General features: G+C 63.2%; 48 protein-coding genes and 1 tRNA gene (1 of these 49 running past the window's edge). 24 read left to right on the plus strand and 25 right to left on the minus strand.

All coding sequences use genetic code 11. The annotated features are described in order from the left end of the window. Nucleotides 1-102: 102 nt before the first annotated feature. Entirely contained in the window at nt 103-879 is a 777-nt protein-coding gene (locus JJB74_RS26455; protein WP_200597174.1) for an enoyl-CoA hydratase, read from the minus strand. Nucleotides 880-1164: 285 nt separating this feature from the next. Between JJB74_RS26455 and JJB74_RS26460 the strand changes: the two genes are divergently transcribed. After that, nucleotides 1165-1554, plus strand: a complete 390-nt coding sequence (locus JJB74_RS26460) for a hemerythrin domain-containing protein (RefSeq protein WP_200597175.1) — start codon at nt 1165-1167, stop codon at nt 1552-1554. On the opposite strand, the gene mltA is transcribed toward JJB74_RS26460, so the two are convergent. Next, the gene (gene mltA / locus JJB74_RS26465) at nt 1528-2712 is read right to left on the minus strand and encodes a murein transglycosylase A (RefSeq protein WP_200597177.1); all 1185 of its coding nucleotides are present in this window, start codon (nt 2710-2712) and stop codon (nt 1528-1530) included. The genes JJB74_RS26460 and mltA overlap by 27 nt on opposite strands. Between mltA and JJB74_RS26470 the strand changes: the two genes are divergently transcribed. Next, nucleotides 2711-2848: a hypothetical protein gene (locus JJB74_RS26470; RefSeq protein WP_200597179.1), complete on the plus strand. Its 138-nt coding sequence runs from the start codon at nt 2711-2713 to the stop codon at nt 2846-2848. The genes mltA and JJB74_RS26470 overlap by 2 nt on opposite strands. A 10-nt stretch (nt 2849-2858) precedes the next feature. Here the strand turns inward: JJB74_RS26470 and apaG are convergent, their stop codons facing one another. Further along, nucleotides 2859-3233 (minus strand): Co2+/Mg2+ efflux protein ApaG, encoded by a 375-nt coding sequence (apaG, locus tag JJB74_RS26475; RefSeq protein ID WP_200597181.1) that lies wholly within the window; start codon nt 3231-3233, stop codon nt 2859-2861. Nucleotides 3234-3393: 160 nt separating this feature from the next. On the opposite strand from apaG, the gene rpe reads away from it, so the two are divergent. From rpe to trpE, 3 genes are all read left to right on the plus strand, one after another. Continuing rightward, on the plus strand, nt 3394-4059 hold the full coding sequence (gene rpe / locus JJB74_RS26480; RefSeq protein WP_200597182.1) for a ribulose-phosphate 3-epimerase: 666 nt from the start codon (nt 3394-3396) through the stop codon (nt 4057-4059). Beyond that, on the plus strand, nt 4056-4754 hold the full coding sequence (locus JJB74_RS26485) for a phosphoglycolate phosphatase (protein WP_200597184.1): 699 nt from the start codon (nt 4056-4058) through the stop codon (nt 4752-4754). Before rpe ends, JJB74_RS26485 begins: the two co-directional genes overlap by 4 nt. A gap of 183 nt (nt 4755-4937) precedes the next feature. Then, entirely contained in the window at nt 4938-6434 is a 1497-nt protein-coding gene (trpE, locus tag JJB74_RS26490; protein ID WP_200597185.1) for an anthranilate synthase component I, read from the plus strand. Nucleotides 6435-6547: 113 nt separating this feature from the next. Here the strand turns inward: trpE and JJB74_RS26495 are convergent, their stop codons facing one another. Together JJB74_RS26495 and JJB74_RS26500 are read right to left on the minus strand one after the other, a co-directional pair. Beyond that, entirely contained in the window at nt 6548-7225 is a 678-nt protein-coding gene (locus JJB74_RS26495; RefSeq protein ID WP_200597187.1) for a hypothetical protein, read from the minus strand. A gap of 60 nt (nt 7226-7285) precedes the next feature. Continuing rightward, a complete protein-coding gene (locus tag JJB74_RS26500; protein WP_325170180.1) occupies nt 7286-9448 on the minus strand; it encodes an alkaline phosphatase family protein in 2163 nt (720 codons plus the stop codon). Nucleotides 9449-9677: 229 nt separating this feature from the next. On the opposite strand from JJB74_RS26500, the gene JJB74_RS26505 reads away from it, so the two are divergent. Genes JJB74_RS26505 through trpC form a run of 3 tightly spaced genes read left to right on the plus strand, consistent with a single transcriptional unit; the run spans nt 9678 to nt 12123 of the window. Beyond that, the gene (locus JJB74_RS26505) at nt 9678-10241 is read left to right on the plus strand and encodes an aminodeoxychorismate/anthranilate synthase component II (RefSeq protein WP_200597191.1); all 564 of its coding nucleotides are present in this window, start codon (nt 9678-9680) and stop codon (nt 10239-10241) included. 23 nt (nt 10242-10264) lie between these two features. After that, the gene (gene trpD, locus JJB74_RS26510) at nt 10265-11314 is read left to right on the plus strand and encodes an anthranilate phosphoribosyltransferase (RefSeq protein WP_200597193.1); all 1050 of its coding nucleotides are present in this window, start codon (nt 10265-10267) and stop codon (nt 11312-11314) included. Between the two features lie 11 nt (nt 11315-11325). After that, nucleotides 11326-12123 carry an indole-3-glycerol phosphate synthase TrpC gene (trpC, locus tag JJB74_RS26515; protein WP_200597195.1) on the plus strand — a complete coding sequence of 266 codons (798 nt, stop codon included), beginning with the start codon at nt 11326-11328 and terminating at the stop codon, nt 12121-12123. Between the two features lie 142 nt (nt 12124-12265). Here the strand turns inward: trpC and JJB74_RS26520 are convergent, their stop codons facing one another. The 4 genes from JJB74_RS26520 to JJB74_RS26535 form a co-directional block, all read right to left on the minus strand. Beyond that, nucleotides 12266-14068, minus strand: a complete 1803-nt coding sequence (locus JJB74_RS26520) for a M61 family metallopeptidase (protein ID WP_200597197.1) — start codon at nt 14066-14068, stop codon at nt 12266-12268. 12 nt (nt 14069-14080) lie between these two features. Continuing rightward, a complete protein-coding gene (gene acuI, locus JJB74_RS26525; RefSeq protein WP_200597199.1) occupies nt 14081-15070 on the minus strand; it encodes an acrylyl-CoA reductase (NADPH) in 990 nt (329 codons plus the stop codon). 99 nt (nt 15071-15169) lie between these two features. Next, entirely contained in the window at nt 15170-15892 is a 723-nt protein-coding gene (locus JJB74_RS26530) for a DsbC family protein (RefSeq protein WP_200597201.1), read from the minus strand. A 1-nt stretch (nt 15893) separates the two neighbouring features. Continuing rightward, a complete protein-coding gene (locus tag JJB74_RS26535) occupies nt 15894-17099 on the minus strand; it encodes a UbiH/UbiF family hydroxylase (RefSeq protein WP_200597203.1) in 1206 nt (401 codons plus the stop codon). A 134-nt stretch (nt 17100-17233) separates the two neighbouring features. Between JJB74_RS26535 and JJB74_RS26540 the strand changes: the two genes are divergently transcribed. From JJB74_RS26540 to JJB74_RS26550, 3 genes are all read left to right on the plus strand, one after another. Continuing rightward, nucleotides 17234-17309, plus strand: a tRNA-Phe gene (locus tag JJB74_RS26540). Nucleotides 17310-17628: 319 nt separating this feature from the next. Then, nucleotides 17629-19833: an OsmC domain/YcaO domain-containing protein gene (locus tag JJB74_RS26545; RefSeq protein WP_200597205.1), complete on the plus strand. Its 2205-nt coding sequence runs from the start codon at nt 17629-17631 to the stop codon at nt 19831-19833. 164 nt (nt 19834-19997) lie between these two features. Further along, nucleotides 19998-21680, plus strand: coding sequence for a tetratricopeptide repeat protein (locus tag JJB74_RS26550; protein ID WP_200597207.1), 1683 nt, complete (start codon nt 19998-20000; stop codon nt 21678-21680). A 29-nt stretch (nt 21681-21709) separates the two neighbouring features. Here JJB74_RS26550 and JJB74_RS26555 read toward each other — a convergent pair whose 3' ends face one another. The 6 genes from JJB74_RS26555 to JJB74_RS26580 form a co-directional block, all read right to left on the minus strand. After that, nucleotides 21710-22591 carry an ABC transporter permease gene (locus JJB74_RS26555; RefSeq protein WP_200597209.1) on the minus strand — a complete coding sequence of 294 codons (882 nt, stop codon included), beginning with the start codon at nt 22589-22591 and terminating at the stop codon, nt 21710-21712. After that, the gene (locus JJB74_RS26560) at nt 22588-23427 is read right to left on the minus strand and encodes an ABC transporter ATP-binding protein (RefSeq protein WP_234484891.1); all 840 of its coding nucleotides are present in this window, start codon (nt 23425-23427) and stop codon (nt 22588-22590) included. Before JJB74_RS26560 ends, JJB74_RS26555 begins: the two co-directional genes overlap by 4 nt. A 38-nt stretch (nt 23428-23465) precedes the next feature. Continuing rightward, the gene (locus JJB74_RS26565) at nt 23466-24443 is read right to left on the minus strand and encodes an ABC transporter substrate-binding protein (protein WP_234484892.1); all 978 of its coding nucleotides are present in this window, start codon (nt 24441-24443) and stop codon (nt 23466-23468) included. A 101-nt stretch (nt 24444-24544) separates the two neighbouring features. Then, nucleotides 24545-25438: a TauD/TfdA dioxygenase family protein gene (locus JJB74_RS26570; RefSeq protein ID WP_200597215.1), complete on the minus strand. Its 894-nt coding sequence runs from the start codon at nt 25436-25438 to the stop codon at nt 24545-24547. Between the two features lie 89 nt (nt 25439-25527). Further along, on the minus strand, nt 25528-26535 hold the full coding sequence (locus JJB74_RS26575; RefSeq protein ID WP_200597216.1) for a sulfate ABC transporter substrate-binding protein: 1008 nt from the start codon (nt 26533-26535) through the stop codon (nt 25528-25530). A 351-nt stretch (nt 26536-26886) separates the two neighbouring features. After that, the gene (locus JJB74_RS26580; protein ID WP_200597218.1) at nt 26887-27189 is read right to left on the minus strand and encodes a DUF4148 domain-containing protein; all 303 of its coding nucleotides are present in this window, start codon (nt 27187-27189) and stop codon (nt 26887-26889) included. A gap of 477 nt (nt 27190-27666) precedes the next feature. Here JJB74_RS26580 and pepA point away from each other — a divergent pair, with 477 nt between their 5' ends. The 4 genes from pepA (at nt 27667) to JJB74_RS26600 (ending at nt 31967) form a co-directional block, all read left to right on the plus strand. After that, nucleotides 27667-28509, plus strand: coding sequence for a flocculation-associated PEP-CTERM protein PepA (gene pepA / locus JJB74_RS26585; RefSeq protein WP_200597220.1), 843 nt, complete (start codon nt 27667-27669; stop codon nt 28507-28509). A gap of 301 nt (nt 28510-28810) precedes the next feature. After that, nucleotides 28811-30520: a methyl-accepting chemotaxis protein gene (locus tag JJB74_RS34005; protein WP_325170181.1), complete on the plus strand. Its 1710-nt coding sequence runs from the start codon at nt 28811-28813 to the stop codon at nt 30518-30520. A 271-nt stretch (nt 30521-30791) separates the two neighbouring features. Beyond that, complete coding sequence (locus tag JJB74_RS26595) at nt 30792-31214, plus strand: hypothetical protein (protein WP_200597221.1); 423 nt, start codon at nt 30792-30794, stop codon at nt 31212-31214. A gap of 24 nt (nt 31215-31238) precedes the next feature. Next, a complete protein-coding gene (locus tag JJB74_RS26600) occupies nt 31239-31967 on the plus strand; it encodes an endonuclease III domain-containing protein (RefSeq protein WP_200597223.1) in 729 nt (242 codons plus the stop codon). 87 nt (nt 31968-32054) lie between these two features. Here JJB74_RS26600 and cydB read toward each other — a convergent pair whose 3' ends face one another. The 3 genes from cydB to JJB74_RS26615 all read right to left on the minus strand — a co-directional run bounded on the left by cydB (nt 32055) and on the right by JJB74_RS26615 (nt 35403). Further along, complete coding sequence (cydB, locus tag JJB74_RS26605) at nt 32055-33086, minus strand: cytochrome d ubiquinol oxidase subunit II (RefSeq protein WP_200597225.1); 1032 nt, start codon at nt 33084-33086, stop codon at nt 32055-32057. Then, entirely contained in the window at nt 33083-34477 is a 1395-nt protein-coding gene (locus tag JJB74_RS26610) for a cytochrome ubiquinol oxidase subunit I (protein ID WP_200597226.1), read from the minus strand. The genes cydB and JJB74_RS26610 overlap by 4 nt, the downstream gene beginning before the upstream one ends. A 197-nt stretch (nt 34478-34674) precedes the next feature. Beyond that, nucleotides 34675-35403, minus strand: coding sequence for a type 1 glutamine amidotransferase domain-containing protein (locus JJB74_RS26615; protein ID WP_200597228.1), 729 nt, complete (start codon nt 35401-35403; stop codon nt 34675-34677). A 627-nt stretch (nt 35404-36030) separates the two neighbouring features. Here JJB74_RS26615 and JJB74_RS26620 point away from each other — a divergent pair. After that, nucleotides 36031-36417, plus strand: coding sequence for a cupin domain-containing protein (locus JJB74_RS26620; protein WP_200597229.1), 387 nt, complete (start codon nt 36031-36033; stop codon nt 36415-36417). Between the two features lie 3 nt (nt 36418-36420). On the opposite strand, the gene JJB74_RS26625 is transcribed toward JJB74_RS26620, so the two are convergent. After that, nucleotides 36421-38784 carry a putative bifunctional diguanylate cyclase/phosphodiesterase gene (locus tag JJB74_RS26625; RefSeq protein ID WP_200597231.1) on the minus strand — a complete coding sequence of 788 codons (2364 nt, stop codon included), beginning with the start codon at nt 38782-38784 and terminating at the stop codon, nt 36421-36423. 160 nt (nt 38785-38944) lie between these two features. On the opposite strand from JJB74_RS26625, the gene JJB74_RS26630 reads away from it, so the two are divergent. Then, complete coding sequence (locus tag JJB74_RS26630; protein ID WP_200597233.1) at nt 38945-39580, plus strand: glutathione S-transferase family protein; 636 nt, start codon at nt 38945-38947, stop codon at nt 39578-39580. A 44-nt stretch (nt 39581-39624) separates the two neighbouring features. On the opposite strand, the gene JJB74_RS26635 is transcribed toward JJB74_RS26630, so the two are convergent. Beyond that, nucleotides 39625-40389 carry a PEP-CTERM sorting domain-containing protein gene (locus JJB74_RS26635; RefSeq protein ID WP_200597235.1) on the minus strand — a complete coding sequence of 255 codons (765 nt, stop codon included), beginning with the start codon at nt 40387-40389 and terminating at the stop codon, nt 39625-39627. A 740-nt stretch (nt 40390-41129) separates the two neighbouring features. Here JJB74_RS26635 and map point away from each other — a divergent pair. From map to JJB74_RS26670, 7 genes are all read left to right on the plus strand, one after another. Next, a complete protein-coding gene (map, locus tag JJB74_RS26640) occupies nt 41130-41897 on the plus strand; it encodes a type I methionyl aminopeptidase (RefSeq protein ID WP_200597236.1) in 768 nt (255 codons plus the stop codon). Nucleotides 41898-42178: 281 nt separating this feature from the next. Continuing rightward, nucleotides 42179-43510 carry a carbohydrate porin gene (locus JJB74_RS26645; RefSeq protein ID WP_234484885.1) on the plus strand — a complete coding sequence of 444 codons (1332 nt, stop codon included), beginning with the start codon at nt 42179-42181 and terminating at the stop codon, nt 43508-43510. Nucleotides 43511-43545: 35 nt separating this feature from the next. After that, nucleotides 43546-45282, plus strand: coding sequence for an ABC transporter permease (locus JJB74_RS26650; protein WP_200597238.1), 1737 nt, complete (start codon nt 43546-43548; stop codon nt 45280-45282). 141 nt (nt 45283-45423) lie between these two features. Continuing rightward, on the plus strand, nt 45424-46725 hold the full coding sequence (locus JJB74_RS26655; protein WP_200597240.1) for an ABC transporter ATP-binding protein: 1302 nt from the start codon (nt 45424-45426) through the stop codon (nt 46723-46725). A gap of 326 nt (nt 46726-47051) precedes the next feature. Next, nucleotides 47052-48689, plus strand: a complete 1638-nt coding sequence (locus JJB74_RS33495) for a right-handed parallel beta-helix repeat-containing protein (RefSeq protein ID WP_234484886.1) — start codon at nt 47052-47054, stop codon at nt 48687-48689. Between the two features lie 143 nt (nt 48690-48832). After that, on the plus strand, nt 48833-49921 hold the full coding sequence (locus JJB74_RS26665) for a DNA topoisomerase IB (protein WP_200597242.1): 1089 nt from the start codon (nt 48833-48835) through the stop codon (nt 49919-49921). 284 nt (nt 49922-50205) lie between these two features. Continuing rightward, nucleotides 50206-52119, plus strand: coding sequence for a potassium transporter Kup (locus JJB74_RS26670; RefSeq protein ID WP_325170182.1), 1914 nt, complete (start codon nt 50206-50208; stop codon nt 52117-52119). A 155-nt stretch (nt 52120-52274) separates the two neighbouring features. On the opposite strand, the gene JJB74_RS26675 is transcribed toward JJB74_RS26670, so the two are convergent. The 5 genes from JJB74_RS26675 to pelF all read right to left on the minus strand — a co-directional run. Continuing rightward, a complete protein-coding gene (locus JJB74_RS26675) occupies nt 52275-54401 on the minus strand; it encodes an FUSC family protein (RefSeq protein ID WP_200597244.1) in 2127 nt (708 codons plus the stop codon). Next, nucleotides 54365-55375: a radical SAM protein gene (locus JJB74_RS26680; RefSeq protein ID WP_200597246.1), complete on the minus strand. Its 1011-nt coding sequence runs from the start codon at nt 55373-55375 to the stop codon at nt 54365-54367. Before JJB74_RS26680 ends, JJB74_RS26675 begins: the two co-directional genes overlap by 37 nt. 201 nt (nt 55376-55576) lie before the next feature. Beyond that, a complete protein-coding gene (locus JJB74_RS26685) occupies nt 55577-55798 on the minus strand; it encodes a hypothetical protein (protein WP_200597248.1) in 222 nt (73 codons plus the stop codon). A gap of 126 nt (nt 55799-55924) precedes the next feature. Then, nucleotides 55925-57295 (minus strand): exopolysaccharide Pel transporter PelG, encoded by a 1371-nt coding sequence (gene pelG, locus JJB74_RS26690; RefSeq protein WP_200597250.1) that lies wholly within the window; start codon nt 57293-57295, stop codon nt 55925-55927. Between the two features lies 1 nt (nt 57296). Continuing rightward, nucleotides 57297-57671, minus strand: partial view of a GT4 family glycosyltransferase PelF gene (gene pelF / locus JJB74_RS26695; RefSeq protein ID WP_200597252.1) — the 3' portion only. The gene runs 1227 nt beyond the window's last position; only the last 375 of its 1602 coding nucleotides appear in the window; its start codon lies off the right edge, out of view; its stop codon occupies nt 57297-57299.

Raw genomic sequence — 57671 nt, forward strand, 5'->3', positions numbered from 1 at the left:
CGAATTTCACACTTCCGAATATTCGCTGTAACACCTCGCCGCACCTTCTCTCCTCTTGCAGTTGGCGCCTTCAGCATCCGCTGCAAGAGGACGCGCACTATATCAAAGGTTGCGAAATGATGGCAAGCGTTTTTCCAGAAAAGCCTTCATGCCCTCTTTCTGGTCTTCGGTTGCAAAAGTGCCATGGAAGAGCCGACGCTCATACTGCACGCCTTCGGACAGCGTTGTCTCGTAGGCGCGATTGATGGATTCCTTGATCATCATGACCGTAGGGAGCGACATCGATGCGATCGTATTGGCTGCATTCATCGCCTCGTCCATTAACTTCTCCGCGGGAACGACACGCGATACCAATCCACTTCGCTCTGCTTCCACGGCATCCATCATGCGCGCGGTCAGACAGAGGTCCATAGCCTTGGCTTTGGATACCGCACGCGGCAGTCGTTGTGTTCCCCCGGCTCCCGGCATAGTGCCAAGCTTGATTTCGGGCTGGCCGAACTTGGCGTTGTCAGCCGCAATAATGAAATCACACATCATCGCAAGTTCGCAGCCACCGCCAAGCGCATAGCCGGCTACCGCCGCAATCACTGGCTTGCGCACCCTACGTAAATGTTCCCAGTTCCGAGTGATGTATTCGCCCTTGAACACGTCCATGTAGCTGTAATTCGCCATCGCGCCGATGTCAGCGCCCGCGGCAAACGCCTTTTCATTGCCTGTGAGCACGATGCAGCCGATAGCCTCATCCTGATCGAACAGACGCAAGGCGGCGCCTAGCTCGTCCATCAACTGATCATTCAGCGCATTCAGCGCCTTGGGCCGATTTAACCTCACCAGTCCAACCCTGCCGTGCGTCTCGACGAGAATGTTTTCATATTGCATGGGAGCTCCTTGTTGAAATAAGCCGATGGCGGCGTAGATTGTAGCCGCGCAAGTCCCCGGCACAAGGCTCGCTCTTCGTTGAGATCGGGCGCTTGACATCCGCGACTCCCACACTAAGTTGAACGCATATCGACATGGAAGCGGGTAAAGCTGCAACGAAGCGCCACACAGTGCAGCGTCGCGTCCCTCTACCGGACACCCGCATCAGGAAAGAATCAGGAGACTTCTATGCAATATCACATTCCGCCGGCAAAGCTGTTCGCATCCAACTTGCCGGCGAATCCCTTGCTGGGCCGCGTGGCGAAAGCGCTGCAAAGCGCGGCCAAGGCCAAGGATGCGGAGTTCGAAAAGCGTTTCCTCGAACTGACTGCCGAGATCGAGTCGGCTTTCTTCATGGAAGAAGCATGGATGGAAATCAGAGGTCTGCCGACGCTGAAATCGCAGCGGGAACAGCATGCGCGAGTCCTGCAGGGCATGCATTATGCCCATGCCGCGCTGATGCAAGGGCAGACCGCATCAAGCCGCAAGGTGGTTACCAGCTTGCTGCCTTTGTGGTTGCCAGAGCATTTCGCCAGCATGCGGCAAGCACTCGGCCAACGGAAAGTCCACAACGTGCTTACACACGTTACGGCACCGCGGCGAGACGCATCAGGAGGCCGGCGATTTCGGCAATAGCACCCACAGCATGCCGCGCTGCTTCATCTTTCCCGCCCTATCGCCCGCTTCGGGACCATAGCCCCAGAAGAAGTCGGCCCGCACGGCATTGCGAATCGCGCCGCCGGTGTCCTGCGCAAGCATCATGCGCTGCAGCGACGCCTTGCCACCAGGCTCCGTCGTGGAAAGGAATACCGGCGCGCCCAGCGGTATGTATTGCGGATCGACCGCCACCGAACGCTGCGGCGTCAGCGGTACGCCGAGCGCCCCCTTGGGACCTTTGCGCGGATCGAGGAGCTTCTCTTCCTTGAAGAACACATAGCCAGGGTTGGCGTTCAGCAGCTCCTGCTGGCGCGAGGGATGCGCCGCCAGCCAGGCCTTGATGCCCTGCGCCGAAGCCTGGTCCATCGTCAGCTCGCCCTTGTCCACCAGATAGCGGCCGATCGAACGATACGGCTGTCCGTTCTGGTCCGCATAAGCGACGCGCACAGTTTCTTTGCTGTCGGCCAGATGTACGCGACCCGAGCCCTGCACCTGGAGGAAGAATGCGTCGATCGGATTGTCGACCCACAACAATTCCTTCCCGGCCAGCGCGTTTGATCCCATCAGTTCGGCGCGCGCCGGATAAGGCACGACCTTGTTGCCGACCAGCCTGCCGCGCAGGCGCATATTCTTCAATTCGGGATAGACACTGGAAAGATCGATCGTCAGCAGATCTTCCGGCGCGCGGTACAGCGGTGTCTGAAATGTCCCTCCGCGCTTGCGACTGCCATTCAACAGCGGCTCGTAATAGCCGGTGATGAGGCCGTTGTCGCTGCCATCGGGATTGAACACCTGGTTAGGCGTGAAGAAAGCTTCAAAAAAGGTGCGGATCGCGCGATCGCTGCCGGCATCGACATCCCGGGCAATGGCGCATGGCTCCTTCCATTCCGCGCGACGCGCCATCGCCTCGCAGGTATTCAGGAATGCGGGCCAGGCCTCGCGCAGATCGTCGCGCTCCCATCCTGGCAGCGCCTTGAAACTGACCGGGCGCAGCACCGGTCCCGGCTTGGCCGGCGCAGCAGGCGTTTCGACCTGCCGGGCTGGTGGCGCGCTGACACAACCTGCAAGGCCCGCAACTAGAGATGCGGCGCATGCGAGTACACTGAGGCGCCCGAAAAAACTGGAGGACAAGGACATGTGGCTGTTATTGCTGGAAGCGGGTATCGCAATGTTCCTGCTGATATTCATCGTGTGGTGGACCATGTTTGCGGGCAGGAAGCCGGAGCGCCCCGCCGCGAAGCGGCCGCCGGAAGATGACGACCGCAAAGCCTGAAAAGAGCGGGCTAGTGTAGCGTGCGCGGAAGCGACAATACAAATTCGGGAATCGGCGCCTCGAACTGCGCGCCATCCTCGGCCACGCAGAAATACTCGCCCTTCATCGATCCCTGCGGCGTCTTCAGCGACGTGCCGCTGGTGTATTCGAACTGCTCGCCCGGCCGCAGGAAAGGCTGGTAGCCTACGACGCCCAGTCCGCGCACTTCCTCGACATCGTTGTTGGCGTCGGAGATGACCCAATGCCTGGAAATCAGCTGGGCTGCGACTTCGCCGGTATTCCGGATCGTGATCGTATAGGCGAACACGAAGCTCGATCGCTCCGGGTCGGACTGACTTTCCAGATACTGGGTGTGCACGGACACCGTGAATTCATAAGCTGCCATCGGCCCTGTCTTTTCGATGCGGCGCATGCCGCGGTTGATGCGGCATCGGAGCATGCCTGCGTAACGAGGCCCCGATTCCACACGAAAACGCTCCAAGGCGCAAGCCGCCCAAAAGAGCTGAGCGCGGTAGAATGCCGGCTTCCCTGAAAGACCCCAAGCCATGCGCAACTACCGTATCGCCCCGAGCATCCTGTCCGCCGACTTCGCCCGCCTCGGCGAAGAAGTCCGCAACGTCGTCGCCGCCGGCGCCGACATCATTCATTTCGACGTGATGGACAACCATTACGTTCCCAACCTCACCATCGGCCCGCTGGTCTGCGAAGCGATCCGGCCGCATGTGCAGGTGCCGATCGATGTGCATCTGATGGTCAAGCCGGTGGATCGCATCATCCCCGACTTCGCCAAGGCCGGCGCCAACATCATCACCTTCCATCCCGAAGCCTCCGAGCACATCGACCGCTCGCTGCAACTGATCCGTGACCACGGCTGCAAGGCCGGCCTGGTGTTCAACCCGGCCACGCCGCTGCACTACCTGGATCACGTGATGGACAAGCTCGACATCATCCTCTTGATGTCGGTGAACCCGGGATTCGGCGGCCAGTCCTTCATTCCCGAGACGCTGAAGAAGGTTGCCGAGGCGCGCCGCCGTATCGACGCCAGCGGCCGCGACATCATGCTCGAGGTCGATGGCGGCATCAAAGTGGACAACATCGCGCAGGTCGCCGCCGCCGGCGCCGACACCTTCGTCGCCGGTTCCGCGATCTTCGGCAAGCCGGACTACAAGGCTGTCATCGACGCGATGCGCACGCAGCTGGCCGGGGCATGAGCGCGGCGCACGAGCTGTTTCGCGGCATCCGCGCCGCCATCATCGACCTGGACGGCACCATGCTCGATACCGCGCCGGACTTCCTGGTGGCGGTCAACCGCATGCGCGACGAACTGGGCCTGGCGCCGGTAGGCATCGACGTGATCACGCGCTTCGTCGGCAAGGGCACCGAGCACCTGGTGCGCAGCCTGCTGTCGCTGGATTACGCACCAGACGAACTCGATGCGCATTTCGATGCCGCGCTGGCGTCCTACCTGCGTCACTACCGCGAAATCAATGGTCTCCATGCGAGCATTTACCCCGGCGTCGAGGAAGGGCTGCGGCACTTCGCACAGCTGGGGCTGCGCCTGGCCTGCGTCACCAACAAGCCTCATGACTTTGCGCTGCCGCTGCTGGAGCGCGCGGGATTGCGTGGGCATTTCGAGCTGCTCTACGGCGGCGATTCGCTGCCGAGGAAAAAGCCCGACCCGCTGCCGCTGCTGACCGTCTGCGCCGACTTTGACCTGGCGCCAGCGCAAGTCGTGGCCATCGGCGACTCGTCCAACGATGCGCAAGCCGCGCGCGCCGCCGGCTGCCGCGTGCTGAATGTCCCTTACGGCTACAACCATGGCCAGCCTATACAAGATGTCGACTCCGATGGTATAGTCGCCACGCTGTTTGATGCAGCCCTCCTGATATCCGCGGCAAATTCCTGATACATGTCTCTCGTTAAAAAACATGGCTACCCGATGCCGGGCTCGTTTGAGGCCTGGCCCTGGCGACGCTGGCAATCCCGGACCAATTAGTCCCCGATATGCCTTCGGCCCCATCACGACGGGCCGAAATGTTTTTTGAACTCGCAAGCCGCAAACCGTACCTCATGCGGCAAGGAGAGAACCATGACTGAACTCGAATTCAAATCGCTCACCGCGCAGGGCTACAACCGCATTCCGCTCATCGCCGAAGCCTTTGCCGACCTTGAAACGCCGCTGAGCCTGTACCTGAAACTCGCGCAAACCCAGAACGCCGGCAAGAATACCTTCCTGCTCGAATCCGTCGTTGGCGGCGAGCGCTTCGGCCGCTATTCCTTCATTGGCCTGCCCGCGTCCACGCTGCTGCGCAGCCATGGCAGCCGCACCGAAGTCATCAGGAACGGCGCCGTCACCGAAAGCCATGAAGGCAATCCGCTCGACTTCATCGCCGAATTCCAATCCCGCTTCAAGGTCGCGCTCCTGCCCGGCATGCCGCGTTTCTGCGGCGGCCTGGCCGGCTATTTCGGCTATGACACCGTGCGCCACATCGAGCGTCGCCTGGCACACAGCGCGCCGCGCGACGATCTCGGCCTGCCGGAGATTCAGCTGCTGCTGACCGAAGAGCTGGCCGTCATCGACAACCTGTCGGGCAAGCTGTACCTGATCGTGTATGCCGACCCGACCCAGCCCGAGGCCTATCCCCGCGCACGCCGGCGTCTGTCGGACCTGCGCGCGATGCTGCGCCGCGCGGTCGATGCGCCGGTCACTTCAGCCTCGGTGCGCACCGAGACCATCCGCGATTTCGACAAGGCCGATTACCTCGAAGCCGTCGCTCGCGCCAAGGAATACATCATGGCCGGCGATCTGATGCAGGTGCAGATCGGCCAGCGCCTGAAGAAGCCGTATGTGGATTCGCCGCTGTCGCTGTATCGGGCGCTGCGCTCGCTGAATCCGTCGCCCTACATGTACTTCTACAACTTCGGCGACATGCACATCGTCGGCGCGTCGCCGGAGATCCTGGTGCGCAATGAAGCGCTGCCGGACGGTGGCAAGAAGGTAACGATCCGCCCGCTGGCCGGCACCCGGCCGCGCGGCAACACGCCGGAACGCGATGCGCAACTGGCCACGGAGCTCCTGGCCGACCCGAAGGAGATCGCCGAGCATGTGATGCTGATCGACCTGGCGCGCAACGACATCGGCCGCATCGCCGAGATCGGCAGCGTCAAGGTCACCGACAGGTTCGTGATCGAAAAGTATTCGCATGTGCAGCACATCGTTTCCAATGTCGAAGGCACCTTGAAGCCCGGCATGTCGAATCTCGACGTGCTGCGTGCCACCTTCCCGGCCGGCACGCTGTCCGGCGCGCCCAAGGTGCGGGCAATGGAAATCATCGACGAGCTCGAGCCGGTCAAGCGCGGCATCTATGGCGGCGCCTGCGGCTATCTGTCCTTCGGCGGCGAGATGGACCTGGCGATTGCGATCCGCACCGGCGTGATCAAGGACGGCATGCTGTATGTGCAGGCTGCCGCCGGCATCGTCGCCGACTCGGTGCCCGAGATGGAATGGCAGGAAACCGAGAACAAGGCGCGCGCGGTGCTGCGCGCGGCCGAACAGGTGCAGGACGGCCTGGACGGCGGACTGTGATCCCGCCGCTGGCGACAGGAATCGCCGGCGGCATACCTTCCGACATCAGATCGCGCCGTGATTGCGGCATGCCTGCGCGCCGCAGTCGCGCCGCGCAGGCAGCACTTGCCGCGTCAATCGGGCTCGATATCGCCATTGGCGTCGTTGTAGACGAACCCCGCGTCATGGATGTCGAAGGTCTTCGCCGGGATCGGCTTTCTGTCGATTTCCGTGATGCGCCATACCACCCTGCCGTCCTGTGCTGCGATCAGCATCGGCACATGCTGCTGTGCGCTCCAGCAGATGCGGCTGGAGCGGCCATCCTGCTTCAATTCATACCAGGAGCAGGATTGCAGTGGCTTCGTCGCATCCTTGGGCGCCATGGCAGCGCTCAGCGTGTAGCCGCCCTTCGGATGGCGCAACGCATGACCGAGGTCGAACCAGTCGGTGAAATTGCCGATGCGGTAAAGGTTCGTGCGGCTGACCTTCGTGTGGATGCGCTTCTTCAGGTCGAGGATGGACATGTCGAATTCCGCGTCGCCCGGCTGATGCGATGCATAAGTCTCGACGCGGTCGTCAGTGCGGCGCTTCACGCGGCGATCCGCGTCGCGCCAGACTTCCATCCGGTGCTCGGCGCCGCCGCTGCTGTAGACGGCCTGGTAATGCAGCGCGGCCGGTTCGCCGCGCTGATGGAAGACCTGCTCGAATGTAAGTTCACTGGCCTCAGACTGCAGGGAAAACGCGGCCGCCGCGCACAGCGCGGCGATCCGCCATCCCTGCCCCCGAAAGCCACGGTATTGCTCGTGGTTCAAGGACAAACTCCTGTCAGGTTGTCGGCGGCCTTTGCCAACGCAAGGCCCCCGATACGGCGCTTATTTGCGCACTGCCTTCGCATAGTCAAAGTAGCGGTAGGTCTTGCCATCCACGCTCAGGTCCTTCACCGCCATGTTGATGGTGTAGGTGCCTGCGGCGAGCGACGCATCCTTGGTCGCGCCGGTGAGGTCGGTCGGCAGCTCGAACGCCAGGCCGCTGGCCGCGGACGAGCTCACGGTGGACGCGGCCACGTTCGGTTGCGACTTCGATGCCGGAGTGACCAGCGCTTCATTGATCACGCGACCGTCGGCCTGCGGCATGGACAAACCGAGCAGATAGGCCACGGTCGGCGCGACGTCGACGTTGCCGGTCGGCGTGGTCAGCGTCAGGCCGCCCTGGAAGGACGGTCCATTTGCAATCAGCGTGTTGTGCACGTCGGCGATGCCGAAGCTGCCATGCATGCCACGCTGACCGCCGACGCTTTCGAACTCGATACCGGGCATGCCCTGGATGGACGTGTCGGCATCCCAGTTGAAGGACACCACCACGTCGGGCTGGCCATTGTTCTGGCGCTTGCCGTTTTCCAGATTGGCCTGCGCCATCGTCAGCGTGCCGGGAATGGAACCGTAGCGGCTGTCGACGAAGATCGCGCCGTATTCCTCGCGCTGCTGCAGCACCTTCACCAGGTTCTGCACCGTGGCCGCATCATGGCTGGGAACATAGAAGTAATCCGAGCCGCCGTTGGCCGCGACGACGATGCCGTTGGCCGGAAGCGACCCCGGCGCCGGCACGGTGAAGCGCGCGGTCGGGTTGCTGGTCTTCGTGGCGCTGATGGCCTGGTACTTGGTATTGACGGTGCCGCACAGCGCGCCGTTGGCGTCAGTCTTCACCGGCAGGGTCGGATTGCCGTTTGCATCCAGGCCATACATGGCGCTGGTGCTGCAGCCGCTGCCGTCATAGGCGTTGAAACCGCGATAGGTCAGCAGGTCGGCCGAGCGCACGTCGCCGGAGAAGGAATAGCCATTGGCGTTGACCGCGCCCAGCGATGCCGCGCTGGTGCCGCTGGTGGAACCGTTCACCGCCGTGCCGTTGGGCAGGCTCGCCGACGGCGTGATCGCGCGCAGCGGATACAGCGACAGCGGACCGGACACGCTCGAATGGCCATGGTCGGACACCACGACGAGGTTGGTGCTGTTGTCCATGCCGTTGGCGCGCAGCGCAGCGATCAGCTCGCCCAGGCGCGCATCCTGCGAGCGCAGGCCGGCTTTCATGTTCGCGGTGCCCGGACCGTAACCGTGCTCGACATTGTCCGGCGTGCGAAACCAGATCAGCGACAGCATCGGCTTCTTCTTCGGCAGGATGTACTGCGTGTAGACCGACAGCATGTATTTGTTGGCCGCGTCTTCCGGCGCGCCCTGGGTGGTGTCGGCCGAATCGCGCGCGGCCACGGTCAGCGTGCCGTTCGGATCATAGGCGGTGGTATTGAAGGTGATGTAGCCGGCGCGCGCGGTCGGATTGCCGTTGGACGAAGCCAGCGTCACCGCATCGGCGCCGGAATAGTTCTTTACGACATTGGCCGGCAGTGCGATGCCGCTGTTCTGCAACTCGGTGGCCAGGCTGCGCGGCTGCACCGTGTTTTCATCGAGGAAGACGCCGCCCTGTCCCAGGTCCTGCAGATAGGCAGCGCCGGACTTGCCGATGGTCGCGGTCGTCAGACCGGCGGCCTGCGCGGTCGCGAACAGGCTCTTCACCAGCAGCAGCTGGCCGCCGTAGTAAGTGTTCAGCGTGGCCAGCACGGCATAGTCTTCGGTGAAGACCGGGTCCTGGTAATCCTGCGCGCTGCCGGACGCGCCATTGCCCGCCGGGATCGTATTGGCGCTGCCTTGCGGCGGCGTCCAGAAAGTGTTGCCGTAGAAACCGCTGGTCTTCGGGAAGGAACCGGTCGCAAACGACGACGAGTTCATCATCGTGAAGGTCGGATAGGTCGAATGGTTGTCGCTGAAGTTCACGCCGGATTGGCGCAGCGCGTACAGGTTGGGTGTGTCGGTGGCATTCACCGAGTCGGGACGCAGGCCGTCCCAGACCATGATGATGGTGCGGGTCGGCGTCAGCGTGGTCGTGCCGGCCGCCGCTGCGGCGGGCGCATCATCGGAGCCGCCGGCGCAGCCGGCGAGAACGGCGCTCGCAATCAATGCGCCGATCAGGGTAAGGCGAAACTTCACGGGAGATCCTCCGGGGGTCGTGGCTATCGGAACGGGCAAAACATTGCCTCTTGTCAAAGACGCCATATGATGGCGGGCTCAAATGACATGCCGGTGACCAACCGGTTTCAGCACGATGACGCGCGCAGCGGCCGATGGCGATGCTGCCCACCCCGACCTCTTCTTTTCGGCGAAAATAGCGCCCTGTTTGCGGATCTTCCGCAGTCAAACACATAGGATGACAAGCGAAATGCTGCTCATGATCGACAATTACGACTCGTTCACCTACAACCTGGTGCAGTACTTCGGTGAACTGGGCGAAGACGTGCGCACCGTGCGCAATGATGAAATCACGCTGGATGACATCGCGGCCATGAAGCCGGACCGCATCTGCATCTCGCCCGGCCCCTGCACACCGCGCGAAGCCGGCGTCTCGGTGCCAGTGCTGCAGCGCTTCGCCGGGCAGATCCCCATCCTCGGCGTCTGCCTCGGCCACCAGAGCATAGGCGAAGCCTTCGGCGGCAAGGTGATCCGCGCCAAGGAAGTCATGCATGGCAAGACCTCGCCGATCGAACATACCAACACCGGCGTGTTCCGCGACCTGCCCAATCCCTACACCGTCACCCGCTATCACTCACTGGCCATCGAGCGCGAATCGCTGCCCGATTGCCTCGAGGTGACGGCATGGACGCCGGATGGCGAAATCATGGGCGTGCGCCACAAGGAATACGACATCGAGGGTGTGCAATTCCACCCCGAGTCCATCCTCACCGAGCACGGCCACCAGTTGCTGAAGAACTTCCTGACCCGCTGAAGCGCTTACCCACCGGAGCCACCATGCCGATCACCCCCCAGGAAGCGCTGTTGCGCTGCATCGAGCACCGCGAAATCTTCCACGATGAAATGCTGTCCCTGTTCCGCCGCATCATGTCCGGCGAGATGTCGCCGGTGATGATCGCCGCGCTGACCATGGGCCTGCGCGTGAAGAAGGAAACCATAGGCGAGATCACCGCCGCCGCGCAGGTCATGCGGGAGTTCTGCACCAAGGTGCCGTTGGAAGATACGAGCGGCCTGCTCGACATCGTTGGCACCGGCGGCGACGGTGCCAATACCTTCAACATCTCGACCGCATCGATGTTCGTGGCCGCTGCCTGCGGCGCGCGCGTGGCCAAGCATGGCGGGCGCAGCGTGTCCTCGTCCTCGGGCAGCGCCGATGTGCTCGAAGCGCTGGGCGCGAATATCAACCTGCAACCCGCGCAGGTGGCCGAGAGCATCGCGCAGACCGGCATCGGCTTCATGTTCGCGCCCAACCATCACGCGGCGATGAAGCATGCGGCGCCGGTTCGGCGCGAACTCGGCGTGCGCACCATCTTCAACATCCTCGGTCCGCTGACCAACCCGGCCGGCGCGCCGAACATCCTGATGGGCGTGTTCCATGCGGATCTGGTCGGCATCCAGGTGCGCGTGCTGCAGCGCCTCGGCGCCGAGCGTGCCATCGTGGTCTGGGGTCGCGACAACATGGATGAAGTCTCGCTCGGCGCGGCAACCGCGGTCGGCGAATTGCGCGACGGCGAGGTGCATGAATATGACATCCATCCGGAAGACTTCGGCCTGTCCATGATCGCCAGCCGCAACCTGAAGGTGTCCGGCGCGGCCGAGTCCAAGGCCCGTGTGCTGGAAGCGCTCAGCAACGAGCCCGGACCGGCGCGCGACATCGTGATCCTGAACGCTGGAACCGCGTTATATGCGAACGGCAGCGCGCCGGCGATCGATGCCGGCATGGCGATGGCGCGCGAAGCCATCGCCTCGGGCGCGGCGCGCGACAAGCTGGAGCAATTCGTGCGCGCCACCCGCGACATCGGCGGCGCGCCCGCAGACAAACACTGAGCCTCATTCCCATGTCCGACATACTCGAGAAAATCCTGGCCGTGAAGGCCGAAGAAGTGGCTGCCGCGAAAAAGGAACGCAGCCTGGAAAGCCTGCGCGCGCAGGCCGAATCCGAAGAAGCGCGCGACGATCTGCGCGGCTTCGAAGGCAGCCTGCGCGGCAAGATTGCCGCCGGCCGCGCCGGCGTGATCGCCGAAGTGAAGAAGGCTTCGCCTTCGAAAGGCGTGCTGCGCGCGGACTTCCATCCGGCGCAGATTGCGCAAAGCTATGAAGCGCATGGCGCGGCCTGCCTGTCGGTGCTGACGGACGAGCAGTTTTTCCAGGGCGCGCCGGACTACCTGCGGCAAGCGCGCGCAGCCTGCGAGCTGCCGGTGCTGCGCAAGGATTTCATGATCGATCCGTATCAGGTGTATCAGGCCCGAGCCTGGGGCGCGGATTGCATCCTGCTGATCGTCGCGGCGCTGGACGCGGGTCGCATGGCCGAGCTTGAAGCCTGCGCGCATGAGCTGGGCATGGATGTGCTGGTGGAAGTGCATGGCGGCGATGAACTCGACGCCGCGCTGAAGCTCAATACCCGGCTGCTCGGCATCAACAACCGCAATCTGCGCACCTTCGAGACTTCGCTGCAGAACACCATCGACCTCCTGCCGCGCATACCGAAGGATAAGCTGGTTGTCACCGAGTCCGGCATTCTTGCACCGGCGGATGTGCAGCGCATGCGCGAGGCCGATGTGCATGCCTTCCTGGTCGGCGAAGCGTTCATGCGCGCGCCGGAGCCGGGGGTGGAGCTGGCGAGACTGTTTGGTTGATGTTCGTAGGTTGGGCTGACGAAGGAAGCCCAACGGAAGTCCGCAAAGGTTTGGCCTCCATGTTGGGCTTGCCAGCCCAACCTACGCATGGCCAACATACCTGCGGCCGGCGGGCGCCTGATGTTGGGCTTGCCAGCCCAACCTACGAAGCTTGCGTCAGCCAGGCCCGCCGCATCTTCGCCGCCGACGCCGGCTTATCCTGCGCCGCAAAGCGCAACTGCGGCGCGCCGTCCGCGGTGAGTTTCACGTCGAAGGCCATCAGCTCATCGCGCCGGAATGCATGCACCCGCACCACATCGTTGACCCGGTAGCGCGATAGCAGCGTATCGAGATTGGATGCCGTCACGCGCAAGCCGTCGATGGCCACCAGCAGATCCAGCGCCGACAGCCCTGCCCGATGCGCGGCGCCGCCTTCATGCACATTCGCCAGCTTGCAGTCATTGCCTTCTTTCGTCGTGCGCACGCCCAGTGATGGCTTCGGGTTGTCGCGCTTGTCGTCGACATCGATACCAAAGGCCGCGAACAGCTTCGCCAGCGGCACATCCTCGGTGCCATGGATGCAACGGTCGAAGTAGCGCTTGAGCTTCAGGCCGGACACTTCCTCGAACAAGGCCAGCACGTCGTCCTCGCCGATGCCGCGTCCCGCGTCCTCGCCTTCGCCATAGAAACTGCTGCCATAGCGCTGCCACAGCGCGCGCATCACGTCGTCGAGGGAGCGCTTGCTGCGGGTTTCGCTTCGTATCGTCAGGTCCAGGCCGAGCGCTACCAGCGAACCCTTCTGGTAATAGCTGACGATGGCGTTCGGCGCATTCTCGTCCTGGCGGTAATACTTGATCCACGCATCGAAGCTGGACTCGGCCACGCTCTGCTTGTTGCGGCCGGCGCCGCGCTGCACGCCGCTGGCGGTCTTGGCCAGCATCTTCAGGTAGTCGTCTTCATCGATCAGCCCGGCGCGCATCAGCATCAGATCGTCGTAATAGCTGGTGAAGCCTTCGAACAGCCACAACAGCGAGGTATAGCCTTCGTTCTGCAGGTCGTAGGGCGCGAACGCGGCCGGCTTGATGCGCTTCACATTCCAGCTGTGGAAGTACTCGTGGCTGCACAGGCCGAGATAGGTACGGTAACCCTCGCTCATCTCCTTGCGACCCATGACCGGCAGGTCCGCGCGCGAGCAGATCAGCGCGGTCGATGCGCGATGTTCCAGTCCGCCATAGCCATCGCCAATGGCCAGCGTCATGAACACATAGCGCTCCATCGGCGCGCGCCGGCTCTTCGGTTCGAACAGCCGGATCTGCGCTTCGCATACCCGCTTCAGATCGGCGGTGAGTCGCGCCATGTCGAGATTCGGCACGCGGCCGGTGATGACGACATCATGCTGCACGCCATGCGCCTTGAAGCTCGCCAGTGCGAAGTCGCCCATCTCCACCGGGTGGTCGATCAGCTCGTCATAGTCCTGCGCCACATAGCGGCCGAAGCCATAGCGCTCGGCATCGAGCTCCGGCAGCGCGGTGGCCACGCGCCAGGCAGCATAGCCCTCGCCATCCGGGCGGCGGATATCGACTTCATGCGGCGCGTCTTCCTGGCCGATTACGCGCAGGAAGACGCTGGTGCCATTGAAGAAGCCATGGGTCGCATCCAGATGCGCGGCGCGCACCGACAAGTCCCAGGCATAGACTTCATAGGTCAGCACCAGCGGACCATCGCAACGCGCGGCTTGCCAGCTGTGCTTGTCGAGCTTCTTCAACGCGACTTTCCTGCCCTGCGACGCCGCGGCGATGCGCACGATGTTGCGCGCGAACTCGCGGATCATGTAGCTGCCCGGTATCCATGCCGGCAGCGCGAAACGCTGGCCGGCCGGATCGGGTGTATCGACGGTCAGCGTCACCTCGAACAGATGCGCGGCCGGGTCTTTCGCGGTGATGCTGTAGCGGATGGGATGGGACATGCGGCTCCTTGGTTAACCGTGCACGTTCACGACCAGGCGGCCGCGAACCTTCCCCGCCAGTATCTCCGGGGCCTTGGCGATAGCCTGCGACAAGCCGATCTCGGTGGTAATCGCATCAAGCTTTGCCGCGTCGAGATCCGTAGCCAATCGCTGCCATGCCTCGATGCGCTTGGCCTTCGGCGCCATCACGCTGTCGATGCCGATCAGCTTCACGCTGCGCAGGATGAAGGGTGCGACCGATGCCGGAAAGTCCATGCCTTGAGCCAGGCCACATGCGGTGACGGTGCCGCCGTAGCGGGTCTGTGCCACCGCATTGGCCAGCGTATGCGAGCCAACGCAATCGATGACGCCGGCCCAGCGTTCCTTCTGCAAAGGCTTGCCCGGCGCGGACAGCTCGGCGCGGTCGATGACTTCGGCTGCGCCCAGGGACTTCAGATAATCGGCTTCATTCATCTTGCCGGTGGAAGCGACGATGCGATAACCCCAGCCGGCCAGGATCGCGACCGCGACGCTGCCCACGCCGCCGGAAGCGCCGGTGACCAGCACTTCGCCGGCATCCTTGTCCACGCCCTGCTGCTGCAGCGCGAGCGCGGAAAGCATGGCGGTATAGCCGGCAGTGCCGATGGCCATCGCGCTGCGCGCGGACATGCCCGCGGGCATGGGAATCAACCAATCGCCTTTCAGGCGCGCGCGCTCGGCCAGGCAACCCATGTGGGTTTCGCCTACGCCCCAGCCATTCAGGATGAAGCGGTCGCCCGGCTTCCAGTCCGGGTGGCTGGATTCGATGACTTCGCCTGCGCCATCGATGCCGGGCACCATCGGCCACTTGCGCACCACCGGGGACTTGCCGGTGATGGCCAGGCCATCCTTGAAGTTGATCGTGGAATAGTCGACGGCGACGGTGACATCGCCATCGGTGGGAAGCTGCGCTTCATCGAGCTGCGTCAGCTGCGCATCGGTGCTGCCGTCCTCTTTCTTATTGAGCAGGATCGCTTTATACATGGGAGTCTCCTGGTTGGGGAGACCCGATTATAGACGCGGCCCCGCTCGAGGACCTGCGCGGCGCCATGCATGGCGACGGACCGCGCGGCATGCCGGCATTTACTTCACGGAAGCGAATTTGGCTTCCAGTCCCTTCGCATCGATCGCGCCCGGAATGCGCGTGCCGTCGGTGAAGAAGATGGTCGGCGTGCCGGTGATGTGCAGGTTCTGGCCGAGCGCGAAGACCTTGTCGTTCGGCGTATTGCAGCTTGCCGGCGCGGCGGGCGCGGCCTTGCCATCGAGCATCCAGTCGTCCCAAGCTTTCGCGCGGTTCGGCGCGCACCAGACGTTGCGCGACTTGTCGGCGGAATCCGGCGACAGGATGTTGTACAGGAAGGTGTAGACGGTCACGTTGTCCACGTCCTTCAGCGTATGGCGGAAGCGCTTGCAGTAGCCGCAGTTCGGGTCCTCGAAGACCGCGATCACGCGCTTGCCATTGCCCTTGACGGTCTTGATCGCCGCATCGAGCGGCAGGTCGGAGAACTTGATCTTGTTGATCTCGTCCACGCGCGCCTTGGTGTAATCCTCGGTGGTGTTGGCATCGAGAATGCGGCCGATGAACAGGTACTTGGCCAGGCCATCGGTATAGAACAATTCATTGCCGACGCGGACTTCGAACAGGCCGCTGTACGGCGTCTTCGTTACCGAGGTGATCGAGGTGTTCGGACCCAGACGCGGCTGTATCAGCTTGCGCACTTCGGCTTCCTGCGCGTTTTCGGCGAGCGCGGACAGCGCGGGTACCAGCAGGGCCAGGGCGGCAAGGCTGCGTTTGATGGTGAGCATGTCAATAACCTTCTTTCATGGAGGGCGTGCGCCCCTGTCCCATCGCATGGGACATCAGGCGACGCTTCAGGATCGGAAGCTTGTCCACCAGGGACAAGCCAAGATTGCGGGCGATGCGTAGCGGCTCGAAGTCGGTGGCGAACAGGCGCTCGAGGCCGTCGGTGGCGATTTGCATCAGCAAGATATCTTCCTTGCGCGCGCGCGCATAGCGCCGCAGCACGCGCTCGTCGCCGCAATCGCGCGCGCCGCGCGCATCGATGGCGCGCACCAGTTCGGCCACATCGGCAAAACCGAGATTCATGCCATGGCCGGCCAGCGGATGCACCACATGCGCGGCATCGCCAACCAGGGCCACCTGCGGCGCGACGATGTCATGCGGACGCACCAGCATCAGCGGCAGCGCCTTCACGGCCTCGGGCTGCAGTGGCTGCAACTCGCCGAGCGGTTGGCCCGGCAGCGCGCCAAGCCGCGCCGCGAGCGCCGACAGCGGCTGGCCCAGCAGCGAGTCGGCCAGCGTATCGGGAGCCGACCACACCAGCGATACCCGTTCGCCAGGCAGCGGCAGCAGCGCGATGATGCCCTCATTGCCGGTGAACCATTGATGCGCAACACTGTGATGCGGCTTCTCGCAGGCGAAGTTGGCGACGATGGCGCGCTGATGATAGGAGCGGTAATCCACGCCGATGTCGCATTGCGCTCGCACCCAGGAATGCGCGCCATCGGCGCCGACCACGAGGCTTGCGGCCAGCGTGTCGCCATTCTCCAGATGTACGGTCGCATGCTGCGCGCCCTGCTCCAGGCGCAGCGCGCGGGCTGACACCTGCTTCAGGTTCTGCGCGAAGCGTAGCGCCGCATCGAGGGCAGCGTTCAGATTGGTGTCTTCGACGATCCAGGCCAGCGCGCCGGTGCGCGCGCCGTAGGCATCGAAGCCGAGCCGCGCGCCGGGGCTGTCGCCGTTGACGGACATCGCATCGACCGGCGCGATGCGCGACGCATCCATCGCATCCCAGACACGCAGCGAGCCGAGAAGTTCGCGCGCGACGCCGTTCAATGCATAGACCCGCACATCCCAGCCTTCAACGCGGGGCGCGGGATTACCGGGTGGCGTCAGCAGCGTCACTGACAGCCCGGCCTGCGCCAGCGCCAGCGCCGTGGTCTTGCCGATGATGCCATTGCCGATCACGCAGATATCGCTTGCAGACTTCATGGAAGCAACCGTCAGAGTGGAGTAAATGGAATGGAAAGGAGGAAAAAGCGCGGACCATTATAACGGCTGCGTCAAAAGAAAAAGCGCCGCAAGGTCTTGCATATCGCGAATGGTTTGTTATACTTCTCCGCCTTGGCCTGGTAGCTCAGTCGGTAGAGCAGAGGATTGAAAATCCTTGTGTCGGTGGTTCGATTCCGCCCCGGGCCACCAAGATTAAAGGGTTCAGTTTCGACTGAACCCTTTTTGCATTTCTGAAGTCAGATGTCGCGCATCGCGCCGCTCGGGCTATTCATGAGGCGGCATCGACAATATCCTTGCTCCGCTACTTACCTGGGCTGCTCGCGCGACCCACTGGCAATTGAATCGCCTGAATCGCCCAAATCGTCCACTCAACCACCCTGACGGGAGTGGATGTCGTCCTTCCCCTGGCCGCTCTTGCGCATTGCGCTGGCTATCGTGTGCGCCCCGATGCATCACTGGGTGTCAGCGCGGCGACAGACAATAACGGCCACATCATTTTGGAGCTCCCATGGAAATCAAGGTCAATTTTCTCGACAAGCTTCGTCTCGAAGCCAAGTTCGACGATTTCACGGTAGTGGCCGACCAGCCCATCCGCTACAAGGGCGATGGCTCGGCGCCAGGCCCCTTCGATTACTTCCTGGCCTCCTCGGCCCTGTGTGCGGCCTACTTTGTGAAGCTGTACTGCGTTACGCGCAATATCCCGACCGAGAACATCCGCCTGTCGCAGAACAATATCGTTGATCCGGAAAACCGTTATCAGCAGATTTTCAAGATACAGGTCGAGCTGCCGGAGGATATCTCCGCCTATGACCGTCAGGGCATCCTGCGCTCCATCGAACGTTGCACGGTCAAGAAGGTGGTGCAGGCCGGACCCGAGTTCGTGATCGAAGAGGTGGAGAACCTCGATGCCGATGCCCAGTCCCTGCTGACGCTGAAGCCGGCTCCGGATGCCAGCACCCGTATCGTGGGCAAGGATCTGCCGCTGGAGCAAACCATCGCCAACATGTCGGGCGTGCTGGCGAACCTGGGCATCAAGATCGAAATCGCTTCATGGCGCAACATCATTCCCAACGTCTGGTCGCTGCATATCCGCGATGCGCACTCGCCGATGTGCTTTACCAATGGCAAGGGCGCAACCAAGGAAAGCGCGCTGGCGTCGGCGCTGGGCGAGTATATCGAGCGCCTGAGCTGCAACCATTTCTACGCTGGCTCGTTCTGGGGCGAAGACATTGCCAATGCGCCGTTCGTGCATTACCCGGATGAGCGCTGGTTCAAACCCGGCCCTGATGATGCGTTGCCGGCGGAAATCCTCGATGACTACTGCCTGTCGATTTACGACGCTGATGGCGAGCTGCGTGGCTCGCACCTGGTCGACACCAACTCGGGCAATGTGGAGCGCGGCATCTGCTCACTGCCGTATGTGCGTCAGTCTGATGGCGAAGTGGTGTACTTCCCATCCAACCTGGTCGAGAACCTTTACGTCAGCAATGGCATGAGCGCCGGCAATACCCTGGCCGAAGCGCAGGTGCAATGCCTATCTGAAATTTTCGAGCGGGCAGTGAAGCGCGAAATCCTGGAAGGCGAAATGGCGCTGCCTGATGTGCCGCAGGAAGTGCTGGCGAAATACCCGCGCATCCTGGCGGGCATCCAGGGCCTGGAAGCGCAGGGCTTCCCAGTGCTGGTGAAGGATGCGTCGCTGGGCGGGACCTACCCGGTCATGTGCGTGACCCTGATGAACCCGCGCACCGGCGGCGTCTTCGCTTCGTTCGGCGCGCACCCGAGCTTCGAGGTCGCGCTGGAACGCAGCCTGACGGAACTGCTGCAGGGCCGCAGCTTCGAAGGCCTGAACGATCTGCCTGCGCCCACCTTCGCCAGCAACGCCGTTACCGAACCGAACAACTTCGTTGAACACTTCATCGATTCCAGCGGCATCGTGTCCTGGCGTTTTTTCAGCGCCAAGTCGAACTTCGATTTCGTCGAGTGGGATTTCTCAGGCCAGGGCGAAAATTCGAATGCCGAGGAAGCCGCGACCCTGCTCGGCATTCTTGAAGCCATGGGCAAGGAGGTCTACATGGCGGTGTATGACCATCTGGGCGCCATTGCCTGCCGCATCCTGGTGCCCGGCTATTCGGAAATCTATCCCGTGGAAGACCTGATCTGGGACAACACCAACAAGGCCTTGCTGTTCCGCGCGGATATCCTGAACCTGCATCGACTGGACAATGCCAGCCTGGAAGCGCTGCTCGATCGCCTGAACAACAGCGAGCTCGATGAATACTCCGACGTCGCCACGTTGATCGGCATCGAGTTCGACGAGAACACGGAATGGGGACAGCTGACGGTGCTCGAGCTGAAGCTCCTCATTCATCTCGCCCTGCAGCAGTTCGAAGCGGCGCACGAGCTGGTGGGCGCCTTCCTGCAGTACAACGACAACACCGTCGAACGCGGCTTGTTCTATCAAGCCCTGAACGTCGTGCTGGAGGTGCTGCTCGATGACGAGCTGGAACTCGATGATTACGTCGTCAACTTCCGCCGCATGTTCGGCAATGCGCGCATGGACGCGGTGCTGGGCTCGGTGGACGGCAGCGTGCGCTTTTATGGCCTGACGCCAACCAGCATGGAACTGGAAGGGCTCGACAGGCACCAACGCCTGATTGATAGCTACATGAAAATACATGCGGCACGGGCAGGGGTAGCGGCTATAGCGCGTTAACGGGACGGGCGATTGCTGGATGCGATGCCGTCTTTCATCTCCGGCAGCAGCATCCGGGAAAAAGAAAACCGTTCGCGCTGACGGGCTGTACAAGTCCCTGGCGCTGTGCGGAGCGCGTGTATCTTGCTCGCCTTTTCGATCCGTCCCGGTTCCTCATCCGCCGCATGAACGAACTTCTTCAAGCCCAAGCCCTGTTCCAGCAAGGAAAACGCGAGAAAGCCAAGACGCTGCTTCAGAAGCTCCTGAAGCAGCAACCTGATCATGCCGAAGCACTGAGATTACTGGGGTATATCGCCGGCTCGGCGGGCGACTACCAAAGCGCCGCAAAGCACCTCGCCCGCGCGCTGGAACACGACCCATCCTCTGCAGAGGGCTGGTATTACCGCGCCGTGGCATTGCAGCATCTTGGTCAGCATGCGAAAGCGCTCGACGCCTTCAACGAAGCGCTGCGCCTGTATCCGAACCTGTTCCATGCCCGACACGATGCCGGGCTGTCGCTGTCGGCGCTGCAGCGTTTCACGGAAGCAGTGGAAAGCTTCGACATGGCGATCGCACTCGATCCGCTTTCCTGGAGCGCCTACTACAACCGCGGCATCGCGCTCGGTTGCCTGGGTCGACATGAAGAAGAGCTGATCAGTTATGACAAGGCCTTGACCGCCAATCCGGACAACGCGCCCGTTCTCGGCAATCGCGGCGTTGCGCTCGCCATGCTCGGCAGGCATGAAGAAGCCTTGCCCTGTTTCGAACGCGCGTTGCAGCTCGATCCGCATCATCCCGAAGTATTGAGCGGCTATGGCGCCACCCTGGTTCAACTGGCGCGTTATGACGAAGCGCTGGCCGCGCAGGAAAGGGCGCTGAAGCTCAAGCCCAACTTGGCGAAGGCGCATTTCAATCGCGCGCAAGTATTGCTGGTGCGCGGCGATTTCGCGCAGGGGTGGCAAGCCTATGAATGGCGCTGGAAGACGCCGGAATTCGCTGCTGGGTGGAAAGCTTCAGGGAAGTCGCGCTGGACCGGGCAGCAGGCCCTGCGCGGCAAGAGCATCTTGCTGCGTGCGGAACAGGGCCTGGGCGACACGATTCAGTTCTGTCGCTATGCGCCGCTGGTCGCCGGCCTGGGCGCCGAGGTGATCCTGGAAGTGCAGCCGCCGCTGGTGAGCCTGCTGCGCAGTCTGAACGGCGTCCAGGTCATTGCCAGGGGCGAGGAGCTTCCGGATGCCGACTATGAATGTCCATTGATGAGCCTCCCCGGGGTTTTTCACACCGACCTGACATCCCTCGGCGACACGGTTCCCTATCTTGCCGCCGACAAAGCCAAGGCGCAGTACTGGAAGGCCAGGCTGGGCGACAGGAACCGGCCGCGGGTCGGCCTGGTGTGGAACGGTGGATTCCGGGAGAACCGGCCGGACCTGTGGAGCATCAATGCCAGGCGCAATATCTCGCTGCGCCAAATCGCCACGCTGAATCGCGCCGACATCGCGTTTTTCAGCCTGCAGAAAGGCGAGCCCGCCGAATCGGAATTGCGTGAGCACGGAGCGGAACTGTGGCCGACGGACAATCTGGCCGTGTTCACCGAAGCGCTGCGCGACTTCAGCGATACAGCGGCACTGATCGCCAACCTTGACCTCGTGATCAGCGTGGACACCTCGACCGCGCATCTGGCCGGCGCGATGGGCAAGCCGGTGTGGATTTTGAATCGTTACGACACCTGCTGGCGCTGGTTCCTCGACCACAGCGACAGCCCGTGGTATCCCAGCGCGACCCTGTATCGGCAGCCGAGCATGGGCGACTGGGACAGCGTGCTCGACACGGTCACGGCCGACCTCGCCAAATTCGCGGAATCAGCCTGAGGGCGCCGTGCCGCGGCCGCGCAGCGCTCTCAACGCTGCCGCTGCATCCCCCAGCGCTGCACCGTCACCCGCTCCAGCGTTCGGAACACGCCGTTCTCCACCAGCAGCCCGGTCAGAATCACCAGCGCCAGTCCGGCAAACACCTTGTCGGTGTACAGCTCATTGCGGTTCTGGAAGATGTACCAGCCCAGTCCGCCCTTGCCCGATGCCGCGCCGAACACCAGTTCGGCGGCGATCAATGTGCGCCAGGCGAAGGCCCAGCCGACCTTGATGCCTGAAATGATGGCGGGCAGTGCTGCCGGGATCAGCACCTGCAGCACCAGGCGCACACCGGAAAGACCATAGTTGCGGCCGGCCATGCGCAGCGTTTCTGGCACGGCGCGAAAGCCCGCATAGGTATTGAGCGCCAGCGGCCATAGCACCGAATGCACGATGACGAAGATCAGGCTGCCGCGTCCCAGGCCGAACCACAGCAGCGCCAGCGGCAGCAGCGCGATCGCGGGCAGCGGATTGAACATGGCGGTGAGCGTCTCCAGCAATTCGCAACCGATGCGCGTCGATACCGCCAGCGAGGTCAGCAGGAAGGCCAGCACGATGCCCAGCGCATAACCCTGCAGCAGCACGATCAGCGAATTGCCGACGGAGCGCGGCAGCTCGCCGCTCATCATGCCCGCAACCAATGCCTGCGCTGTCTGCAGGAAGGTCGGCAGCAACAGGTCATTGCCCTGCCAGCGCGCCGCGCTCTCCCACAGCAGCGCCAGCGCGGCCAGCAGCATTGCACGGCGCAGCCATGGGGATTGCCTGACGATCGCAAACGGGCGCCGCTGCGGTGTCGATGCGACGGCGCCGGTGTATGGCACCAACGGACGTTCATATTCACCGCGAACCGGCGGCTCGAGTATGGCGCTCATGATGCGGCGCTCCTTTGCAAAGCGGGTTCGGGTCGCGGCGTTTCGTCCGGCTGGCTCTCGAACAGCAGATGATGGATGCGCTGCGCGCTGCGCTGGAATTCCGCGCTGCCGGCACTGCGCAGGTCGAATTGATGACTGTTGATCTCGGCGCGCACCCGGCCCGGATGCGGCGACAGCAGCAGGATGCGATTGCCCACCACCAGCGCCTCCTCGATCGAATGCGTCACGAACAAGAGCGTGAAGCGCAGCTCTTCCCACAGCGCCTGCAATTCCTCCTGCATGCGCCGCCGCGTCAGCGCATCGAGCGCGGCGAAAGGCTCGTCCATCAGCAGCACCTCGGGCTGCATCGCCAGCGCGCGCGCAATCGCCACACGCTGCTTCATGCCGCCGGACAGCGTATGCGGATAGGCGTCGGCAAAGCGCGCCAGCCCCACCTTTTCCAGCCAGTGCAGCGCGCGCTCGCCCGCTTCGCGCCGCGACAGCCTGCCGCTGGCGACCAACGGAAACATCACGTTCTGCCGCACCGTCTTCCAAGGCGGCAACTGGTCGAATTCCTGGAACACCACCACCCGATCCGGTCCCGGTTGCGTGACCGGCGCGCCGCCGAGCAGAATCTCGCCTTCGCTCGGCGCGATGAAGCCGGCCACTGCCTTGAGCAGCGAAGACTTGCCGCAGCCGGACGGCCCGAGCAGCACGAAGCGGTCACCGCGATGCACATCGAAGCTGACCTGATGCGTGGCGCGCACGCTGCGCGTGGCATCGCCAAAGTCCAGTGACACGTTCCTCACTTCCAGCAGCGGTTGCGGCAGGCCGCTCTGGCGCGGTGGCACGACCATCTTCAGGGTCTGTGTGGCTTGTGGATTGCGCGCATGCATCAGCTGCCTCCTGCGGTTGCCGGGTCGTCGAAGAAGTAATCCTTCCAGCTCGCCGGCCGGTTCCTGATCGCGCCGACCTTGTGCATGAACTGCGCCAGGCCCAGCGTGTTTTCCGGCGCAACCTTGAACTGCACTTGCGGGTCCTTGACGATGGACAGCAGCAGCGCGCGGTCGATGCTGTTGCGCTTCAAGTAGATGTCCGCCGCGCCTTCCGGGTTGGCGCGGATGAAGTCGGCCGCTTCGGCCAGCGCGGCGGTGAAGGCGCGATAGGTCTTCGGATTCTCGTTGCGGAATTTTTCGGTGGCATACAGCACCGTGGCCGAGCTCGGTCCGCCCTGCACCTTGTAGGAATCGAGCACGATATGCGCATTGCGGCTGCCCGCCAGCTCCTGCTGCTGGAACGGCGGATTGCCGAAGTGGGCATTGATCTCGGTGCCGCCGGCAATCACCGCAGCGGTCGCGTCCGGATGGGGCACCGCCTGGGTGATCTTGTCCAGCCGCGCCCATTCGCTGTCGCCGAACTGCTGCGCCGCCGCCATCTGCAGGATGCGCGCCTGCACCGACACGCCCACCGCCGGCAGCGCGATGCGGTCCTTCTCGCCGAAGTCGGCCAGCGTCTTTACCTTCGGATTGTTGCTCACCAGGTAGTACGGAAAATTGCCGAGCGATGCCACGCCCTTCACATTCTGGCGGCCGCGGGTGCGGTCCCAGATGGTGAGCAGCGGGCCAACGCCGGCGCCGGCGACATCGATGTTGCCGGACAGGAGCGCATCATTGACCGCCGCGCCGCCGGAAAGCCTGGCCCAGTCCACCTTGATGTCCAGCCCTTCCTTCTTGCCCTGCTTTTCGATCAGTTGCCGGTCCTGTGTGACATTGAGCAGCAGGTAGACGATGCCGAATTGCTCAGCGATGCGGATACGGCCTTCGGCATGCGCGGGTGCTGCCAGGGCGAAGCAGGCCGCCATCGCGCCCAGCATGCCGGCGGCGCGGAAGAGACGGGAGGATCGTAACCCTGATGAAGTGCCTGGAGTTGGCGGCAATGGCATGAGACTTCCTTTCAGCTTGTGGGGTGGGCACATCAGAACGGCGCGTCGCCTTCGATGGTGGTGCGGTACAGCGTGCGCGGCAGATGTTCAGGGCAGCCGGTGGCCAGATGCATCAGCGAGCGGTTGTCCCAGAACACCATGTCGTGCGGCTGCCAGCGATGGCGGTAGATGTGCTCGGGCTTGACGCTGTGGGCGAACAGTTCGTCCAGCAATTGCCGGCTCTCGTCTTCGGGCAGGCCGACGATGCGCGTCGTGAAATGCTCCGAGACAAACAAGGCGCGGCGCCCGGTTTCGGGATGGGTGCGCACCACCGGGTGCACTACCGGCTTGACCTCGGCGATCTGCTGCGCGCTCAGGTTCGGCCGCCAGGGACTGCGCCGCTGCAGATCGGCATAGCGCGCCAGGTAGTTGTGTTCAGCCTGGCGACCTTGCACCGCGGCTTTCAACGCGGCAGGCAGCAGGTCCCAGGCCAGGTGCATGTTGGCGAACAGCGTGTCGCCGCCCTCTTCCGGCAGCGTCTGCGCGTGCAGCATCGAACCGAGGCTCGGATGCTCCTTGTACGACAGGTCCGAATGCCACAGCTGGCCGGCGTCGCCCAGACCGATCGGCTGGCCATCCACCTTCACGTTGGACACCACCAGGATCTCGGGATGCGACGGCAGCTGGAACTGGCGCAGCACATGCATCTGCAGCGGACCGAAGCGGCGGCTGAACGCGATCTGCTGCTCGGGCGTGATGCGCAGATCGCGGAAGACCAGCACATGATGGTCGAGATGCGCGCGGTGGATGCGGCGGAAATCCGCGTCGGCGAGCGGCTGCGACAGATCGAGGTGCAACACTTCCGCGCCGAGCGGCGCGTCGAATGGACGGATGGCGATGGATGCTTCGGCATGTGCGACACGCGAAGACAGTAAAGATGTGGACATGGAATCTCCGCGCGACGGCCGCTTGCCTGCGGGCCGGCGCTGATGAACGAGGGGAGGAACCGGACTTCGCAGCCCGGAAGCCGGCTGACTTACTTGCGGCCCGGCTGATAGATCTGATCGAAGATGCCGCCGTCGGCAAAATGCGCCTTCTGCGCCTGCGCCCAGTCGCCGGCGACATCGGCCAGCGTGAACAGCTTCACCTTCGGGAACTGCGCCGCATACTTCGCCGCGATCTTGTCGCTGGCCGGACGATAGTGGTTCTGCGCGATGATTTCCTGGCCAGCATCGGTGTACAGGAATTGCAGATAGGCTTCGGCTGCCTTGCGCGTGCCATGCTTGTCGACATTCTTGTCGACTACCGCGACCGGCGGCTCGGCCAGAATGCTCTGCGCCGGCGCCACCAACTCGACCTTGTCCGGACCGAGTTCCTTGATCGCCAGAATCGCTTCGTTTTCCCAGGCGATCAGCACATCGCCGATACCGCGCTCAACGAAGGTCGTGGTTGCGCCGCGCGCGCCGGAATCGAGCACTGGCACATTGCGGTACAGCTTGCCGAGGAAGTCCTTCGCGCTGGCTTCATTGCCGCCCGGCTGCTTCAACGCATAGCCCCATGCGGCCAAGTGGTTCCAGCGTGCGCCGCCGGAAGTCTTGGGATTCGGCGTAATCACCGACACGCCCGGCTTGATGAGGTCGTTCCAATCGTGGATGCCCTTGGGATTGCCCTTCCTTACCAGGAACACGATGGTTGAGGTGTACGGCGAAGCATTGTGCGGCAGGCGCTTTTGCCAGTCGGCGGCGATCAGCTTGCGCTGCGCGATCGCGTCGATGTCGTAGCCCAGCGCCAGCGTCACCACGTCGGCTTCCAGGCCGTCGATGACCGAGCGCGCCTGCTTGCCCGAGCCGCCATGCGACTGGCTGATTTTCACATCGTCCCCGGTCTGCGCCTTCCATTGTTTGGCGAAGGCGGCGTTGACGCTCTGGTACAGCTCGCGCGTCGGATCGTAGGAAACATTGAGCAACTTCACTTCGGCCGCCTGCAAGGACGGCGCGATTAGGGAAAGGGCGAAGGCAAACGGAAGAAATTTGTAGCGCAGCATGGAACGTCCTCGCGAATCTTGTTATGAGGGCTGCAGAGTAAATTCTTGCTTAATATTCCGGAACCGATGTTTACTGCTTTACATATGCATCAGGCGCATAAGGCGGGTACTGCGACCTGTGCGTGGATCCATTACTTCAGGCCGTCGCGCTTGAAGCGAAATCCGTGTTTCCCCTTGCGTCTCCAGCGCGTGGACGAAAAAAAACCCGCTCACTGGGAGCGGGTTAATCCATCCTTTGGAGGGTGGAGGAGACAGGTGCAACTATAAAGACGCGGAAGCCGGAAACGAAATTGTCATTCCCGATAGCCGTTATGCGCTGCGTGAATGATGCGGCTAGCCGTGTTGTGATGCTCAGCCGAAGTACAGGCTGTTGACCGGGGACTGGCTGCGCTGCTGTTTCACAGCCTTGGCCTGCTCGATCTTCACGTCACCGCGCGCTTTCTCGCTCTTCGCATAGACCGCGTCCTGGCCGTCGTGCTGGCGCATCGCCGTCACGCCTTCGCGCTGTGCCTGCACCAGATCCTGGCGCACTTCGGCGCGGGTCAGGTTCGAATGAAAGCCGGCGTCCGGAGCGACGAACTCGGTTTGCTGGGCAAAAGCGCCGGTCGAAGCGGCAAGCATGGCGGCGGCGGCGAGAATGGTTTTGATGTTCATGGTGTTCTCCAAGTTGGGTATCAGTGTGTTTTCGGGCTCGGCGGTCTGACTTGGCCGGCGGGTCCTGCCTCGCTGAATCGCACTGCGTTCCTGTGTGTTCATCGATGAAGCACAGTCTACCTATCACCACGCTGGCAATAAACATCGTCCGCAGCAATGTTTTATTCCACAAAAAGAAACAATACTGCTTTCACCGTTGCTGCCAGCTGGTGGCGCCCCTTCCTGTAACCGTAAGTAATCTCTCCTTGACCAAACGCAACATGTTTGATCTGAACCAGTGTCGACCGAAATGACATTCGATTAACACATTTTCCGTTGAAAATTCGTAAGTGTTTGATTTGTCAGCTAATTGACATACTGGCAAGCTTTTTGCTCAGAGAATCTTGTCGAAAAAATATTACAACGACATCAGCGAAGGCCAGGGAAGGCACCCGGATAACACGGGACTACTTATAAACACGATCTCTGGAAGGCATCATGAAAAAAGCAATCAACAAAACTCTGGTAGCAGCAGCAATCGCCGGCGCACTCGGACTGGCAAGCTTCGGCGCGATGGCGCAAACCACCGGCGCAGTCTTCCCGGATTTCACCGTCAATCAAGCTTCCGTGCCGGGCTCGAGCGGTTCCTTCATCGCCGACAAGATCACTGGCAACTACGACGAAATCATCACCTTCGGCGCCAACAACACCTTCAACGTGTCGCTGCTCTGGAACGCAGGTCAGTTCGTCGCCAATAACGGCACGACCACGGTGCCGTCGCAGCTCGGCCAGACCGGCTCGACGATTGCGCAGCAGTACGGCCTGTATGCACTGTACACCGGCAGCGGCACCGTCAGCTCCGCCGGCGGCAAGACCACCTTCAACTTCACGCCGGGCGGCAGCCTGTCGGTGTACATCGATCCGAACACCGACACCACATTCAACAAGCCGGGCAACGGTTCTACGCCCTGGACGGCCAACACCGGCGGCGACGATTACCTGATCGCCACCGGCATGCCGACCTCTGGCCAAGGCACGCTGGACCCGACGCTGTCCACCTGCGGCAGCAACGGTACCGGCAGCGGCATCAACTGCGGCAGCTTCGGTTCGTCCACCACTTTCAACCTGACCTCGGCTGGCAGCCAGTTCTTCACCTCGCCGAACCCGTTCTACAACGTGTCCTTCCAGTCCGGCCAGCTGAACAACTTCACGCCGTCCGGCACGCAGGAAATCAACGGTTCGATGGACGTCGTCTTCGGCGTACCTGAGCCGACCAGCGTTGCGCTGATCGGTCTGGGCATGCTCGGTCTGGGCCTGTCGCGCCGTAAGAAGCAAGCGTAATCGCCTGCCGCGGAGTTTTCTCTCCGCGTAAAAAAACGCCGCAGCGGATGCATCCGCTGCGGCGTTTTTTATTCATGGGGCAGGCCATGGCGTCAGCGGCGCTTCCCGCCAGCGCCTTTGTCGCAACGTGCAGACCGCGCTTGCCAGGAAGAATTGCCATGGCGAAAGAAATTCATCGAAACGTACCTAAAGTTTCCTTCCACTAAGCCCGATAAGTCACGAGCAATACACATTTACGGCTGTTTTCTTATCCGCTCCGAACGCCGCAACAACTCCATCGATATCCCAAGAGGAAGCGCCCGTGAACATCAGAACCGCTACCGTTGCCATCCGGCTGGCCGTCAGTTCAGCCATTACCATTTCTCTGCTCATCGCCGTCGGCGCGCTCGGACTGATCCGCATGCATCAGATCGAAGCGCGGCTTGACCACATCGCCGAGGTCAACATGCGCAAGATGACCCTGCTAAACGACATGGCCGAGTCGGTCCATGTGGTGCAGCGGGTGATGCGTACGCTGATTCTGCTTGGCGACGTGCCGCAAGCTGAAAAGGAGCGCGAAAAAATCGTTGCCGCGCGCAAGCGATACGATGAAGCCGCCGCCAGCCTGGACGCCATGCCGGGTACGGAAGCCGGTCTCGCGCTGCGCCGAAAGGCCCGGGACCTCGCCGAGACCGTGCGTCCGCTGAACAGCGAACTGGTTGAACTGGCGCGCGCAGGCCGGGCGCGCGAAGCCACCGAGATCCTGCTGAAGCGTGACATTGCCGCCAACCAGGCATGGATAGACGCCATCGAGGAAAACGTCGCGATGCAGAAGACGCTCACCGCGACAGATGTCGAGGCGGCGCACCAGGCGTACCACAACGCCAGCACGATGGAACTGCTGCTGATCGCGCTTGGCGTGGCCGCCGCCCTGCTGTCCGGATGGCTGTTGAGCCGCGGCCTGCTGCGCCAGCTCGGCGGCGAGCCGGCATACGCGGCGCAGGTGGCCAGTCAGATCGCAGCGGGCGACCTGTCTGTCGAGGTACACGTCAAACCTGGCGACCGCTCCAGCCTGATGTTTGCGATGCGCACCATGCGCGACAACCTCGCCGGGATCGTCAATGGAGTGCGGCGGGATGCGGAAGCGATCGCTGCGGCTTGCGCGCAGATCGCCACCGGCAACATGGATTTGTCCGCGCGCACCGAGCAGCAGGCTAGCTCGCTCGAGGAAACCGCGGCCTCGGTGGAAGAGCTGACGTCGACGGTGAAAACGAATGCCGATCATGCGCGCGATGCGAGCGCGCTGGCCGAGTCGGCATCGGACATCGCGGTGCAGGGTGAACAGGCGATGAACGATGCGATGCACACCATGGATGCCATCAGTGAGTCGTCCAAACGGATCGTGGACATCATCGGCGTCATCGATGGCATTGCCTTTCAGACCAATATCCTGGCGCTGAATGCCGCGGTGGAAGCGGCCAGAGCCGGCGACCAGGGCCGCGGCTTCGCGGTGGTGGCTTCGGAAGTGCGCAGTCTTGCGCAGCGCTCGGCTTCGGCAGCGCGCGAAATCAAGCTGCTGATTCAGGATTCGGTTGGCAAGGTTGCCTCGGGGTCGGAACAGGTGCAGCGCACCGGCGAGACCATGCGGCGCCTGGTGGACAGCGTCAACAACGTGTCGGCATTGATCGGGCAGATCACCGTGGCCAGCAGCGAGCAGAGCGGTGGCATCGAACAGATCAATGTCGCAATCGCGCATATCGATGGCGTCACGCAGCAGAACGCTGCCCTGGTCGAGCAATCGGCGGCCGCCTCCGCGCAGTTGAAGGACCTGGCGCAACAGCTGTGCGACGCGGTGGCCTCGTTCCGGCTCGACTCGGCGCCGCATCATTCCGCCGCACCGGCGTCCCTCGCGCCGCCGAGAGCAGCGGTGCCGGCGATGGTGCAGTCGCCGAAACCACCAAAGCCGGCCACGCGCAGGCTACAGGGCGACAGCAACGCCCGCGCCAACACCGAAGAGTGGGAAGTGTTCTGAATACCGGGCGGGCAACGCCCCGCCTTGCACTCAAGCGTCTGTCGCGGACATCATGCATCCCGGGATGCGCCTGACCATGCGCATCCGCGGTTCACTGGCCTATGCCGAGCCGCACTGCGGTACGGCGCAAAGGATGGCTCAACACACTTGAGCGCCATCAACACGAGCAAATCGACGACATGGTGAGCGCAGACAAAGGCGACTCGCGCCAACGCCTCCATAATCGAAAGCCCCAGCGCGCCAGGCGCGCAACGCAATCGATGGAGCCTCTATGCATTACCGCATCAACAAGCAGTTCATGACCGCGCTGGCCGCGGCCAGCCTGGCCTTCTCCGCTTTCGCAGCGACCGCGCCTGGCAATACCAAGCAACTCACGCCCGATGAAGTGGAAAAGCAGGTCAAGGCGCAATGGAAGGAGGATGCCAGCCATTGTGGCAACGATCACCAGACCCAGATCGCCAAGGTCGATCTGGTCAGTGCGCAGCAGTACAAGTCCTGGCTGGCGAAACAGAAGGGCGATCTCAGCGCGCTGCCCAAGGTGGTGCCTGATACCCAGTATGTGATCGTCAGCTCGCTGTCCAAGGGCGCGCGCCACGAGATCACTGCTTACGGCCCGGTGTCCGCCGACAAGGGCGCGACCGATTTCCGCAACCTGGTCGGCATGCATATGTGCGACCGCAGCGATCGCTCGTAAGGCTTCGCGCCTGCGCATATCGCCATGCCGACCAGGCGCCCTTCCGCCGCAACGGTGCCCGACGACGCGCTGCAGGCCAAGGCGCTGGAAGTGCACACGCGGCTATGCCGCGAATACGGTTGTCCGAAGCTTTATTTTCATGAGCTCGATCCGCTGTCCGAGCTGGTGTCATCGCTGCTGTCGCATCGCACGCTGAACCGCGATTCGGCGCTGGCCTATCGCACGCTGCGGGAACGCTTCGCGACATGGGAGGAAGTGCGCGATGCGCCGACCGCAGCGGTGCAGGAAGCGATCTCGGCCGCGACCTGGCCCGAGCAGAAAGCGCCACGCCTACAGGCAGTGCTCAAGGCGCTGACCGAGCATGGCCATGGCGCGCTGGACCTGGACTTCCTGCGCGAGCTGCCGGTGGAAGCCGCGCGCGACTGGTTGGAAAGCCTGCCCGGCGTCGGCCCCAAGACCAGCGCGGCGGTGATTTCCTTCAGCACGATGCGCGGGCGCGCATTGCCGGTGGACAGCCATCATCACCGCGTCGCCGAGCGGCTCGCATTGATTCCCAAGGGCATGGCGGTCGGACCGTCGCACCGGGTGCTGGAAGCGCAGCTGCCGCCGGAATGGGATGCGCAGGCGGTGTATGACAATCACCAGGTGATCATGCGGCATGGGAAAGTGGTATGCACTTACCGCGGCCCGGCGTGCGAGCGTTGCGTGCTGCTGGATCTCTGCCCGTATGGACAGGCGCGCGTTGATGCGTAGGGTGGGTGCAACCCACGCGTTTCACGTTGATCAGCCAGTGACCGCGTGGGTTGCACCCACCCTACAAAACCCCGCTTTCTACTTTTGTCAGTGATACCCCTCCCCGGGCCGGATCTTGCCGCGGAACAGCCAGAACACCACGATCGTATAAGCCACGATCAGCGGCAGCAGGATGGCCGCGCCGATCAGGAAGAACATCTGCGAGGACGGCGGCGAGGCAGCTTCCCAGATCGTGATCGACGGCGGCACGAGATACGGCAGGTTCGATGCGGCCAGGCCGATATAGGCCAATAGAAAAATGCCGATCGAGCAGAAGAACGGCAGGAGGCTGTGACCCTTGCGGATGCCGTAATGGCATAGCCAGGCCAACAGCGCAGTGATCACCGGTATCTCGGCCATGAAGAACACATTCGGCGTGGAAAACCAGCGCTCGCGTATGCGCGGCAACGCATATGGCGTCCAGATGCTGACCACGACGATGAAGGCCAGCAGCACCAGCAGCAGCGGCGCGGCCAGCGCGCGGGCGCGCTGTTCCACGCCATCGACGGTCTTCATGATCAGCCAGGTCGCGCCCAGGAGCGCATAACCGATCACGACCGCGCAGCCGCACATCAGCGAAAACGGTGTTGCCCAGTCGAACGCGCCGCCGGTGTACTGGAAATCGTAGACGCGGATCTGCTGCAGGATCGTTCCCAGCACCAGGCCTTGCGCGAAGGCCGCCGCGATGGAGCCGAGCGCGAAGGACACATCCCATTTGCGCTGGCGCGGCTTGGCGACCCAGCGGAATTCGAAGGCTACGCCGCGAAAGATCAGCGCCAGCAGCAGGATGATGATCGGCATGTAGGCCGCCGGCAGGATCACCGCGAAGGCTTTCGGAAACGCGGCCCACAGCGTCACGCCGCCCAGCACCAGCCAGGTTTCATTGCCGTCCCAGAACGGCGCGACCGAATTCATGATCTGGTCGCGATCCGCCTCATGGTCAAAGAACGGAAACAGGATGCCGATGCCGAGATCGAAGCCGTCCAGCACCACGTACATCGCGACCGCAAAGCCGAGCACCATCACCAGCAGCACCGGCAGCGTATCGCCGACATTGGCAAGCACATGGGCGTCGTTCATGAGGCCTCCTTCGCGGTCTGCTGCGCCGCCGACAGCGGCCGGTTCGGCAGCGCCTCGGGATCGCTGGGCGCATGCACCGGCCCCTTGACGATCATGCGGCTGATGTACCAGATGCCGATCGAGAACACGACGAAGTACACGAGCACGAACAGCACCAGCGACACCGCGACCTGGCCCCAGGTCACCGGCGAAACCGCCTGCGCGGTGCGCAGCACGCCATAGGCAATCCATGGCTGGCGGCCGGTCTCGGTGACGATCCAGCCCGACAGCAGCGCGATGAAGCCGACCGGCCAGCCATAGGTCATCGGCTTCAAAAACCAGCGCGCGCCGTCGAGCCGCTTGCGCCACCACAGGAAGACGCCGATGAAGCCGATGGCAATCATCAACAGGCCCAGGCCCACCATCGCGCGAAAGCCGAAGAACACCGGGGCTACCGGCGGCCGGTCCTGCGCCGGGAACTCCTTCAGGCCCTTGAAGCGGCCGTTCCAGCTGTGGGTCAGGATCAGGCTGCCCAGATGCGGTATCGCGATCTCGGCGCGGTTGCGCTCGCCCTTCTGATCCGGCAGCGCGAACAGCACCAGGTCGGCCGGCCCCTTGTCTTCCCAGTGCGCTTCAATTGCCGCGACCTTGGTCGGCTGGTGATGCAGCGTGTTCAGGCCATGCGCATCGCCGACGATGGCCTGGATAGGCGCGAACACCGCGAGCATGCCTAGGCCCATGTGCAGCATGGTGCGCGCCTCCTTGTGAAAGCGCCCCGCAAGCATGTAGCGCGCGCCCGTCGCGGCCACCACCATCGAGGTGGTGAGATAGGTCGCGATCATCATGTGCAGGAAGCGGTAGGGAAAGCTCGGATTGAAGATGATGTGAAACCAGGACACCGGGTAAGCGATGCCGTTCTGCACGGTGAAGCCGGCTGGCGTCTGCATCCAGCTGTTGGCGGCCAGGATCCAGAAGCCCGACAGCGCGGTGCCGAGCGCGACGAACACCGATGCCAGCGTATGCAGCCATGGTGGGAAGCGGTTCCAGCCGAACAGCATGATGCCGAGAAAGCTCGCCTCCAGAAAAAACGCCGTCAGCACTTCATAGGAAAACAGCGGGCCGAGCACGTTGCCGATGGTGGTGGCGAAGCGGCTCCAGTTGGTGCCGAGCTGGTATTCCATGACGATGCCCGAGACCACGCCCATGGCGAAGGAAACCGCGAAAATCTTGGTCCAGAAGCGCGCCAGCGTATGGAAGTGCTGCTCGCCGCTGGCAAGCCAGCGGATTTCCAGCGTGGCGATGAAGGCCGACAAGCCGATGGAGAATGCGGGAAAGACGATGTGGAACGCGATCGTGAAGGCGAACTGCAGACGCGAGAGCAGCGTGGCATCCACGCCGGCAAAGCTTTCCATCGCGGGCTCCTTGATTGATGGCCGGGGCACGGAGCGCCCACGAGCGGGATCTCCTTGTGCGATGGGCTGCTAAAGCCGGGGTGAAGTTCCGTAGGCGACGATCAGGGGACGAAAGGCGCAATGCCCGTAGGGCCTGCTCCGCCCACGCGGTCTCAGGTTGATCAACGTGAAACGCGTGGGTTGCACCCACCCTACCCTTACGACTGCTGCGGCGCGCGCTTGGCCATGCCGGCCACGCCGGCGCCGACGATGGCCAACAGCGCGATCGTGCGCAGCGAAGGCAGCGGCAGCAGGTTGACCGCGCCTGCGGCCAGCTTTGGCGGTGAGGCGCGCTGCGGTGAAGACGATAGCGCGAATGATGGCACGGAGACGATGGGCGCAGTCTCGGCGAAAAGTTCGCGCATGCCGCGGATGAATGCCTTCATGTCCTGCGGGCCGCGGCTGGTAATCCAGTTGCCGTCGCGTACCAGCTTCTGGTCGAGCCAGGTGGCGCCGGCGTGCACCATGTCGTCGCGAATGCCCGGCCAGGAAGTCATGGTGCGGCCGCGGGTCAGTCCGGCCGAGGCCAGCAGCCAGGGGCCGTGGCACAGCGTGGCGATGGGCTTCCTGCGCCGATCGAAGGCACGCACGAATTCACGCGCATCGGCGGACTGGCGCAGCAGGTCGGGATTAATGAAGCCGCCCGGGATCAGCAGGCCGTCGTAGTCATCCGGATCGACTTCATCGATCGCATAATCCACCGCGATCTTGCCGGCCGGCTCGTGCATGTTCATCGCGCGGATACTGCCATTACGCAGCGAGATGATGTCGACCTCGGCGCCCGCTGCGCGCAGCGCCGACATCGGCATCGTCAGTTCGATCTTTTCAAAGCCATCGGCGACCAGCACCGCGATGCGGCGTCCTTCCAGCTTGCTGCTTCCAAACATGAGGGTTTCCTCCAGAGCGACAGGCCTGCCGCTGCATGGAACGTGCGGCAGGACGGGTGGATGTGGCATGCACTCGCGTGTAGATGCCTGTTGGCCCGGCTTGGTTCGGAGAAAGGCGGCGCGGCTTGATTCCGCTTAAGGAAGGAAAAGACGGAGAAGTCAACGACGAGGGCCGGCGCAGTGGCCGGCCCGGTGTATGGCGGTGTGAGCAATGGTCTCGTTGGAAACCCATCGCTCATCGCGGCATCAGCCGCGCACGCCTTCGAGCATGGCGCCGTCATCGGCGCTGTTGACCGCAAGGTAGACGCGCAGCACGACGCAGGCGACAGCGGAAGCGAGCGGAAGAGCGAAGGAAAGCAGGGACATGGCGAACTCCTTGGATGAATGCGTTGTGTTGCGAGGAGTATAGGGAGCGTCATGCGTGCGGGCCAATTTTGATTCCGCATAGCAAATATATGCTTCGCGCATGATTTTCGGGACTGATGGCGGATATATCCCTTACGCATGATGCGCGGCGATAGTCGTGTGGCAAAGCCATGCGCTGCGACCCATGCGCTGCAGTGCTTCACGGGCTCGCATACAATGCGTGGGCCGCATTTGAAGACAAGCCCACCATCAGGAGAACCCATGTCCGGATACAGCATCAACATCGAAGAAAAGACGCTCGCGGGCGACAACTTCCGCGAAGTGCTCTACACCACGACCAAGAGCCAGCTCGTCATCATGACATTGCAGCCCGGCGAGGAAATCGGCCAGGAGAAGCATGAGGAACATGACCAGTTCGTCCGCGTGGAAGCCGGCCAGGGCGTGGCCATACTCGACGGCGAGAAGCATGCGCTGGAAGACGGCGTGGCGGTCGTGATACCGGCCGGCACCGAGCACAACGTGATCAACACTTCCACCAGCGAGCCGATGCGGCTCTATACGCTGTACACCCCGCCAGAACATCCGGACGGCATCGTGCACAGGACCAAGGCTGAGGCCGACGAATACGAGCGCCAGCACGGACACTAGAACCTATTTGCGCTCCCAGGCCGGCGGCGGATTGAATGCGCCGGCCTTGCCGGATGCGACCGGCCCCGGCATCTGCCCCGCCCCTGCCATCTTTCCTCTTTCCCCCGCTGCCTTTGATGGCGGCAAGCCGCGCAGCATGCGCTCCATCGCCTCGGATTCCAGAGGCGCCGAAAACAGATAACCCTGCATCGAATCGCAGCCGCAGCGCGCCAGGTAGGCCAGCTGCTCATGCCGCTCCACGCCCTCGGCCACCACCGACAGGCCGAGGCTGTGCGCCAGCGAAATGATGGCGCCGACGATGGCTTCGCTGTCCGGGTCGCTGCCGATGTCGCGCACGAAAGAGCGGTCTATCTTCAGCTTGTCGATCGGGAAGCGCTTCAGGTAGTACAGGCTGGAATAGCCGGTGCCGAAGTCGTCCACGGATAGCCGCACGCCGAGCCGCTTGAGCTCGTTCAGGGTCGCGGCGGCCTGTTCGACATCGGTCATCATCAGGCTTTCGGTGATTTCGATTTCCAGCTGCGACGCGGCCAGCCCCGAGCGCCGCAGCGCGGCATCGATCGAGGACACCAGATCCTTCTGCGCGAACTGCCGGGCCGACAGGTTGATGGCCATCTGCAGCGGTGGGCAGCCGGCGCGCTGCCAGGCCGCCGCCTGCGTGCAGGCCTGTTCCAGCACCCAGGCGCCGATGGGCACGATCAGGCCGATCTCTTCGGCCACGCCGATGAACTCGGCCGGGTGCACCAGGCCGGGCCGCGGATGCTGCCAGCGCAACAGCGCTTCCACGCCGGAAATGCGGCCGCTCTTCAAGTCCATCTGCGGCTGGTAATACAGCACGAATTCCTGGCTCTCGATGGCATTGCGCAAATCGCTTTCCATGCGCAGCCGGTACATCGCCAGCTCGTTCATCTCGGCTTTATAGAAACGGAAGTTGTTGCGGCCGGCCTGCTTGGCGCGGTACATCGCCACGTCAGCATGCTCGACCAGCATGTCGCCGGCATCGCCGTCGGCCGGATAGACGGCGATGCCCATGCTGCAGCTGATCAGGAGTTCATTGCCGGCGGCCGAAACCGGCGCACACACCGCGTCCATGATGCGAGCGATCAGCGCAGTGGACAGGCTGCCGGCCGGTGAATCGGGCAACAGCAGCACGAACTCGTCGCCGCCCATGCGGGCAATGGTGTCCGAGCCGCGCAGCACGCCCTGCATGCGCTGCGCGATGATCTGCAGCAGCATATCGCCGACCTTGTGGCCGAGGCTGTCGTTGATGAGCTTGAAGCGGTCGAGATCGAGGAAAACCACCCACAGCTCGCGCGACACCGCCCGCGCCTGGTCGATGGCCGCGGCCAGCCTGTCGTTGAGCAGCGCGCGGTTCGGCAAGCCGGTCAGCGCGTCGTGATGCGCGCGGAAATGCACCAGCGCCTCGGCCTGGCGGCGCTGGGTGATGTCGCGGCCGGTGCCGTAGTAGCCGAGCAGTTCGCCCGCCGCGTCGAAGGTCGGTTCGCCATCCATCGAAATCCAGCGCAGCGCGCCGGCATCGTCACGCATGCGCCATTCGATGCCGGCATAGGACTGGCGCGCATGCACCGCGTTCTGATACGCCGCCAGTTCCTCGGGCGCCGGATCGGCGCGCAGCTCTTCGACGGTCTTGCCGATCAGGCGCGCCGGGGCGATGCCGGCATGGGTTTCCAAACCGGCCGAGACCGTGGTGAAGCGCAGCGCCGCATCCTGTTCCCAGTACCAGTCCGAAGACAGCGCGGTCAGGCGGCGAAAGCGCTCTTCGCTGGCGGCGAGCCGGCGCATCGCGGCGCGCCTGCCGGCCATGATGTTGCCGCCGATGACCGCAAACATCGGTAGTGCCGTTGCCATTGCCATCCAGCGCGCGATGTCGTCGCTGTGCGCCTTCCAGCCGCCGACAGGCCAGGACAGCGCGATCACGGCGCCATAGCCGACCAGGATCAGGCCGCACAACAACAGCAGCATCGGGGTGCGGAAGCGAAACACGCAGAACAGCAGCACCAGGCCGAAATAGCTCACCAGCACATCGCGCGTGACATCCGACAGCGTCATCGCAAACAGCAGGGATACCACCGCGGAAGTTGCCATCGGCAGCGTCAGGCTGGGATCGCGGCTGCCGCGATTCAGACCAAACCAGAAGATCAGCCAGAACACCAGCACGCTGCCGACGATGGCGGAGATCGAGAGAATCACCGCGCGGGCGTCGGTCACGCCCGCGAAATACAGCAGCACCAGCAGGATGCAGATGGCCAGCGAGCTGAAGGCCGCCATCATGAACCGGGAAATCCATAAGGTGTCGCGGCTCAGATGCGCGGGATCGTCGCCGGAGCGTGCTGCCTGGTGTCGAGCCATGTCGGAAAGCCTGTCTGTTCTACAAATGTGAAGGAAGGCGCATGTTTGCCGCCATCATAGCCGGGCGATTAGCGAAACTGTAATTTGATGAACGAAAAACCTGTTTCGCAGTCGCATCGGCAATCACGGTTTTACTCTCCCTCATTTCTGCGAGCGCGACATGATCACGGTCTATACCTGGACTACCCCGAACGGGCGCAAGGTGCCCATCATGCTGGAAGAACTGGGCTGGCCTTACGAGGTGCGCACGGTCAATCTCGGACAGAACGAGCAGCATGCGCCCGAGTTTCTGCAGATTTCTCCGAACAACAAGATTCCGGCGCTGGTCGACGACGAGGCCGAGGGCGGTCCGCTGTCGATTTTCGAGAGCGGCGCGATCCTGACTTACCTGGCGGAAAAGAGCGGCCGCTTCCTGGCGCCTTCTGGGCCGGAGCGCTACAAGGCGCTGGAATGGCTGCACTGGCAGATCGGCAGTTTGGGGCCGATGCTGGGGCAGCTTGGGTATTTCGCGGTCCGCGCGCAGGACAAGACGCCGGCGGCGATCGAGCGTTTCACCGAGGAGGGAGCGCGGCTGCTGGCGGTGATGGAGAAGCAGCTGGCGCAGCATCGGTATCTGGCTGGGGAGGAATACACGATTGCGGATATCGCGGCGTATCCGTGGACGATGGCGGCGGCGAGTTTTTTGAAGGATGCGTTGGCGGAAGCTTGGAAGGATAAGGAAGCGGTAAGACGGTGGCTGAAGGATGTGGGGGAAAGGCCGGCGGTGCAGCGGGGGATGGGAGTGCCGAAGGTTTGATTCCACAAGCGGCGCGACGGCTTGCGTCGCGCCGACGTTTGACTTTATGCCGAGATACGCTTTCTCAAGGAAAGTGCACCTAGACCAATGCCAAGCAGTGCGAGCATTCCCGGCTCCGGAACGTTGGTCCCTGTCCCGCCACCGCCGCCGTCGCCAGTAATGTGCGGATCACTCAAGTCTGTGCCGTACTGGAAGGTGACATTCTTAAAATCCGCTGCTGTCAATCCTGAATTCGGTGCGAGAGCAAAATTGAAGACGACCGAGTTCTGGATGATTGGCACCGAATTCAGTCCCTGGTTGCCAGTAGTCAGATCGTCCCCCGCCGAGGTAATACCGAAATTCGGTCCATCCACGGCAGCGGGGTCAGCGAGATTATTGCCGTTCAAATTCGGGTTGCCGAACAACCCCAAGCCGGAGCTGGAAATGCCATAGCTTGCGCTGTATTGATCCAAGCCCGAACCATATGCCCACTCGCCGCCGACATTCGGCAAGCCGGCATATGTCTGCGGCGAGCCATTCAAGTAAATAGCGCTGCTAGCGCCCAAGTTCGCCGATGCGCCGGTCAGGCTGAGCGACGGACTGTTATTGATATTGAAAAATACGGCAGTCAATAATTGTGCAGTATTCGTTACGTCTGCAGTTGAAGTATTCGTCAGAGTAATCTGCAGTGTATTGCCGCTTACGTCGAAAGTGGCGCTTGCGCCGAGGCTTGCACTGGAACCGGTATAGGTAATTGTGTCGGCGACGGCATTTCCAGTCGCGATGGCAGTGACAAGACCAATTGCTGAAACGAGTTTCTTAACGTGCATTTCCAACTCCCTGTCGTTATAGGAAAGTACTGCACATACGCAACAGCAAGCTTCATGCCATATTGACAACCACTACGAAAAAGAAACTTTTTTCTTTCGAATTTGCAAATTTCCTTGTTGCTGTAAAAAATTTCGAAAAAGTTTTAATAGATCGTTGAGTGATCCCTGCTACGGAATTTTTCAGATATTTATTTCTAACGGGAACTTAACATACATGAGTTTATTGCACGCAGGCACTATTCGAGAAGATTTTATTTCCACAAGGAACAAACATCCCGAAATTAATTTCCTTAAAGAATTTTAATTCAATATATCCAGCATGAATTAAACCAATTGATTTGCGTCTTGTGGAGCCTTTATTTCCCACCAAAAATTTGTCGAAATTTTTTACAAAGAACAAGGTGCCAAAAAAGCAAAATATATTTATGCAGTTCGCATCCCCTTTCCCTAATATGCACGTTCTTTCCTCGCATTCGGGGAAATACTTCACTTACGCCCCAGCGCCCTAACTTTCTGAATGGAATCAATTCAGCAAAGAAATTTTTCATCCCTAGAAAAGTTATTGATCTTTCGAATGTCGAAAAGGATTACACCCCAAGACCCATAGCATTAAGCGGATTGCAATCTTGATTCCGATCTTCCAGTCACTATTGTTCTAGCCCGTACACTTATTCCCTCAGAAGTTGGGACACTGACGCTTGCTGCTATAGTCGCGGCCTGACCTCAACTGACAATCAGACATGAGCATCAAACTCAAGAACGACAAGCAGATCGCGCAGATGCGCGTGGCTGGCGCGCTCGCCGCCGAAGTGCTGGAAATGATCCGCGAGCATGTAGTCCCCGGCGTGTCCACCGAAGAGCTAGATCAGCGCTGCAATGAATACATCCGCAAGGTGCAGAAGGCCACGCCGGCCAATGTCGGCTACCACGGCTTTCCGAAGACGCTGTGCACCTCGGTCAACGGCGTGGTCTGCCACGGCATCCCGAGCGAGCGCGAAGTGCTGAAGGATGGCGACATCGTCAACATCGATGTCACCGTGATCAAGGATGGCTGGCATGGCGATACCAGCCGCATGTATTTCGTCGGCGCGCCCCGGCCCGAGGCCAAGCGCCTGGTCGATACCACCTTCGAGGCGATGATGGCCGGGATCGCGGCAGTGCGGCCCGGCGCGCGGCTCGGCGACGTCGGTCATGCGATCCAGAAGCTGGCCGAAGCCGCCGGCTATTCGGTGGTACGCGAATACTGCGGCCATGGCATCGGCCGGGTCTATCACGAAGAACCGCAGGTGCTGCATTACGGCCGGCCCAATACCGGTCTGGTGCTGCAGAAGGGCATGACCTTCACCGTGGAGCCGATGATCAATGCCGGCAAGCCAGGCGTGCGCCAGCTCGACGACGGCTGGACCGTGATCACGGCGGACGGCTCGCTGTCGGCGCAGTGGGAGCATATGATCGCCGTCACCGCCGATGGCGCGGAAATCCTGACGCCGTGGCCGTCGGCTGCTTGATGCCACTGAATCGGTTGACCGACAAAACCCGGCAACTCTAGAATCCGGGGCGTTCATCTTGCGCGATGTCCGGCCCCGGCAACTGTCATACGCCAAGTCCGTTCGCTGCCATGCCGAATGCATGCGAATGCGCCGCGCGGGCATGACATTGCAGTCCGCCCTCTCGCCTTCGCGCCGATTCCATTTAGACAGCCGCTGCGCGCCATCCCCGGATAGGCACGGGGCGGCTTTATGCGACATTCCCCGGGACGCGCCCTTGTCGGCCCGGCAAGGAGCTGCAGATGTTCCGATCCACTCTTTCGCGCATGGCGCCATGGTGCTTCGCCGCGCTCGCGCTGCCTGCCTTCGCGCAGGAACCCGGCGATGAAGCCAAGCCGGAAAACTTCAACGTTCATGTGCAGTCCACCTACGTTTGGGAACGCAAGGGAGACTTCAACGCGCCCTATTCCGGTCTGCGCAGTTTGTCGCCGCAGGAGGAAACCGCTTACTCCTTCAGCGCCACTGCCGCCTTCGGCCTGCGCCTGTGGCGCGGCGCCGAACTGTACTTCAATCCGGAGGTGGTGCAGGGCGTGCCGCTGTCCGGCCTGACCGGCCTGGGCGGCATGACCAATGGCGAGCAGCAGAAGACCGGCGGCCCGAATCCGACCTTCTACCGCGCGCGCCTGTTCCTGCGCCAGAGCTTTGACCTCGGCGGCGAAAAAGTCGCGGCTGATTCGGACATGAACCAGCTCGCCGGCATGCTGGACCGCCGCCGCATCGTCATGACTGCCGGTAATCTCTCTGTCATCGATCTGTTCGACAATAACCCCTACGCGCACGATCCCCGCACGCAATTCCTGAACTGGGCGCTGACCACCCACGGCGCGTACGACTTCGCCGCCGATGCCCGCGGTTACACCTGGGGCGCAGCGGTCGAATACTTTTACGACGACTGGGCGCTGCGCTACGGCCGCTTCATGCAGCCGGAAGAATCGAACGGCTTGCCGCTGGATACCCGGCTCTTCAGGCATTACGGCGACCAGGTCGAGATCGAGCATGCGCACCGCATCGGCGAGCTGAACGGCAAGCTGCGCTTTTTGGCTTTCCGCAACCGCGCCGCGATGGGCAGCTTTGCCGAATCGGTCGACCTGGCGCGCACGCAGGGCGGCGTGCCGGACATTGCCACCACCCGGCGCGACCGCACCAAGCTCGGCTACGGCATCGGTCTGGAGCAGGAAATGACGAAGAACACCGGCGTGTTCGCGCGCGCCAGCTGGAACGATGGCCAGGAAGAAACCTGGGCCTTTACCGAAATCGAGCGCTCGTTGGCGCTGGGCGCGACCTTCAAGGGCGCGGCCTGGAAACGCGAGCGGGATACGGTCGGCGTGGCATTAGTGCGTAATGGCTTGTCCGGCGCACACCAGGCGTATCTGGCCGCGGGCGGCTACGGCGTCTTCATCGGCGACGGCCGGCTGAACTATCGGCCCGAGACCATCGCCGAAGCGTATTACAGCCTCGGCGTGGGCGCGCATGCCTGGCTGACGCTGGACCTGCAGCACATCGCCAACCCCGCTTACAATGCCGACCGCGGTCCGGTGACGGTGGCGTCGCTGCGGCTGCATGCCAGTTATTGAAGTCGGGAGCCTGCGCGGCAACAAGGTAAAACCAGATGCTTGAACGATTCGATCCGCGCCGCAAGGCGGTGCGCATGCTGCCGGCGAACAGCCCCAACCGCTGGGACTGGATCCTGCTGCCCTTGGTGCTGGGCCTGCTGGCCGCGATCGCCTTCGGCGCGATGCAGATGACGCGCCCGTTCACCGTCGGCCAGCCCACGCCGATCTCGCTCGATCCGATCAACCTGCCGTATTACCTGCTGCGCACCGTGCTGCGCATGTTCACCGCGCTGTTCTTCGCGCTGCTGTTTTCCTTCGCCTTCGCCGCGATCGCGGCCAAGTACCGCGCGGCGGAAAAAATCATGATTCCGCTGCTGGACATCCTGCAGTCGGTGCCCATCCTGGGCTTCCAGGCGATCGCGATCGCGCCCTTCATCGCGCTGTTCCCGGGCAATCTGCTCGGCGTGGAATCGGCGGCGATCTTCGCGATCTTCACGTCGCAGGCCTGGAACATGGCGTTCTCGCTGTACCAGTCGATGCGCACCGTGCCGCCCGAACTCGGCGAGGCCGCGCGCATTTTCCGGCTCTCGAGCTGGCAGCGCTTCTGGCGGCTGGAGCTGCCGTTCGCCATGCCCGGGCTGCTGTGGAACATGATGATGTCGATGTCCGGCGGCTGGTTCTTCCTGGTCGCGGCCGAAGCGATCTCGGTCGCTGGCCAGGACATCAAGCTGCCCGGCATCGGCGCCTATATCGCGGTGGCGATCCAGGAGGAAAACGGCCGCGCGATCGCGCTGGCGATCGTAGCGATGCTGGCCGGCATCCTGCTCTACGATCAATTGTTCTTCCGACCGCTCCTGGCCTGGGCGGACAAGTTCCGCTTCGAGGAATCGCAGGGCGAAAGCACGCAGACCTCGTGGCTGCTGGACTGGGGCCGGCGCAGCCGCTGGATACGCGCGGCCACCGACCGCTTCTGGGAAAAGATGCGCGGCGCGCTCGGCTGGTTCGCGCTGCCGCCCGAGACCGCGGCCGCGCCGCCACCGAACCCGAAACTGGCCTGGCTGATGACGCGCGGCTGGGATGGGCTTTTGGCCGTGGCCCTGCTGCTGGCGATCGCGCGGCTGGGCTTCTTCATCCACAGCGAAGTCGGCTGGGCCGAGGCCGCGCATGTGTTCGGACTGGGTTTCATCACGCTGTTGCGCGTCATGCTGCTCATTGCGCTGGCCTCGCTGATCTGGGTGCCGCTGGCGGTAGCCATCGGCCTGCGCCCGGCCTGGTCGCAGCGGGTGCAGGCGGTCGCGCAGTTTCTGGCGGCGTTCCCGGTGAACCTGCTGTTCCCGCTGGTGGTGTACCTGCTGCTGCGCTTTCATCTGCATCCGAATGTCTGGCTGTCGCCATTGATGGTGTTCGGCACGCAGTGGTACATCCTGTTCAATGTCGTCGCAGGCGCGTCGGCGATACCGAACGAGCTGCGCCTGGCGGCGGACAACCTCGGCCTGAAAGGCTGGCTGAAATGGAAGCGGGTCTGGCTGCCGGCGGTGTTTCCCAGCTATGTGACCGGCGCCATCACCGCCAGCGGCGGCTCGTGGAACGCCAGCATCGTGGCCGAGTACGTTACCTGGGGCAAGACCACGCTGGTGGCCGACGGCCTGGGCAGCTACATCAAGCAGATGACCGACGCCGGTGACTTTCCGCGCATCGCGCTGGGCATCGGCGTGATGTGCATTTTCGTGATGCTGTTGAACCGCTTCTTCTGGCGCAGGCTGTATCTGCTGGCCGAGGATCGCGGGAGTTGATTGGAATATTTAGTGCGTAGGTTGGGCTGACGAAGGAAGCCCAACGGAAGTCTGCACAGGATCGAACTCCATGTTGGGCTTGTCAGCCCAACCTACGAACAACGCGCAAGGACATGCCGCCACCGTGGCAAGGAATACCCGATGAACCCCGACAACCTGATCGCTTTGACCCATGTCTCGAAATCCTTTCAGAGCGCCGACGGCGTGCCGCGCGCGGTGCTGGAAGATGTCGACTTCGCGCTGGCCGAAGGCGAGATCGTCGCGCTGCTGGGCAAATCCGGCTCGGGCAAATCGACGCTGCTGCGTATCATCGCCGGCCTGATCCCGGCCGACGCCGGCGGCGCGCGCTATCGCGGCCGCGAAATCGTCGGCCCGGCCTCGGGTATCGCGATGGTGTTCCAATCCTTCGCGCTGTTTCCGTGGCTGACGGTGCAGCAGAACGTTGAGCTCGGCCTGGAAGCGCAGGGCGTCGCGCCCGACGAACGCACGCAGCGCGCGGATGCGATGCTGGAACTGATCGGCCTGTCCGGCTTCGGCGGCGCGCTGCCGCGCGAGCTTTCGGGCGGCATGCGTCAGCGCGTCGGCATCGCCCGCGCACTGGTCACCGACCCCGACGTGCTGCTGATGGATGAAGCCTTTTCCGCGCTCGATGTGCTGACCGGCGAAACCCTGCGCAATGACATCCTCGAGTTGTGGGAAGAAAAGCGCATTCCGACGCGCGGCATCCTGGTGGTGTCGCACAACATCCAGGAAGCGGTGATGATGGCCGACCGCATCATCGTGCTGTCGAGCTCGCCGGGACGCATCAGCAACGAAATCCGCATCGATCTGCAGCGGCCGCGCGATCCGGATTCGGCGGAAGTGCGTGGCCTGATCGATGAGGTCTATGCGTTGATGACGCAGCGTACGCCGCAGGCCGCCGGCTCCGGCGCGGCGATCGCCGCGCATCCGGGCTACCGCCTGCCGGAGACCGATGTCAGCCGCATCGAGAGCGTGCTGGAGCTGGTCGCCGCGCCGCCGTTCAACGGCCGCGCCGACCTGCCGGCGCTGGCCGAAGAAGCCGAGCTGCCGGACGAGGAATTGTTTCCGGCCTGTGAAGCGCTTGGTCTCCTGGGCCTGGCGCAAGTCGAGCGCGGTGACATCGCATTGACGCCCCTCGGTGTGCGCTATGCCGAGGCGGAGCAGACGCTGCGCCAGGAAATCTTCGGCCAGCAATTGCTGACCCATGTGCCGCTGGCCGCGCGCATCCGCCACCGCCTTGAAGCCGAACCGACCGGCACGCTGCCCGAGGAACCCTTTGTCGAGTTGCTGGAAGAATTCCTGAAAGCCGACGAAGCCAAGCGCGTGCTGGAAGTGGCGGTGGAATGGGGCCGCTATGGCGAGGTGTATGAATACGACTTCCATACCGGACGGCTGAAGCTGCCGGACCAGGAAGTGGAATAATCCTGCGGCGCAGGTTCTGCCGCAGCATCGGCATTGCCGCGGCGACGGCCGCGGAACGCGCCTGCAGCCGGTGCTTCCATCGAGCGATGCGCGAGACCTTCAGACTTTCCTGGCGCCGGGTGCTGCGCTTGCACCCGGGTGCCCGCTCCACATAGGCCGTTTTCCTTCCCGAAAAACAAAGCCACGGCAAAATCGCCACACGCCGAAAATTTCCTTGAAGAATTATTTTTACTGAGAAATAATACCCGTTAATTTCCACATGGAAATCCGCAACAATGCGGCGGCGACCTGCTTCGCCGCGCGCTTCAAGGAAACGGGAACCCATTTTGAAACACTTCGGCAATCTTCCGGGCAGGCGTCCGGGTCTGCGCCTGGCGGCGGTCGCGGCCGCGGCATTGGTTCTGGCTTCCTGCGGCGGTGGCGGTGGCGCCGGTGACGCCTCCTCCGGCACTGCCTCCTCCGGCAGCTATGCCACCACCAGCGCCAGCGGCGCCACGAGCGCAAGCGTCAGCACCGCAAGCAGCGTCAGCTCCAACGGCTGGAACACCACCGCCAGCACTACCAGCGCCGTCCCGGTGCAATATGCATCGGCGGTCACCCTGGTATCCGCGCCGGTGTCGGCCGACGGCTGGACCGTCTGCGCCAGCGAAGGCGAAGTCTGCACAGTGCCGAGCGCCCGTCAGGTGCGCTACGGCAGCAATGGCAGCTACGCCTATCAATCGGTTTCCGAGTCGATTCCCTGCAACAACGCCGCGTTCAGCAATCCGGCATCCAGCCTGCGCAAGAGCTGCGAATATGCGCCGGACAATGCAGCGACGGTTTCCGGCACGGTGTTCTCTCGCGCCAATTCCGGCCGCGTGCTGTCGGTCGGACCGGGCAAGCCGTTTTCCCGGCCTTGCGATGCCTTCGCCGCGGCAAGCAATGGCGACACCATCGAGATCGATGCCGCCGGCAGCTACAACGGCGACGTCTGCCCGATCTACCCGGACGATCTGACGATACGTGGCGTCAATGGCCGACCGCATATCGACGCGGCCGGCAACCAGTCCGGCGGCAAGGGCACGTGGGTGGTCAAGGGCATGCGCACCCTGATCGACAATGTCGAACTGTCGGGCGCGGCGGTGCCGGACCGCAACGGCGCGGCGATCCGCCTCGACGGCATCCACCTGACCCTGACCAACAGCTTCCTGCACGACAACGAGAACGGCATCCTCACCGCCAACGATTACACCAGCGACATCGTGGTCGAGCATTGCGAGTTCGGGCACAACGGCTATGGCGATGGCTATACGCATAACCTGTACATCGGCCGCATCTCCAGCCTGACCTTCCGCTACAACTACAGCCACGATGCCAACGCCGGCCACAACCTGAAGTCGCGCGCGGGCACGAACACCATCGCCTACAACCGCTTCTCGAGCACGCCGTACGGCGTTGCGGGCACCACTGCAAGCGGCCAGCCGAGCTATGAAATCGACCTGCCCTGGGGCGGCAACAGCGTGATCATCGGCAATGTGATCGAGCAGCCCGCGGACAACAGCAACTCGAACATCCTGGCCTATGCCGAAGAAGGCGTGAACGACAGCAATCTGCAAAGCCTGTACGTGGTGAACAACACCTTCCTCAACCATGCCGGCAGCGGGCAATTCCTGATGATCGGCGGCGGCGTGACGAAGCCGGTGTTCCTGCAGAACAATGTCTTCGCCGGCCCGGGCGGCATCATCACGCAAGGCTCGGCCATCCAGCGCAACAACTACGCGTCGATGAGCCCAGCCTTCATCAATGCGGCCAGCTACGATCTGCATCCGGCGCCGGGCGCGCCTTTCATCGGCGCGGGCGCCGCGGCTGGTTTTACGCTGACCGGCCAGGCGCTGAACCCGGTCTTCGAATATGTGCATGTGGCCGGCAGCACGGCGCGGCCAGTGAGGAGCCCTATCGATATCGGCGCCTTTGCTGCGCGCTGAAAACAGCCGCATCGGGATCGAATCGTGCGCGGGAAGCTACGGCTTCCCGTTTTTTTGTTCGCCTTCGACTGCGGCGTGCGCTGCGCCGTGTCGCCATCGGTACCTGTGCTACACAGTAAGACTCCACTTCCGTGCCGATCGCCATGAAAAATCCCCCCACCCCGGAAAGCCTTGCCAGCGCGCCCGATGCGCCGACGGTCGCGCGCATGGTCGGGCTGCGCTATGTGGACGACAGCCGTCCCGGCATCACGCGCAAGCCCGCCAGGGAGGGCTTTCGCTATCTGCTTGCCGACGGCACGCCGCTGCGCGACGAAGCGCAGGAGAAACGCATCCGCGCGCTGGCGATACCGCCGGCCTGGACCGATGTCTGGATCTGCCCGCTGGCCAATGGCCATATCCAGGCCACCGGCCGCGATGCGAAGGGCCGCAAGCAATACCGCTATCACGCGCAATGGCGCAGCGTGCGCGACGAAGCGAAATACGGACGCATGATCGCCTTCGGCCGGGCGCTGCCGGGCATACGCAGGAAGGTCGAGCAAGCCCTGGCGCTGCCGGGACTGCCGCGGGAAAAGGTGCTGGCCACGGTGGTGCGGCTGCTGGAGACGACGATGATCCGCATCGGCAATGCTGAATATGCGCGTGTCAACAAATCCTTCGGACTGACCACGCTGAAGAACCGCCATGTCGAAGTCGAAGGCCGGGCGGTCGCCTTTCATTTCCGGGGCAAGAGCGGCGTGAAGCATGACATCCGGCTGCAGGACGCGCGCGTGGCGCGCATCATCCGGCGCATGCGCGATCTGCCCGGCCAGGAACTGTTCCAGTATGTCGATGACGACGGCCAGACGCATTGCATCGATTCGGCCGACGTCAACGACTACCTGCGCGAGATCAGCGGCGAGGACTACACCGCGAAGGATTTCCGTACCTGGGCCGGCACCATGCTGGCCGCGCGCGAGTTGCGTGCGCTGGAAGCTTGCGCCTCGCAAACCGAGGGCAAGCGGCAGATCGTGCAAGCCATCACCGCGGTGGCCAGGCGCCTGGGCAATACGCCGGCCGTGTGCCGCAAATGCTATGTGCATCCGGCGGTGCTCGACAGCTATCTTTCCGGCGCGCTGCATGCGGCGGCGGAAAAGCTGCTGGACGCGGAAGCGGCGAACGATCCGCATGCGCTCGACGAGGAAGAACTCGCAGTGCTGGCGCTGCTCGAGGCGCAGGCGGGCCGGGCCGCGTAAAGCCAGCGGACAAGTGCCGGAGATGCTGTTTCCACAGCGCAGGCTATCCTTGTCTGGATGACAAAGAGGCTTTCCCGTATCATTGCTCCCCTGCCCGGCGACCGAGTCCTGCCGCCGGACGCTGACGCATCGCCACCCATCGCCGCACCGGTGCAAATTGGCGCGTCACGCATGCTCTGCAGGGAACATGCGCCAGCAGGGCCAGCGGCGCAAACAGTTACGCAAACAGATGCACAATCGCCGGCCAGGTTTTCCATTCCCTGCTCATCCGTTTCGGGAGCCCCGTGTCCACTCCTCTTCCCACCCAGCACATCGATAGCCCGGCGACTCCTGCGGCAAGAAGCCGGCTCGCGGCGCTGACGCTGGCGGCCATCGGCATCGTCTATGGCGATATCGGCACCAGCCCGCTGTACACCCTGAAAACCATCTTCACCCCCGAGCACGGCCTGGTGCTCGACCATGCCAACCTGCTCGGCGTGATCTCGCTGATCTTCTGGGGACTGATGGTGATCGTGTCCCTGAAGTACGTGACGCTGATCCTGCGCGCGGACAACCAGGGCGAAGGCGGCATCATGGCCCTGATGGCGCTGGCGCTGTCTTCAGTTACGCGTCGCTCGCGCTGGTACCACCCGCTGCTGCTCGTTGGCCTGATCGGCACGGCGCTGTTCTACGGCGATGGCGTGATCACGCCGGCGATCTCGGTGCTGTCGGCCATCGAAGGCGTGGAAGTGGCCACGCCGGCGTTCAAGCCCTACATCGTGCCGATGACCATCGTGGTGCTGGTGGCGCTGTACGCCGTGCAGCGCAGCGGCACCGCCGGCATCGGCAGATGGTTCGGCCCGATCATGCTGGTGTGGTTCGCGGTGCTGTCGGCCATGGGCATCGTCAACATCGTGAAGGCGCCGGCGATCCTGGCCGCGCTGAACCCGATACACGCCTTCGAATTCATGCTGCGCAACGGCTGGGTCGCGTATGTGGCGCTGGGCGCGGTGGTGCTGGCCTTCACCGGCGCCGAGGCGCTGTACGCCGACATGGGCCATTTCGGCAAGAAGCCGATCCGCATCGCCTGGTCCCTGATCGTCGCGCCCGCGCTGACGCTGAACTATCTCGGGCAGGGCGCGCTGCTGCTGCACACGCCTGATGCGGTATCCAACCCCTTCTATCAGCAGCTCGGCGCGTGGAGCGTCTATCCGCTGGTGGTGCTGTCGACGATTGCTACCGTGATCGCGTCGCAGGCCACGATCTCCGGCACCTTCTCGATGACGCACCAGGCGATCTCGCTGGGCGTATTGCCGCGCATGAACGTGGTCCATACCTCGGAGCACGAGATCGGCCAGATCTACATTCCGCTGGTGAACTGGATGCAGCTCGGCGCGGTGGTGCTGGCGGTGCTGAACTTCGAATCTTCGGACCGTCTCGGCGCGGCCTACGGCATCGCGGTCACCGCGACGATGCTCGCGACCACGCTCCTGACCTTTTTCGTGGTTCGCTACGGCTGGAAGTACAACCTGTTCCTGTGCGTCTTCGCCACCGGCTTCTTCCTGCTGATCGACGTGATGCTGTTCTCGGCCAACACGCTGAAGTTCCTGCAGGGCGGCTGGTTCCCGGTCCTGATGGGCGCGATCATCCTGATGGTGATGCTGACCTGGGAGAACGGCCGCGAGACCGTCTACAAGAGCATGCAGGGCCATGCGATACCGCTGGAAGACTTCCTGACATCGCTGTTCCTGTCGCCGCCGCCGCGCGTGGCCGGCACTGCGGTGTTCTTCCGCCCGGTCGGCGAAGGCGTGCCGCATGCGATGCTGCACAACCTGATGCACAACAAGGTGCTGCACGAGCGCATCGTTTTCCTGACCGTGATCCACGGCGATGTGCCGACCTATCCGGATGCCGAGCGCGTCGAGGTCAAGGCGCTGGGCGACGAATGCTACGAAGTCTTCATCAAGTACGGCTTCAAGGACGAACGCGACATTCCGCATGCGCTCGCGCTGTGCCGCGCCTATGGCCTGGAATTCGAGATGATGGAAACTTCGTTCTTCATTTCGCGCCAGACCGTGGTGCCGACCACCGGCCCCGGCATGGCGGTGTGGCGCGAAGCGCTGTTCGCCGCGATGTACCGCAATGCGCGCGACGCGGCCGATTACTACCGGGTGCCGGCGAACCGGGTGATCGAGCTGGGGACGAAGCTGGAGATCTGAGCGGCGTGAAGGGGGTTGGCTGCTGCGGATTGCAGTCAGCCACCGTACCCGGCGCCAACTAAAGTCGGATTCGTAGGGTGGGCAAAGCCCACGCGGCAGATCGATCAACGAAAACGCGTGTGTGTTGCCCGCCCAACGCCCCAAGCCCGGCCGCACTACTTCCCGCCGCGCATCCCCGTCACCGCCTCGTTCGCCTCCCACAGCCAGTTCGCCAGAATCCGGCTCGTGGCCACCGCGCCCTCCTCCGCATCCCCGTCCCATAATGAAGCCTTGCGCTCGCGCGGCAAGGGCTGGAACGCGGCGCCGTCGGACTTGCCTTCGAAACCATCCGCAAGCGTATCGACATTCGCGGCCACCGCATCCGCCATCGCGTGCAGCGCCTCGGCCGCCGCGGGCACGGTGTCATGCCGGTCCGACAGGTGGTAGAGATGACGCACGCAATACACGACGATCGCCAGCCGGCGCAGCCGCTCCTGTTGCGCCGCTTTCGGTGCCGGATAGAAGCTCGAAGTGACCGGCTCGAGCGCTTCACGCAAGGCCTGCAGCTTGCGGTCCAGGTCGCGCAGTGCGTCGCGCGGCTCTTCGTGCCCGGCCTCGAAAGCACGGCGCAACAGCTTCGCTGCGTCACGCAGCAGCGCCGCGCTCTTCTCGTCGGCATGTTCTCCGGTTGACACCGGCAGCACGAAGCACGCGGCCAGCACCGCCATCACCGCGCCAGCCAGCGTTTCGGTCAGGCGCAGCGTCAGCAGGTGCGGACGATACATGCCCAGCAGCTCATACAGCAGCGCCAGCATGACGGTGAGTAGCAGCACGAAGACCGTATTGGCTGCCTGAAACAGATAGAAGCCGAGCGCGATAAGGCCATACAGCAGCGCCAGCTCCAGCGCCGTGCTGCCCTGCGTGAACTCGGCAATCACCAGGCCCGCGGCCACGCCGGCCACCGTGGCCAGCACCCGCTTCCAGGCCTGCGCCAGCGTCTGGCCCGGCGTGATGGCGCGGTTGAAGACCAGGAAGGCCGCGATCACGGCCCAGTACCAGCGCTGCGACGAGATCAGCTGCCCGGCCAGGATGGCTCCCAGGCAGGCGACCGAGGCCCGTATCGCCTGGCGCGTCGGCCCGTCCAGCGTGAAGAGGCCGGGCGTCTTCGCCGGGCCACCCGTTTCCTGCTCCATCCCGGTCAGCGCGGGCGCCGGCATGCGCCATGCCTCGCCGCGCAAGAGCGTGCGCGCCGCATGACGCAGGCGCCAGCGCTGCATGGCGTCGAGCGGCAGCGCCGGATCGGCGATGGCGGCGTACAGCTCGGCCGCATCGAATGCCGTGTCGCTGCGCACCGCTACGCGCAGCCGGGCGAGCAGCGCGGCCATGCGCTCGGCCGCCGCCGGCGCGGCATGATCGGCCCCGGCCGCCGCATGCGCCGCGCTGACAATGGCTTCCACGGCCATTTCGCAATCGAGCATCCGCTCGCGCAAGCCTTCGTTGTCGGCCTGCGCCGCACGCGCATGCCGCCGCAAATGCGCTTCGATCTGCAGCGACAGCGCATTGAGCGCCGCGCTATCCGCGCGCGCCACGGCCTCGGCCTTGTTTGCTGTCCCGCGCGCGAAGCCCTGGGTCAGCGCATCGAGCAACGCCGCCACGCGCGCGCGCATCGCGCAACGCATGCGCTGCAGCGTGGCTTGCGGACGATCGGCGATCAGCACGAAGCGCACCATGCCGGCGATCGCATAGCCGACGCATAGCAGCAGCGTCTGCCATGCCAGCTTGTCCGGCTGCGATTTCAGCAGCAGCGCGAAGAAATACGCGTACAGCGCCGTCATGCCCAGACCGGTGCCGCGCGGACCGTAGCGCCGCGCTTCGAAAGCGAGAAAGACCACCGCGACGAACAGGGCGCCGGAGACCCACGCCTGCCCTGCCGCAAGGCTGCCGATGGCATTGACGGCCACGGCAACCGGCACCGCCAGCAGCAGGCTGATGCGCTGCTGGCGCGGCGCGGGGTCGCGGATCATGGTGGCCGACATCATCGGCACCGCGATGCCCAGGATGGCCAGCTGCGGATCCTGGCCCAGCCATTGCGCCAGCGCGCGCAGGGCCAGCGTTGCGATGACGGCGACGATGAAGGCGCGCGCGCCGGTTTTCAGATGGTCGAGCGCGGGATCGGAGGCGATGAGCCGGTCGATCCAGTGGCGCAGGCGCGGCTCGCGCGGCGCGGCGGATTCAGACTGCGCCGTCATCGCCGCGCCCTTGTCGCTCAGAAAGTGCCGCGATACACCGCGCAGCTGCTGCACACCTCGGGCGGCGTGTCCGACGACAGCGCGGCGCGAAACTCGCCATACGCCGTGTTGTTCCAAACCTGCGCCACGCCTTCGCGCGCCATGTTGCCGAAGTTGATGCGGTCCGGCGTGGCCACCATGCAGCAGGGCATGGCGGAGCCGTCATAGCTGACATAGGCGCCGCGCCAGGGCCAGTCGCAGCGCTTGGGTCCGGGCACGTCGGGAGCATGCTGGCGCGGCGTCAGGTTCGGCAGGCGCAGCTCGATGCCCAGCCGCTGCGCTTCGATGCGCGCCGCATCGAAATGCATTGCGATGCGCTCGCGCTCATCCTGCAGCAGCGTTTCCTCGTCGATGAAGGCGCGCATCGGCTTGTATTGCTCGGGCAGGCTGGATTCGGCGAAGTCATGGCACAGGTGCTGCACCGACAGGCTTTCCACGCCTTCGCGCGCGGCCAGGCGCACCAGCGCCGGCAGCTGGGTCAGGTTGCGCCGCATCACCACCGCGACCAGCTTCACATGCGGCAACGCGCTTGCCGCGGCTTCCTTCGCCGCGACGATGCGGCGCAGATTGCGCAGCACCTTGGTGAAGGAGGCGCGCAGCCGTATCGCTTCATACGCTTCGGCCTCGGCCGCATCCAGCGATGCATGCAGCGTATCGAGCCCGCTGGACACGCACTTCGCGGCGCGGGCCTCGGTCATCAAGGTCATGTTGGTGTTGGTGGACACGCGTATGCCGCGCCCGGCGGCATAGGACACCATCTCGAAGAAGCGCGGATGCATCATCGGCTCGCCCATGCCCTGCAGGTGCAATTCTTCGATCGCGCCGAATTCATCGATCAATCGCTTGAACACATCCACATCCATAGTGGCCGCAGGATGACCCGGCGCGCTTTCGGGCCGGAAGGCGATCGGACACATGCGGCAGCGCAGATTGCATTGGCCCACCGGCTCGATCTGCACGAATCTGGGCAAAGCGACGTCGTCTCTCATCCGGTCTCCCTGTGCTGGATGGTCAATATGCGTCATTCCTTGCGGAATTGCGCTTGTTGATTTTTAGGCAGGGAGGAAGGGGCTTGGTTCCGAGGGCTTGGAGGGGGTTTGCGGGAAACCAATGGACGTGAATGAATGACAGCGTTCGCCTGCTAGATTCGAGGTCGTTTCACATGCCGCAGCAAGCTGTCCGTGGGTGCGTCAGACCCGCCACTTTATGGCCGCCGGTCTAGATGTTTGCTTTCTGGCGACACGTTCCCTGATATAGGCATAGACCGCGTCGGCGTCGTAGCCCAAGCCAGTGACGCGCGCTTGCTCCAGTGCGGCCTTCGCTTGGGAAATGAACTCTTCGCGCTGCGTATTGCCAGCGACAGCCGCTTGGTGCTGCAGCAGTTCGGGAAGCTTTCCTGACATGGGAGGCATGGGCTCATCCATAGGGACAAAGGTGTGCCAAGGTAGCACTGCTTGCAGATGCCAGCAAGACAGCCGTCCCTAGCGAGGCAATGCATTCCGGCTCCGACATGCCGCCACGCAAGCATCCCGATTCCCCTACTGCATCATGAACGTCTCATACTCCAGCCGCTCCATCGTCCGCGACAGCATCACGAACCCGGCCAGCACGGCGCCCAGGAGCGCCAGCGCAAAGCCATAGCCATAGAAAGCCGGACCGAGCGCAATCGAAACCAGGGTCAGCAGCACATTCGTCGCGAGAAAGCCGCCGGTGATCCACAACACGATGCGGCGCTTGTCGAGATAGAAGAACACGTTCAGCACGCCCAAGAGCACCACCTGCAGGCCGGCGGCGATCACGTCGACGAACAGCAGCGGCAGGTACAGCGTCGAAATGCCGAGCCAGGACAGGATGCGTTCGCCCAGCACCAGCACCACCAGCGTGGCGATGGCCTGGATCTTCACGATCTCGAGTATCCCGAGCCGTACCGTCTCGACCATGCCATTGCGATGCTCTTCGATCGCCTCCAGCGATCCGCCTTCGCGCACCGCGTTGTAGAAGGCGTCGTAGTACTCGACGAAGTCGGTTTCCAGGCGCACCAGGAACACCGCCATGCCGGGGATGATGGACAGGTAGGCCAGGAACACCGGCAGGTCGTAGATGATCGAGGCGCGCAAGGGGCCGATGATGTGCTGGCTGGTGTCGGGCACGAACCAGAAGATGAACTTGTCGACCCAGACGCCGAGGTTGTAGAACAGGCCGATCGCGCACAGCGCCGGATAGCACAGGCGACGGTTGAAGAACTCGAAGGAAATGAAGCGCTCGGCCGGGAAATTGCGCAGGATCAGCGCGACCATGCCGGTGATGATCACCGTCTGCCCGAGCACGAAGCCGGCCATCAGGCCTTCGAGCTTCAAGCCGCGCAGCGCCAGCGAGGCGCCGACCACGACCGCATAGCCTGCCAGGTACAGGCCGACGATGGCGCGGTACTGCTTCATGCCGGACAGGAAGATCGTGGCGATCCACACATTGCTCATCAATACGAACGCGGCCAGCAGCAGCAGGCGGTACAGCACGCTCTGCTGCGGAAACAACAGCACGATGGCAGCCATGCCGAAGATGCCGCTGCCGAGCGTTACCATCAGCGCCACCGCGTGATAGTTGGACAGCACGATGGCATCGCGCCGCTCGAACAGCCGGTCCGCGGCAAAGCGGGTGAAGGCCAGCTGCACCGGCCCGGTGAAGACCAGCGACAACGCAATCACATAGGTGATGCTGACTTGGAACTGCGTGATCAGTACCGACGGCACCACCACCGAATAGCTCAGGATGCCGACCAGCAGGATGCCGACGATGGACAAGATCCATGGCCCCGAGCTGATCACCGCCGCATAGGAATAGGCCTGCAGCAGCGACAGCAGGTTGTCGCGCTTGAGGATCTTGCGCAGTTCGAATCCGATGCCAGCCATCTCAGCGCGGCCTCATGCACTGGCCGGGCTGCGCCGGTGTTGGCCCGGCTGCGTCGGGCATATCGAGAAGATCGTCGTAGAGCGAGCGATACGACGAGAACATGCGCTCCTGGGTGTAATAGCGTTCGACGCGCGCAATGCCGGCCGCCTGCGCGGCATGCCAGCGCGCGGGATCGCGCAGCAGGGCGACCGCCGCCTCGGCCAGGGCCTGCGGCTCGGCGATGCCAACTACGGCGCCGGCTGCGCCGAGCGCGCGGTCTGCCTCGTCCCCGCCTTCGACCAGGTCGCGACAGCAGCCGACATCGGTGGCGATGGCCGGCACGCCGGCGGCAAAGCCTTCCAGCAGCACCAGCGGCAGCGCTTCGCTGATGGACGA

It is taken from the genome of Noviherbaspirillum pedocola, assembly GCF_016632335.1.
Taxonomy (GTDB): Bacteria; Pseudomonadota; Gammaproteobacteria; order Burkholderiales; family Burkholderiaceae_D; genus Noviherbaspirillum_A; species Noviherbaspirillum_A pedocola.

What these genes read in the sequence shown, in the direction of transcription:
- JJB74_RS26580 (WP_200597218.1), bottom strand. Translation starts at nt 27,189, where the DNA reads ATGAACATCAAAACCATTCTCGCCGCCGCCGCCATGCTTGCCGCTTCG.
- JJB74_RS26470 (WP_200597179.1), top strand. Translation starts at nt 2,711, where the DNA reads ATGTGGCTGTTATTGCTGGAAGCGGGTATCGCAATGTTCCTGCTGATA.
- JJB74_RS26545 (WP_200597205.1), top strand. Translation starts at nt 17,629, where the DNA reads ATGGAAATCAAGGTCAATTTTCTCGACAAGCTTCGTCTCGAAGCCAAG.
- JJB74_RS26600 (WP_200597223.1), top strand. Translation starts at nt 31,239, where the DNA reads ATGCCGACCAGGCGCCCTTCCGCCGCAACGGTGCCCGACGACGCGCTG.
- JJB74_RS26550 (WP_200597207.1), top strand. Translation starts at nt 19,998, where the DNA reads ATGAACGAACTTCTTCAAGCCCAAGCCCTGTTCCAGCAAGGAAAACGC.
- mltA (WP_200597177.1), bottom strand. Translation starts at nt 2,712, where the DNA reads ATGTCCTTGTCCTCCAGTTTTTTCGGGCGCCTCAGTGTACTCGCATGC.
- JJB74_RS26455 (WP_200597174.1), bottom strand. Translation starts at nt 879, where the DNA reads ATGCAATATGAAAACATTCTCGTCGAGACGCACGGCAGGGTTGGACTG.
- cydB (WP_200597225.1), bottom strand. Translation starts at nt 33,086, where the DNA reads ATGAACGACGCCCATGTGCTTGCCAATGTCGGCGATACGCTGCCGGTG.
- pelG (WP_200597250.1), bottom strand. Translation starts at nt 57,295, where the DNA reads ATGGCTGGCATCGGATTCGAACTGCGCAAGATCCTCAAGCGCGACAAC.
- JJB74_RS26570 (WP_200597215.1), bottom strand. Translation starts at nt 25,438, where the DNA reads ATGTCCACATCTTTACTGTCTTCGCGTGTCGCACATGCCGAAGCATCC.
- JJB74_RS26505 (WP_200597191.1), top strand. Translation starts at nt 9,678, where the DNA reads ATGCTGCTCATGATCGACAATTACGACTCGTTCACCTACAACCTGGTG.
- JJB74_RS26555 (WP_200597209.1), bottom strand. Translation starts at nt 22,591, where the DNA reads ATGAGCGCCATACTCGAGCCGCCGGTTCGCGGTGAATATGAACGTCCG.
- JJB74_RS26680 (WP_200597246.1), bottom strand. Translation starts at nt 55,375, where the DNA reads ATGAGAGACGACGTCGCTTTGCCCAGATTCGTGCAGATCGAGCCGGTG.
- trpD (WP_200597193.1), top strand. Translation starts at nt 10,265, where the DNA reads ATGCCGATCACCCCCCAGGAAGCGCTGTTGCGCTGCATCGAGCACCGC.
- JJB74_RS26615 (WP_200597228.1), bottom strand. Translation starts at nt 35,403, where the DNA reads ATGTTTGGAAGCAGCAAGCTGGAAGGACGCCGCATCGCGGTGCTGGTC.
- JJB74_RS26655 (WP_200597240.1), top strand. Translation starts at nt 45,424, where the DNA reads ATGAACCCCGACAACCTGATCGCTTTGACCCATGTCTCGAAATCCTTT.
- JJB74_RS26620 (WP_200597229.1), top strand. Translation starts at nt 36,031, where the DNA reads ATGTCCGGATACAGCATCAACATCGAAGAAAAGACGCTCGCGGGCGAC.
- JJB74_RS26560 (WP_234484891.1), bottom strand. Translation starts at nt 23,427, where the DNA reads ATGGTCGTGCCACCGCGCCAGAGCGGCCTGCCGCAACCGCTGCTGGAA.
- JJB74_RS26625 (WP_200597231.1), bottom strand. Translation starts at nt 38,784, where the DNA reads ATGGCTCGACACCAGGCAGCACGCTCCGGCGACGATCCCGCGCATCTG.
- rpe (WP_200597182.1), top strand. Translation starts at nt 3,394, where the DNA reads ATGCGCAACTACCGTATCGCCCCGAGCATCCTGTCCGCCGACTTCGCC.
- JJB74_RS26645 (WP_234484885.1), top strand. Translation starts at nt 42,179, where the DNA reads ATGTTCCGATCCACTCTTTCGCGCATGGCGCCATGGTGCTTCGCCGCG.
- JJB74_RS26535 (WP_200597203.1), bottom strand. Translation starts at nt 17,099, where the DNA reads ATGAAGTCTGCAAGCGATATCTGCGTGATCGGCAATGGCATCATCGGC.
- pepA (WP_200597220.1), top strand. Translation starts at nt 27,667, where the DNA reads ATGAAAAAAGCAATCAACAAAACTCTGGTAGCAGCAGCAATCGCCGGC.
- trpE (WP_200597185.1), top strand. Translation starts at nt 4,938, where the DNA reads ATGACTGAACTCGAATTCAAATCGCTCACCGCGCAGGGCTACAACCGC.
- JJB74_RS26610 (WP_200597226.1), bottom strand. Translation starts at nt 34,477, where the DNA reads ATGGAAAGCTTTGCCGGCGTGGATGCCACGCTGCTCTCGCGTCTGCAG.
- acuI (WP_200597199.1), bottom strand. Translation starts at nt 15,070, where the DNA reads ATGTATAAAGCGATCCTGCTCAATAAGAAAGAGGACGGCAGCACCGAT.
- JJB74_RS26630 (WP_200597233.1), top strand. Translation starts at nt 38,945, where the DNA reads ATGATCACGGTCTATACCTGGACTACCCCGAACGGGCGCAAGGTGCCC.
- JJB74_RS26665 (WP_200597242.1), top strand. Translation starts at nt 48,833, where the DNA reads ATGAAAAATCCCCCCACCCCGGAAAGCCTTGCCAGCGCGCCCGATGCG.
- JJB74_RS26650 (WP_200597238.1), top strand. Translation starts at nt 43,546, where the DNA reads ATGCTTGAACGATTCGATCCGCGCCGCAAGGCGGTGCGCATGCTGCCG.
- trpC (WP_200597195.1), top strand. Translation starts at nt 11,326, where the DNA reads ATGTCCGACATACTCGAGAAAATCCTGGCCGTGAAGGCCGAAGAAGTG.
- JJB74_RS26685 (WP_200597248.1), bottom strand. Translation starts at nt 55,798, where the DNA reads ATGCCTCCCATGTCAGGAAAGCTTCCCGAACTGCTGCAGCACCAAGCG.
- map (WP_200597236.1), top strand. Translation starts at nt 41,130, where the DNA reads ATGAGCATCAAACTCAAGAACGACAAGCAGATCGCGCAGATGCGCGTG.
- JJB74_RS26565 (WP_234484892.1), bottom strand. Translation starts at nt 24,443, where the DNA reads ATGCTGGGCGCGATGGCGGCCTGCTTCGCCCTGGCAGCACCCGCGCAT.
- apaG (WP_200597181.1), bottom strand. Translation starts at nt 3,233, where the DNA reads ATGGCAGCTTATGAATTCACGGTGTCCGTGCACACCCAGTATCTGGAA.
- JJB74_RS26485 (WP_200597184.1), top strand. Translation starts at nt 4,056, where the DNA reads ATGAGCGCGGCGCACGAGCTGTTTCGCGGCATCCGCGCCGCCATCATC.
- JJB74_RS26595 (WP_200597221.1), top strand. Translation starts at nt 30,792, where the DNA reads ATGCATTACCGCATCAACAAGCAGTTCATGACCGCGCTGGCCGCGGCC.
- JJB74_RS26575 (WP_200597216.1), bottom strand. Translation starts at nt 26,535, where the DNA reads ATGCTGCGCTACAAATTTCTTCCGTTTGCCTTCGCCCTTTCCCTAATC.
- JJB74_RS26635 (WP_200597235.1), bottom strand. Translation starts at nt 40,389, where the DNA reads ATGCACGTTAAGAAACTCGTTTCAGCAATTGGTCTTGTCACTGCCATC.
- JJB74_RS26520 (WP_200597197.1), bottom strand. Translation starts at nt 14,068, where the DNA reads ATGTCCCATCCCATCCGCTACAGCATCACCGCGAAAGACCCGGCCGCG.
- JJB74_RS26530 (WP_200597201.1), bottom strand. Translation starts at nt 15,892, where the DNA reads ATGCTCACCATCAAACGCAGCCTTGCCGCCCTGGCCCTGCTGGTACCC.